Origin of the sequence: Enterococcus diestrammenae (assembly GCF_049384045.1) — a bacterium.
Taxonomy (GTDB): Bacteria; Bacillota; Bacilli; order Lactobacillales; family Enterococcaceae; genus Enterococcus_C; species Enterococcus_C diestrammenae.
The window spans coordinates 1-54814 of the sequence record NZ_JBMRGR010000016.1; the positions used below are offsets into that span (position 1 = coordinate 1).

Here is a 54814-nt window from a genome sequence, read left to right on the forward strand (position 1 = left end):
CACAGAAGTTAAGCTTCTTAGCGCCGATTGTAGTGCCGGGTTTCTCGGTGTGAGAGTAGGACGTCGCCACGCTGTTTAAAGATTCCGGCATAGCTCAGTTGGTAGTAGCGCATGACTGTTAATCATGATGTCGTAGGTTCGAGTCCTACTGCCGGAGTTTTAGAGATAGCAGCCACTCTGCTATCTCTTTTTTTGCGTTCTATTAAAACAGGTGGTCCTTACTGAGCGAGTATTCATCAGTAGGGACCACCTGCTTCGTAAATAAAGGGAATATAAAATATAAGTTTCAAACTGGCTAAATTGTGTATCTTTAGAACTAGAGGGATGGTCAAGCAAATCCTATGCCGCTAAATTTACCTTTTCCCGAGAGGCTTGCTACTTTTCAGAGGAGGCACGAGAAGTAAGTCCATTCTGAATTTAGTTGATAGCAAATCACAGTGGCCGATTTAAACTCTCAACCTTTCCTAAGTGACCATAATCGTTTCCCGCTAGCCGACTGATAGGAGCTAGTGTCTCATTTAAGAGATACTCTTTTTCACGATCAAAAACCTCATCGGCAAAGTAAAAATCCGTAACGCGTAGATAAAAAATATCGGTCATGGGGTTTCCGGAATCATCTGTTAAAAGTTGGTGTTGGTGGTGAGTGACATGGAGCCGGATTTTGGCATCCACTAAGGCGGGAAGCTTTGGAATCCCACTAGGAGCAGTCGCTAGCCCAAGTTGATCCAGCTCGCTGGTTGTCGCAGGTAAGCTTGCGGCGGTTTGATTCATGGCGACAAGCAAGTCTTCTGAGACTACCTGGATTATGGATTGGGGGCTGTTTAAAAGATTCTGGGCCGTGTCTTTCGGATGGCCATCAGGTTTACGATTGATGGAGACCATGACTAAAGGGACGCGACTGCTGAGAATGGTAAAATAACTGAAAGGAGCCAGATTTACCACCTGGATTTCAGGATTATAAGTGGTTATCCAAGCAATCGGTCGCGGAACGATTGCGCCGGTAAGAAATTTGTAAAGCTGTCTTTGATTCAATTGTTTTGCGGCGTAGTGATACATCGATACGAGGGCTCCTTTGAAGAACGATAAATGATGATTTCATGGTGTTTAATAATAACAATGAGAAACAACTGAGGGGGTGGCTGTTAGTTAAATGGTGAACCACCGATCAGTTGCTTCAGAAATTATTGACGTTTTTGGTTGGCATCTGAGGTATCTAGCTCAATCACGTATTCCTCAATCGCTGCTCGTCTGTCCTCCAAAAAAGGCGGCAATGATAGGATTTCACCAGCTGTTTCATAAGGTTCATCTTGGAAGAAACCTGGACCATCTGTTGCTAGTTCAAAGAGAACATTGGGAGCGGCTCTGAAATACTCGGAAGCAAAATAAAAACGTTCAACAAAGCCGGAGTTTGGCAGGGCCAATTGATTGATACGCTTAATCCACCACTCCAAGGCAGCTTTATCTGCCACCCGTAAGGCTAAATGATGGATATTTCCGAAGCCTTCTTGCGCGTCGGGGGCGTCTTCGTCGTGAATCACGATGAGGGAGGCCCCGTTGCCTCCTGCGGCGACTTCATATAGGGACATATTTGCAGCAGTCGCACTTTTCACAAAACCTAAGCCGGCGACTAAAACTTGATCGAGCTGTTGAGTGTCACGAACGGTGATGAAGACAGGCCCCAAGCCGATGATGGCCATATCAGATGGAACATTGCTGTTTTTCCATGGAGTACCCGCTGCAACGCCGGTGTTATTTTCATCTGAGATCAGTTGATAGGATTGCTGATCAAAGTCTTCAAACGTCAGATATTTTTTACCGAAACGTTCCCCAATTTGGCCATGAGCAACTTCATGGGCATCAAAACGTTCCGCCCACCATTTTAAAGCCGCATCTGAAGGGACCCGAAAGGAGGTGCGGGAGATGCTGTTGGTTCCCTTAGTACCTTTGGGAATCATTGGAAAATCAAAGAAAGTCATGTCTGTCCCAGCAGTCCCTAGATCGTCGGTAAAGTATAAATGATAAGTTTCGATATCGTCTTGGTTGACGGTTTTTTTGATGAGACGCAAGCCGAGAAGATCAGTGAAAAAGCGATAAATTTTCCGGGCATTACTGGTCATCGCGGTGACGTGATGTATGCCTCTGATTTGTGTATCCATCTTGTTTCCTCCTAAGTTTTTTGTTATCTGATTGTTTTAGACATTGCGTAGGTTAGTTTTTTTATTTTATCTTACTAAAAGTAAGTATAAAGAGTTTTCGCGGCGAGGGCAAATAATCTGTCTTTCGGTAGTGAATTCAGGCTATAATAGAGAAAACCCTTGATGGGAGTATAGGTATCACTAGCAAGCGATCAGTGAAGGAGTTTTGAGATGAAAAGCGTATTTTTTGATTTGGATGGAACGATTGTGGACTCTTCGGAAGGGATTTATGCTTCTGTACAGTACGCCATGACCAAGCTGGGACGTCCATCATTGGCGGAAAAAGTGTTGCGCAGTTTTATTGGCCCACCTTTGAAGGACTCTTTTATTAAACTGGGAATGACGGAGGCGGAAGCAAAACAAGGGGTGGCTTTTTACCGAGAAAACTATCGGCAGGGGGCTGTGTTGCAAGTACAGGTCTATGATGGAATGTCAGAATTGTTGCAGCAGTTGGCAGCCAATCCGCAAGTGAAGGTGTACTTAGCCACTTCCAAACCAGAAGAATTTGCAAAACAAATTTTGAGCCATTTTCAGCTGGCAGCTTATTTTGATGGCATTTATGGTGCGGATATGGAGGGACACCGGGTAGCAAAAGCTGACGTCTTGGCTTATGCTTTGGCAAATGCTGGTAGTGTGGATCGTAAGCAAGCTTGGATGATTGGCGATCGGCAACACGATATGGTGGGTGCTTTGGAGAATCAAGTGACGCCAGTGGGGGTTCTTTGGGGCTTTGGCGACCAGGAAGAACTGCTTTCAGCTGGTGCGAGTGGGCTTGTCGAACAACCTTCTGAGTTGCGACAGCTTTTGGGAATAGCTTAGTCACGTATTGGCGACAAAACGAAAGGGGGCTGGCTGCCAAGCCTTCATTCCGTCGTCATGGGAAAGGCTCTTTTTTGACTTTTAGGCTTAAAAAAGAGCCAATCCTTTCCAACAAAGGTAGCCATTTTTCCGGGAAATTTACGAAATCATTTTTTTGCGGATTTTGTAAAATTTTCCTGGCAAAAGTGTTGACTTAGGCTGCGGGATACCTTATAATTTCATTTGTGCTTGTCATTAGAATAACAAACACGCCGCTTTAGCTCAGTTGGTAGAGCGCATCCATGGTAAGGATGAGGTCAACGGTTCAAGCCCGTTAAGTGGCTTAATTGAAATAGGAAAGAGCCTTTATATAACAAGGTTCCTTCCTATTTTTTTGTGCTTTAGCCACAAATCTGCCACAAAAAACCTAATTTTAGTCTTTTTGATCAAATAATATCTTTAATCGTATCCATCACTTTGCCCTTATTTTTTTCTCTATTTTCTTGTGTGTTGGATGCGTACTCGTAGGACTGACTAACTGACTTGTGTCCGATTTGTGAGATCATGTAGACAGGGTCGGCCTCAGCTAAAATCATCGCATCAATTTTTGCGTGACGGAAGGAGTGAGTAGATATGCGAGGGACCCCAGCGAGATTGCAGGTTTCTTTAATGTACTTATTAACAGCCGTGTTGCTAATCGGCCATCCGTCCTTAGTATTTACAAAAATAAGATTTCTAGGATTTTTTAGTTTGCCAGATATCATTTCTTGAGCTTGAGCCCGTTTATGCATGCGAAGTTGCGAAAACAAGATAGGAGGGGCATCAACATCTCTTACACCGGCTTCTGACTTTGGAGGGCCGAAGCGTTTTAAGCCACCGTCGTATTTAAACGATTTATTAATGCTGATTATTTCGCTTTCTGGATGTAAGTCATCCCAAGTGAGAGCTGCGACTTCGCCATAGCGAGGTCCTACATAGATATGGACTAGGACTAAAAACTTACTTGTGGTATCTTCGCGCTGCAACAGAGTTTTTGTAAACTGCACAAGATCACCATGGCTAACGGTTCGTGCAGATTTATGCTCAGGCTTGTTTCCTTTGATTGTTGCCTTTCGCGTGGGGTTCATGGAGATGTAAGTCATGTCCATCGCCTCAAGGAACATGGATTTAGCAATATTGTGGCGATTGGAAACTGTCTCTTTTGATAATCCTTTTTCAGTTGCGCCGCCGGGCTTAGCTAACCAATTAATCCACTTTTGATATTTAATCTTATCTACACCTTTTAACGTTTGTTTTTTCCCAAAAAACTCCTCTAAATTCTTCCTGACAAGCGCAATCTTTTCCATTCTGCCTAATGATACATTTCCTTCTTTATAAGTGCTCACCCAAGTGTCAAAAAAATCTAGCAAACGAATATCTTTTACAACACGTCCTTGATTGACATTTGCCAAAAATGCGACGTTCGCTTCGTTAACTTCTTTTTTTGTGGATCCCGTAAATTTCTTTTCTCGCCACTCGTTCGTGATAGGGTCTCGGTATCTAGTTCGCAATTGCCATTTTCCTTTTGCTAACATTTTTGGTTCAGCCACGTTGCATCTTCCTTTCTGATTTTTGGCTTGAAAATAAGATAAACAGCAAAAATTGTGCTGAAATCAAGCTTCTTTTCGTAGATTAGTTGATTTTAAAGGTTTAAATACGAATGTATGTTCGTTTTTGAGTTAAAAAGAAAAGGCCGAAGCCTGATCTTTTTGTTGGTTATTTAGGAATTTCAATATCTTCTGTAGCAATAGGTCCATCAAAGCTAAACATTGTATCAGTAAATGTAAATGTTACAGGTTTGTTTTCGTCGGCAAAATTATAGGTATATGCTGCAGAAATCGTGGCTCCTGGATTAATATCTTTGTTGAGCATGTCTGCTTTATCTTGATGCGGATCCTCAGACATTATAGCCATATCCAAATCTTCTGTTGTCGCTCCTGTATTTTGGCTAACACTAACAAAACTCATGTATTGCATTTGAACATTTTGTGGTTCATCTGTATTGTTTGTTAAATCAAAAAATACGTAAAACATCGGTTTACCTTCAAAATCTACACTGCGTTCGAAACCAGTAATTTTCAAAACTCCGTCAGGAGCAGTTAATGTACGATCTTTGTAAGTAGCTTTACTTTCTTCACTCTTATCGCTACTAGCCACGGTACTTTCTTCTGTGCTTTCTACAGCTTTTGATGTACTTTCTTCAGTCTTAGCTGATGAACTAGCCGAGCCAGAACTACCAGTTTCGCTTCCCCCGCAAGCTGATAAGCCGAAAGCCATCGCTAACGCCAGTCCCAATCCTACAATCTTTTTCATCTGTTTCCCTCCAAACGTTTAATGTGCTCCCACTTAATGGCAGGTAGTCTGTCGCCAAGTATCTTATCTAAAACGGTTGAAGCATACTTATTGTTCCGTTAGGCCTAAAAAACATAACGTAGCCGCCATATGTAAGACCTCTCGGAAACTTTCTGGAGTATTCAGCAATTGCTGTTCTTAATACTTCCTCAGTGACCTCGAGATGCGCCGCACACTCCCAAAGCGCATCTAATCCTTCTTTATGGATTTCTATAAAGTCCTCAGGTTTGATAAGCATAGTGGCAGCAAACCGTCTAGCTTTAGCTTCTTGTTTTCTTGCTTCTTGTTTTTTCAAATCCGTGATATCACCAGAGCTAGTCAAGTAGTGGGAAATCTCCTCAGCTACCGTGCAAGTTAGTTCCTCAGAACGCTGGTCAGGATTAAGATAGACGACTTGATCTATTATCAATCCTTTTTGAACTTCAGGCATTAGAGGCTCAAACTTGTATTCTAGTTCTGGGTATTGTGACATTAAGCCTTCTGCGTCCATCGTTTGTGCACCTCATTCCGTCAAGCTGATAATCGATTTATTTATTTTATCGTAATCAATAGGCATGACTCCCGTCGAAGTGAAGTACCACATATCATTGTTTTTTGAAATTGAATCAGGTAGCATAGCCAGGCCAAGCAAAGCTTTCTGTTTATTAAAAGCAGGACACTTGCTAAACAGAATTGATTTGTAGTCTATTTTCTCTTTTATAGCTTTCTTATCGATAATCCAATTTCCCTTTCTGTCAAATTCTCCAAATGACCACCACGGTGTTTGAGAAGGGGTAATCATCCGCCTGTGACATCCGAATGGATTAGTTGTGTAGTTGGAAGCACCGTAACAAAAATAAGGGTCATGAAATTTTAACTTATCACCATAACAAATACTTATTTTCCCTAATGATTTTGAATCAATTAGTTCACCATCAACAAAAACAAACGTACTTTTCCAAGAACCAACAATTTTATATAAAGCTTGAAAATCAAGAAAATGCTCTGACAAGAAAAACGCTTGATAAATAGGGTTACCGGATTCATCTTGATCAGTAATAAATCTATCTGAGTTTTCAGCTAGATAGATGGCCTTAACAAAATTCTTTGATGTTGATTTGCCAAAGCTAACAGATACAGTCCACTGATTATAAACATCTTTTTCAACGGTAGACTTGCTTGCCGATAGCTGTAAATTGTCGTCTTCGTGATTAGCCAAATGCAGATGTTTGTTTTGTACATCTAATAAGTTCGAAGGAGTGAGCACCCCAACAATAGTATTAATCTGTTTTAGATGGCTGCTATTTAATTTGTTTTTATATTCGTACAATGACTCTTTGAATTTTTCGATATTATTAACCTTTGACTTTTCAGTAGTTAGATTTTCAACTTTGTCTGAAAGTTTTTCGCCCATTCGACGAATGAGTTTTGAAATGTAAGCATCTTTGTTTCGGCTATAGTCATCAAAAAGATCAAATACATAATCATCTTGAGTACTAATGTATCCCTTATATTTTTCTGTTGTATTTATAATTTCAGACAATTCATCAACTAACATGTTATAGCGCTCAAAGAAAACAGAAGGAGTGGTAGTTTTATTTATAAGCCGGATACAGTCTTTAATCCTCGGATCTTTTTGTTCAAGAATAAATTTTACAGCCACCAACTCTTCGTATGTTGGTTTTTTGGGTTTACTACTTTTATTAGGTGTAGCTTTTTTTAAAAAATCAAAAAGGCCCATCGTATCACCTACTTTCCGCTATGATCCCGTTGCTTAATGAAATCAATAAAGTTCTTAACCTCATCCAGTTGCTCCTCTGTCAGATTGTCGTCCAAATGAGCAGCAACTAGGGTAGGGGATTTTTCTTTGTCGTCAGTTCGGCCAAGGAGGTAGTCAGTCGAGACGTTGAAGAAGTCAGCCAGGTTGCGTAGACTTTCGTCTTTGAGTCCGCGCTTTCCAGTTTCCCACATACCGATAGTGCTGGTGGCCACGTTTAGTTCTTTTGCAAGCTGCGGTTGTGACATTCCGCGCTTTTCTCTAAGTCGAGCTATGCGTTCGCCTACAGATTCCATGAGACCACTCCTTTAATGTGATTGTACTATCACATCTGGTGATTATAAAGCTAAAAAAAAAGAAAATCACAAAATGCGACAATTAGGTGTTGACTATCACGAAAGGTGATGATATATTATAATCACAGAACGTGACAAGGAGGTGCGAAAATGAATGAACTAAAAAAATGGAGAGCGATTAACGGGCTTACACAAGAAGAAGCTGCTGACAAGCTAGGAATTTCATATTCTCTAGTAGCTAAGCTTGAGCAAGGAAACAGATTACCTTCCGTAACTACAGCAAAAATGATTGCTGATAAGATGGGCGTTCATTGGACTATTTTTTTTGATGATGAAATCACGAAACGTGATAAAAGAAAGGAGGTAGCAAAATGACCCGACAAGAAAAGGTCCAACTAATACTCGATGCACGTCCTCGCTTGGTGCATATCATCAAATGCGCTAACGACGATCAACTGGATAGGTTGGTCGAGGAAATCCAAAAAGAACTAGAGCGCGAACTCAATGAAGCGGCTTTCGCTTAGCTTCATTCTCGCAAAGGAAGCTGTTGAAAACTAGATTACACACTAAGAAAGGATGTGGAGACATGAGAGCACAATCAACGTCCAAAGTGATGAATGCTCCTATTAATGACTTTTTAAGTCGAACAGGAATCATGAAAAAGGACATCGCAAAAGAGATGTTTGTCACTGGGCAGACAATCACCGATTGGACCAGAGAAAGCCATCCTAAGCCGGTTACGGCAGAAAATGCGGTAAGACTAGCGGAAGTCACTAACGACAGTACGTTGGCTCAGACAATCGGGTATTTCTATCTTGGGCTACCTAGACCGCTAGATGGTGACTATAAGCTAGACCTTAGCTATCTTGATGACCTTCGAGAGCTAGAAGAGGACGAGCGAGACGAGATGCAACGGAATAGAAAACTTAGGCGTGTCTTGTGCAAGCAAGGAGAGTTCGATGCTGTTTCTTATGATTTGGTATTAGAGCTAGCTAGAGAACAAGCGGAGGCGTGCATCGTTAATCAGCAGTATCTATTCGCTTTATGCGAGCGGCTTAATATATCGGTCATGGATTTGATGGATATGTATATGGATCGCTGGAAGGCGGAAGGATATTTTGGGAAGGAGCTGTAGTCAATGGCAAAGCGTAATAGCCTAGCATTTCGATTATCACGAAATCTTTATATTTTGATGGGACAAGAAAGACCTTTGAAAAACAAGGAATTAGCTGAAATGAGCGGTGTTTCAGTAGGCACGATTAGCAAAATCAAAAACGGTTGGCATGGTGACTTCGTAGTAGACACGGACACGATAGAAAAGCTGGCAAATGCTTTAAACGTAGATGCTGTAGACCTATTAAAGGAGGCGCAGTTATGAAATATGTACTAAGAATAGCAGCAGTCACTTGGCTGATGATTGACATCATCACTTGGTTTTTAAGCATCGAGTGGGCGATCACAATCGCAGTACCAATAGGATTATTACTAATGACACTAAAAGACGATGTCGAGGTCGAGAGCGCACAAAAAAGACCCATCCGCCGGCAAGCTTGATGGGTCAACGTCGTAGGTTGTTCAGCTGAAATAAGCTGAACTCATTATAACACATCGAAAAGGAGATGTTAAACATGAGTTTTAGTCAAGATTTAGATAAATATCTCACTACACCAAATTGGGGGCTTCCAGCATCAGTTTTCGAGGAAGACGAAGAAGATTTCGATGTTTATGAGCCGACGGTGGACTGGATGGGAAATATGATCCAGCCGGAAGATGAGATTTTCGAGATAAGCTTTTACGAGTATAAAGATGGCAAGCGTTGGAAAGAGTACCGCATCGCTACAGCTAAGAGTTTCGCTGAAATAAAAGACGATCTCGCTTGGTTTGAGGTGGAATACCTCGGGACCGGCGAACATTACTTGGAAAGCATGAAATTGAATTAGGAGGAGAAAACATGAGTAATCAATTGGCTAATGAGTTTGGCATTCAAGAAGCTCAAAATCACAATCCGGGCGTTGTAGCTAGTAGCGAATCTAGCAAAGAAATGGAGCGGGTTAAAGGGCAGATTTTTATGGCTAAGCAGTATCCCCGCAATCAATTTCAAGCGATGAATCGCATTATCGATTCAATGAAACGCCCTACCGCCGCCAAACAAGCCGCATATTCCTACCCACGAGGTGGAATGCAAATCACAGGTCCGTCTATCCGTTTGGCAGAGATAGTAGCTCAAAACTGGGGCAACATGACTTATGGAGTGCGTGAGCTTGAACAGTTTCCCGGTGAATCTTTGGCGCAGGCCTATGCGTGGGACCTTGAAACAAACGTTTTTGTAGAAAAAACCTTTAAGGTTTCTCATACCAGAAAAAAAGGAAATGGCGTCCAAAAATTAACTGATCCACGAGATATTTATGAATTGGTTGCTAATTACGGCGCTAGAAGGTTAAGAGCGGCAATTATGGAAGTAGTACCCGCTGATATTTTCGAAAAAGCATTAGAGGAAGCGGATAAAACGTTAAACAACCAGAATAGCGAACCTTTGCAAGATAGACTAGCCAAGATACTTAAACTTTTTGATGGATATAACGTCTCCCAAGAAATGTTGGAAGAACGTTTCGGACGCAAATACGAATCCTTTACAGAAAGAAACGTAATCGATCTAGGCAATATCTTTAATAGCTTAAAAGATGGTGTTGGCAAAGTAGAAGATTTCTTCAACGTATCAAACAAACCCGAAAAAGAGAAAAAAACCGATATAGAAAAGGAATTTGACAAAAAGCAAGGCCAAAAACTTGCTGGCGGGGTCACGGTAAAAGCAAAGGCAGATGAAGACGATGAAACTGGACAACAAGAATTACTATAGCAACGAAGCTGACTGGCAGTTTATGTCAGTCAGCCAGTTTAAAAACTTCATGGACTGTGAAGCTGCTGCTTTAGCAGAGCTGAAAGGCGAATGGGAACTGATTAGGGACGAGAAGCCCCTTCTTATTGGCAATTACGTCCATTCCTACTTTGAATCACCAAAAGCCCACGAGGCCTTTATTGTAGATAACCGGTCCAAAATGTTTAGCAGTCGTAAACCATACGGGCTTTTGAAGGATTACAAAATTGCTGACCGTATGATTGACCGCCTAAAATCAGATGATTTCTTTAACTTTGTTTATCAAGGCGAGAAAGAAGCGATTGTAGAAGGGGAGCTGTTCGGCGCTGAATGGAAGGGAAAAATTGATTGCTTGAATGTAGAGAAAGGATATTTCGTTGATCTAAAAACATCCAAAAATTTATATCAGCGCATTTACTCCCTTCGGTATGGTCACACCGTCTCTTTTGTAGAAGCATACGGCTACATTTTGCAGATGGCCGTGTATAAAATTTTGCTAGAAAAGCAATACAAGAAAGAGTTCACGCCCTATATTTTCGCTGTGAGCAAGGAAGAAATTCCGGACATAGCAGCAATTGAAATTCACCCATCACGATATGATTTCGAGATTTACACCGTGGAGGAATTATTGCCGCATATCTTAGCAGTAAAAAGGGGCGAAAAGCCACCGCATTCTTGCGGGAAATGCGCCTATTGCAGACAAAACAAGCGGCTAAGTAGTTTTATCGAAGTCGCAGATTTGCTGGGTTAAAGGAGGAGTTGAAGGAAGACAATGGCGATATATAGGCAGATACACACCACATTTTGGAAAGATCGTCGTGTTGGTGAGTGGGATAAAGACCAGAAGCTTTTCTATCTTTACTTGTTGACCAACGACTATACGACCCAATGCGGCGTTTACGAGTTTAATCGACGGTATGCCGAATTTGAGCTCGGCATGAACCGAGAGCAAGTCGACAGTCATATCAAGTTCCTCGTTAGCGAAGGCCGGATCGTCTTTAATGAAAAGCCGGAAGAGTTGATGATTGTGAACTGGCTGAAATACAATTCAGCACGATCTCCCAAAGTGGCTGCCGTAATTGATAAAGAACTACGGGAGATCAAGACACTTGAATTTGAATCAGAAGTCATCAAGAAGTGTCAACTTTTAGAATACCCTATCAAAACTGCAAAACCTAAAAAAGATAGTATATCGATAGGGTATGGATACGGTATCGATACGATATCGCAACCAGCACAGCATCAGCATATAACCAACACAGAACCAGCAACAGCATCAGCAGAGCAAGGTGTGCCCGTGGCACAACCTGAGCCTGCGGCAGCCACTGCTGACCTGAACCCCTATTTGCTTTACCAGCAATCTTTCGGGGTAATGAATCCAGTAGCGTCCGAGGACATCGAACATTGGGTAAACGATCTAGGGGTTGAAGTGGTCTGCGAGGCGATGAAGCGTGCAGCTTTCGAGCAGAAGAGCTATCGCTACGCACAAGGAATCATGAAATCTTGGGCTAAGCGCAACATCACGAGCATGGAGGAAGTTGCAGCGGATGATGTACGCCACGAAAACAATAAACACCAACAGAAACCGCAATCCAACTACGGCAAACCATACAAAACGGAAACAGTCCCCGACTGGAACGCATTAGCACCGACAGAATCGGCTGACCCAGCGTTAGAAGCCGAGTTAGACCGTAAGATGGCGGAATTTTTGAAGGATGATGAGTAAATGCGCTACGTGCTAAACATCGAACCAAAACCACAGTCTCGCCCACGATTTGGCAACGGGCGAGCATACGAAAAAAGGGATATGACGGCTTGGAAACAGCGGGCGGGCTATCTCTTGAAAAGCCAGAGGCCAGACATCATCGAGAAGGGCGCTATTGCCTTTCTAGTGACGTTCTATATCCGTCCGCCTAAGAGCGTTAGCAGCGTCAAGAAAATGGCACAGCCTTTGAAAAACGAGGCTATCTACGTTGAGAAGAGACCCGACCTTGATAATTATTTGAAGGCCATTTGGGACTGTTCCAACGGCTTGCTTTTTAAAGATGATGGACAGATAGCGGTTACGAGCGCGCAGAAGCTGTACTCGTTGAACCCGCGGATTGAGATTGAAATTTTTGAGTTGTGAGGTGCAGAAGTTGAGAAAGGAAAAAACACCAGAACAAAAAACAGCTTGGCGCATGATACTCGAATTAACCGGTGACGGCTTTCTTAGCGATCCCGAACGGATTGATAAAGCTAGAAAGTGCGCTGGAATCGTCGAAGGCGTGCGCATACCAACGCTTGAAGAAGAAAACAAAGGTGTTGAGTATACACCAGAAGTGATCGCTGGGATTCGTGAAGATTACGCCGAAAATATTGGCATGACAACGATCGCGAATAAATGGAAAGTGGCGCTTAATCATGTCCGAATGCTTGTTGCTGATCCCGAGCTTGAAGAACGCCGGAACGAAAAGAAGGCCGGCGCTGCGTTAAGCAAATGGACGGACGAGCAGATTGAGGAGCTCAAGAAAGCGTACGTGGAAGGAGCAGTCATGAAAGCGCTGTTGCCAGATTACGGAATGAGCAGGTACACGTTTGCCGAACACGTAAAGACGGATGAGTTGCTTAGACAGAGAAAAGCTCACAAGAAGAGTCTTGAGAAACGTGGACGCGTTGAGATTGTGGAACGTCGAAAAAACGGTGAGAAACTTGAAAGTCTATACGCTGATTTCGGACAAGCGCTTGTTTATAAAGTCCTACGAGAGGCACGCCAGAATGATCGTCAAATCATCAAACTGAAAGTTACGGACCTTGAAACAGGTGCTGAGCGTTACTACCGGTCCATTAAACAGGCGGCACGATGTATGGCCTTTCCGGAACATGAATTAAGACGGATGGTTGTTGTCGGCGAGTCGCCAGAAGGTTGTCTGATGGAGGTAATCAAATGAGCAAAGTAGAATACGCCGTTTACCAAGGCGACGAACTATTAGCGATAGGAACAGCAGACGAGTGCGCGAAGTTGCTGAACATCTCGCCAGACAGCGTGCGATTTATGTCGTACAAAGCGCATAGACAGCGTGTAGAAAACAGCAAGCATCCAGAACGTGGAAGAATTGCGATTAAATTGGAGGACTGACGATGCAACTAAAAGTAAAACGACTAACAGATACGGCAGTGTTGCCGGTTAAGGCACATCAATCTGATGCGGGATTTGATATCTGTGCGGATGAGGATATCACTATTCACGCAGGCGAGACGGTCACGGTGTCCACAGGACTGTCTATCGCTATCCCAGAAGGGTACTACGGACGATTGAAGGGAAGAAGTGGACTGACGGTACCAGTAATTTACGATATTGCAAGAAGATTAGTTTGAGGAGGACCAAAAATGAACAAGCGAGAAGCGATCTTACTTTTAGAGAAGAAGCGCGATAAAGCAATCGGTGACATGAGCTTTTTCGGCGAAGGAAGCAGAAAAGGTTTGATGAATGAAATCCGAGTGAATACTTATGATATTGCCATTAACACACTGGAGCAGATTGACGAACCGCAAACCGAGAAGGTGGAAGTACCTGATTTTGTGGCAGAGTGGTTAAAAACTAATAAGTATTCGACCGACATATATGACCTGTTTCAAGCTGTAGAATATGCCACCGATTCGGATGGGTTTATTCCGGAAAATTGGAAATGGTGCGGAGAGTTTTATGATTGGGTGAGCCAAGAGTCTGATACTCTTTATATTTTGTCTGATGCTATTAGATACGGCTACACCGTCAAGCCTAAGCGGTGGGTTGTCAGTCACGAAGCAGGAAAATTCTTTGAAAAATTCACTGGCAACGGAACTAGTCGAGCGTGGGTTGTCTGGAAGAATCAAGCTTATATATTCACCGACCGTGCCAAAGCCGAGGCAGTCGCCGTCTTGATAGAGGGGAGTGTGGAGGAGGTATGACCGATAAAGCAGATTACGTCATTTGCTCCAAGCCAAGCTACATCTCCCTTGATTGTCCGACGTGCGATGAACACATTGAAATAGACTGGGATAAGCTTGCTAGCGCATTCGGTGAAGGCGAACTTTATTACGGAAATTGTGGAGCAATTATGTGCCAGAACTGTGGGCACGATATCGAGTTAGGCGATGTGGAATATGATTGAGGAGGTAGCGGAATGAGAATAACAGCAAATTCTTTTATGCCTGTGGAAGCGAAAATTATTATTGACGGAAAATCCTATACTGGCGAGGAATTTAATAGGTTAGTTGAAGCGTTACGCGCTCCCTCTCTCACCGACGATCAGCAGGAAGTGTTGGAGTCTCTTAAGCATTATTATAGCAAGTCAAACTACTATGATATTAGAGCAGGCAAAGAGCCGATGCAGGCGGTTGACCGAATGCTGATGGAGGCGGAATCTGACACTACTGGATTGAGTGATGTCTATTATCGCTTAACAGAAAAGCAACAATTCCAAGTCCTCGCTGCGTTTGCGGAATGGGGAATTTTGACAGAGGAGGGCGAAGGATGATACCGAAGTTTAGAGCGTGGGATAAAGAAGAAAACCTTTGGATTAAGATTGCATCTTTGGGTTTTGATGAAGAAGGGGAAATGTGGTATTTAAGTCCGGTTATGGACGATTTTAATCCTGTTTATTATGAAAATGAACTTGGTAAAACGTGGGAAATAATGCAATCCACCGGCCTGCAAGACAAGAATGGCGTGGATATTTTTGAGGGGGATATTGTATTAGCTAATGGAGTACAAGTAACTGTCTCGTTTGGCGAACAAAAATACGAAGAAAATTATGGCGACGAAACTTACTATATTGGTTTTAATGTTTTTACCAAAATGGGCTACGGGATGCTCATACCTGTTAAATATGAAGTCTTGGGCAACATCCACGAAAACCCCGAACTGTTAAGCTAGGGAATCGAGTGAGGGAGGAAGAAAATGAAATACACAGTAGCGTTATCCCAAGCGGATATCCAAAGCATTATAAATGGCCGAGAAGTCAATGCCGTTTTGCCGAATGGACAAAAGTTGGTTATCCGTCAAAGCTATGTATTAGATGCAACAGTGCCGTTGTTAAACGACGAGTACAATGTGCAGAGCAAGACCGCAGAACGGAATAGGGACATAGCCAGAGATTATTTAAGAGATATGCTGAAGGATAGTTATCAAGGAGGAGCAAAATGAACAACCGACACAGACGCGTGGCCAAGCTAAAAGCACAGGAAGAAAAACGGTTGAAAGCTAAAGTGATCGCTGCGTATGAATTGGCAAGTGCAATTATTGACGGACTTGCTAAAGGAGTAACAGTTGTGTGGGACGCTGTTGCAGATATAGTTGACAGTATTTCTCGCGGAATCGATGAAGCGCTGCACAAATAAAAAAAGCACCAGACCATCAGCCCGGCGCCGTAATGTTATCTAGACAATGACATTATAACACAAAAGGGGTGGCGGGATTGATGGTCTTAGTGCCAAAAATTGATGAGGTAACTACTCGCGAAAATGTTAGGGAACTACTAAAAAAATATTGGACAATGAAACGCATGTCTAGTTTTGAATTTAGCGATTCTTATTACGATACGACTGGCGCGATCACCTATTCTGATATGCCGAAATCCCAGTCAAATCGAAATAATGAGGAATATCGCATTATTAAAATCTATGGTGGTGTAACCAAGGATCGTATGGGTAATCATAAACGAGTGAAAGAAATCAATCGTGTGATTGAAAGTCTACCGAATAAATACGCTACTATTCTTCGGTTGAGCTATTGCGAGAAAGAAAAACATTCTATTAACGAAATCGCTGCAAAATTAAAAGGGTATCGAGTGAATGAACTCGGCGTTAGGGAAGAGTTTTTTTACAGTACAAAGAATATCGAAAAGTTGAAATCCGAAGCATTGATTTTCTTTGCTGAAGCTTATGGCGAAGGGCAATTATTAGCTTATGAAAAATAGGGATAAGATAGGGATAAACTAGGCTAATTAGCGGTTTTCTCTAGGTAAAATAGTATTATGAAATTAGTATATAACCCGGCCAGGCAAAGACTCAACTAAAACTATTGCTCACACTTTAGCCTTCGGCCGGCTAATATAACGAGGGACGTCTGATTAGGCTACTCACACTATTCTAACTACAGAACGGAGGGAGCTCCCTCCTCATCGTTCCTCACAAAAATCAGATAGCGGCGACCGAAAACCAAACAGAATGGAGCTGAAAAAGTTAACTCCTTATTTCGTTTCATTTGTCAAGAAAGTCGGTCGTCGCTGTACATAGCAACCGCCACTCCTCCTTTTGAAACTAGCTGGGACTGGTAAATCGTCATGCGGTAATTCGGCGGTTGCATGTTTTAGATCGCTTCGGCGGTCTTTTTTAGTACATAAATTTACAAAACAAACACAGTTAGCGAGGTGGTGAAAATGTGGCACGAAAACGAAATCCAATGCGGGACGAGGCCTATCGAATCTGGATAGAATCCAACAAGGAAAAGCCTTTAAAGGAAATTGCTGACGAGTTAGGAGTGTCCGCTTCAACCATCCGTAAATGGAAGTCAGAGGATAAATGGGATAGTGAAACGAAACGGAGCGCTCCGAATGAAAAAGAGCGTTACGATTCGATGAAGGGAAATCAGAACGCAAAAGGCAATTCTGGCGGTGCTCCTCCTTTTGGGAATAAGAACGCTGTTAGTCATGGGCTTTTTGCTAACTGGTTGCCAGAAGAAACGAAAGATATCATTACAGAGCTTTACACATCGGACCCAGCTGATATTCTTTGGAATAATATCATGATTCAGTATACAGCCATTATCCGTTCGCAGAAAATCATGAATGTACAAGATGAATATGATACAACCTCCGACTATACCAGCGTTAGCTTTAGCCTTGAATATGCTGATAAAGATGGCAAGCCTTTGAAGATTTCAGAAAGTCGCCAATATCAGTACGCTTGGGATAAGCAGGCGAACTTCCTGAACGCACAATCAAGGGCGATGCTCGCTTTGACTAATATGCTTAAACAGTTTGTTAGCATCGCTGCAGAAAACGACGAAAGACGTAAGAAAATCGAACTGATGACGGCTCAAATTAAGAAGCTGCGTTCCACTACACCTGATGATGGAGATGGAGCTGACGGTCCTATCATTGTGATTGACCCATGGAGTGATCGCGATGGCTAAAATGCAATCATCTAAAACGATGGACGTAACGAAAAACGTCAATCCTCACTTTAAAGAGGTCTGGAAAGCAAGTAAGCCATACAATATCTTAAAAGGCGGACGTAACTCGTTTAAATCTTCGGTTATCGCATTACTGCTGGTGTCACTGCTGATTCCATATCTCAACCGCAAAAGCAGAGCTAACGTCGTTATCATTCGTAAAGTCGGGAATACCATTCGGGATTCAGTCTTTAACAAGATTCAGTGGGCACTCAAAAAGTTCCACCTCATGGACCAGTTCGACACAACAGTATCACCGTTTAAGATTACGCATCGAAAGACTGGCTCAACGTTTTATTTCTACGGACAAGACGACTTTCAAAAGCTAAAGTCCAACGATATTAATGACATCATCGCTGTTTGGTATGAAGAGGCCGCCGAGTTCAAAAACGCAGAAGAGTTTGACCAATCAAACACCACGTTCATGCGACAAGTACATCCTGATGCTGACTTCGTGCGTTTCTTCTGGTCCTATAACCCGCCTCGCAACCCTTACTCATGGATTAACAAGTGGGCAGAAGATAAGAAGAAGGACCCATCCTATTTGGTCCATGAATCAAGCTATCTAAACGACGTGCTGGGATTCGTTACTGACCAGATGCTAACGCTGATAAATCGGATTAAAGAAAACGATTTTGATTACTACCGCTATTTATATCTGGGTGAGCCGGTTGGCCTTGGAACCAACATCTACAACGCCGAACTCCTTCAACCACTTGAGGGCATTGACAAGTTGCAACAAGGCGAGCGGATAACAGGTCTGCACTACACGATAGATAGCGGGCACCAAGTATCAGCTACCACCGTTTTGTGCGTGGGCTATACAAACAAACGGAACGTTATCTTGCTTGATACCTATTACTACAGCCCGGCCGGCAAGACGGTCAAGAAAGCGCCTAGTGAGCTTTCTAAGGAGCTGAATGCATTTATCAAGGGAACATCAGGGAAGTGGCGTGTGCCTATCCAAATACGCCTGATTGATAGCGCAGAAGGTGCGCTAAGGAACCAATACTATCTGGACTTCCAGATTAATCTCCAAACGGTTAACAAGAAAAAGAAAGTAATCATGATTGACTTTGTGCAGGACTTATTAGCACAGGGTCGTTTTTATTATCTCAACACCAGCGCCAATGAGGTGTTTGTAGACGAACACAGGCGCTACCAGTGGGACGAGAAAACACTCAATAGCGATGACCCTAAAGTGATTAAAATTGATGATCACACGGTAGATGCGTTTATGTATCTAGTATTGACCATGGCGGCACAATGGGGGCTTAAGGTCTAGGAGGTGAGGAATAGTTGAACATCATTGACAGAATCAAGAATATCTTTAGAAAGGGGGCGGTCACCATCGGCGTGAAACAGAATCTATCAAGTGTGTTAGATCATCCGAAAATTGCTGGCGATAGTAAAGAGTATGCGCGTATCAAGGATAGCCTGGCGCGCTATGAAGGCGTTTATCCGGCTATCAAATACAAGAACAGCAACGGCAAGGAAGTGCAGCGCAAGCCCGGCACCATTAACATGATGAAGAAAGTCGCGAACAAGTATGCGACCGTCGTCTTTAACGAGCAGTGTGAGATAACGGTTGGTAACAAAACAGATACGGAGCTTAGCGGCTTTATCAATGATGTATTTGAGCATAACGACTTCAAGAAAAACTTTTCGAAGTATCTTGAGCCGATGTTTGCTATTGGTGGTTTGGCTTGCCGTCCGTATTATGATGCAGCACAAAACCAGATTGAGTTTAGCTGGGCGTTGCCAGATGCGTTTTACCCGTTGCATTCAAATACTAATAATATTAGTGAGTGTGCGCTGACCTTTCGGACGACCAAGACGGTTGGCGACAAGAACATCTACTACACGCTGATTGAGTTTCACGAGTGGCAGAACGGGCGCTATATCATTACTAACGAGTTATATCGTTCAGAGCAGTCGAACATCGTTGGCATTCTAGTACCGCTATCGGAAGTTTACGAGGACTTACAACCTGAAACGATCATCGACGGGTTGACTCGTCCATTATTCGCGTACCTCAAGCCGTCTGGGTTTAACAACATCAATCCATACTCTAATCTGGGTCTTGGTGTCTGCGACAACTGTAAGGACACGCTAGACCGCATCAACCGCACGTTTGATCAGTACGATCAAGAAATCACGAAAGGTAAGCGCCGAGTTTTGGTTAGCGAGCATTTGCTGAACAGCCAAATGGACGAACAAGGCAACATCAAGCTATTTTTTGATGATACCGAAGATGTCTTCCAAAAGATTCCAAGTGGCGGGTTGGATGATTACACCATCAAAGATTTAACGTCAGAAATCCGCTCAACAGCATACATCGAGACGATTAACCACCACTTCAAGACGCTTGAGATGGAGACGGGTCTTTCTGCTGGCACGTTTTATTTCGATGGTCGCAGCACAAAGACCGCTACCGAGATCGTGGCGGAAAATACACAGACGTATCAAAGCCGGTCTATGCAGATAACGGAAGTCGAGAAGTTTATCAAAGAGCTGGTCGTTTCTGTCTGTGAGCTTGGCAACGCGCTTGGTGTATACAAAGGCGCGATTCCTAAGTTCAGTGATATTGGTGTGGATTTTAGAGACGGTGCGTTCCAGTCAACTGACGAGAAAATCACTTACTATCAAAAGCTAATTGCAATGGGCTATCCGACTTCCAAGGCGCTAGAAGAGATTCTAGAACTACCAGAAGGTCAGGGACAAGCGTTATTGTCTGAAGGCTTGAGGGAGTCAGGGGCTAGAATGTCCGGCATGATTCCAGACTTGCCAACGGAAGCGGAGTGATCTAGATGGCGAAGCAATCGCAGCAAGATATCAAATCCGCTTATCTAGTGGACCTATACCAGCATTTAGAAGATGAAATCATCAAGCTGATTGTGAAACGTCTGAACACAAAAGACCTCGAAAACCTTCAATCTGACGAGGTGTTGAACTGGTATTTTCAAAAGCTGAATGAGTTAGGCTCACTTGACTGGGACACAGTTCAAAAGCTCGTGAGTCAGACGTCTAAGCTATCCAAGAAACAGCTCGCCTCGTTGATTAAAGAGGACGGCTATCAGATAGCAAGCGATGAAAATAGGAGACTCGCAAACCTGATGAACCGCGCTGAAAAGCCTTGGTCTGATTTAGATCAGATACTCAATCAATTATTTGATAGTACGTGGCTTGATATTGAGAACTATGTTAATCAAACCTTACTATCAACTAACTTCGAAGATAACGGCGTAGCTAAAGCCTACACGGATATCCTTAATAAAACCCTCGCCCGTGTCACAACGGGGCTAGAAACGCCACAGAACGCTTTTAAACGAGCGGTTAAGGAATTAGTCCAGAGCGGTATTAAAACCGGTTTAAAGGACAAAGGTGGGCACGATTGGAGCTTGGAGCGGTACGTTCGCATGGTAGTTGATAGCACCAATCATCACGTTAACAATGATTTGAGACTGTCCCGCATGGCGGAATACGATTGCTACACGGCTTATATGAGTACCAAAGCGGCGGCTCGTGAAGCATGTGCGCCTATACAAGGGCACGTTGTTTTGATGTTTCCAGTCAATCAGGTGCCGGCCGAGCTAAGGTATCTACCTTCTGTTTTTGACTATGGATGGCGAGAGCCGTCTGGCTGTGGTGGGATTAACTGCCACCATCGCTGGACGCCTTGCTTGCCGGATATGGATATAAGCCAATATCCTAAGCCGCCAAGCGAGAAAGAGGCTATCAAGAATGCAGAGCTAGTTGCCAAACAACGACGCCTAGAAACTTCTATCCGCCAAGCCAAGAAGATGCTTAGGTCCACGGAGCTAGTCGGGACCGAGGAGGAAGTGGATCATTTTAGACAACTAATCCGTAAACGGCAAGCATCGCTTAGACAATACATCAGTGACAACGATACGCTACTACATCGAGATTACAGTCGGGAGCAGGTCTATTCTTAAGGAGGAATCGTTATGGAAAACCAAGGAAAACCGAGTAACGAAAATGCTTTTGTGGAGTTTTTTAAAGGTCTGGACGAGAACTATCAGCGGTATTGCATCGAAGAGATCAAGCGGAAGATTAAGAAACCGCCGGACGAATGGGAAACTGAGGAAGTCTATGGAGCCAACGGCGAGTTAGTAGCTGTACATCGGAGACCAATCGTTAATGGTCAGGCGGGAGTGTGGTCCGAAGTATCTCCCTAGCCGGGGTTAAGGTAGTTTAAACCCATCGAATTCGACGGGTTTGGAAATAATTGTGGATAAGTCCTAGCGATAGGGCTTTTTGTTTTACCTAGACCTGCTCGGAAGTCTCTAAAAGACGGCTCATAGTGGTAGTTGCCACTCAAAAAAATCTTAGGAGGACGCAACAAATGAAAAAAGAAGATTTAATCGCTCTTGGAGTTGAAGAGGAGACAGCTAAGTCAATCATGGCATTGCATGGCAAGACCGTAACCCAACTAAATGCACAGGTAGCTACCTTAGAAGGCGAACGGGACACAGCTAAGCAACAGTTGGAATCCAATCAAACCGAGCTGGACACGCTGAAAGAATCAGCAAAAGGCAATGAAGCCTTAACCACTCAACTTGCGGAATTACAAGCCAAGTTTGATGATGCAAAAACCAACTCTGAAACAACGATTGCAGACCTTAAAAAGCAATCTGCAATCGAACTAGCAGTAACACAAGCAGGGGCACGCAATATCACAGCCGTTAAGGCGCTTTTAGATGCTGACAAGTTAACTGTGTCCGATAAAGGCGTGGAAGGCTTAGAGGAGCAATTAAAGGCGGTTCAAGAGGCTAATGATTACTTGTTTCAGCAAACAGCAGAACCTAACAAGCCAACGATTTTCGCTGGTGGAAGTCCTAAAGGTGGTTCTGACGAAGGTAAAAGCATTGTACAAAAAATTCAAGAAAGATTAGGTGAATAAATATGGCAGTAGTATTAGACAGTAAAGACCTAGCAACATTAGACAAAGAGTTTCGAGCGGATTCGCAAGTTTGGGACGTATTGACCCAAGGCGCGAAAAGCATTACCTCTGCAGACTTTGTCGGCGCTAACGAAGTGCGCATTAACAAAATGTCTGGTTTCATGGAAGCGACAGCATACAAACGTAACCAAGACAACGCACGGAGCGCTATTTCCATCGAAAAAGAAACAGTGAAACTCACTCATGAAGACTGGTTTGGCTACGACGTCGACCAATTAGACCGAAGCGAAAACGCAGCGTTGACAATCAGCAATGTGGTGACGGAACACAAACGCTTGATCACTGTGCCACATCGTGACAAAGTCGCTGTCCAAGTGTTGTTTGATAATGCTGGTAACAAAGTGACTGAAACGTTGACAGAAGACACTATTTTGGCGGCGTATGATGCAGCCGAAGAATACATGACTGATAACGAAGTGCCTGGCGGTTATGTAATGTTCGTTTCTGCTGCAACTTATCGTCTGTTGAAAAATGCAAAAGGTGTTACTAAATCCTTCAGCACCAACCAACAAGCTATCAACGGTATTAACCGTACTGTGGCTCAAATCGACGGTGGTGTGCCAATCATCAAAGTGGCGAAAAATCGTTTCGCTGGTATCAATATCGAAGACACCATCAACTTCATCATCACACCATTAACAGCAGTAGCGCCAATTGTTAAATTTGGTACTGTGGACACTGTTCCTGCGTCTTCCGACCGGTCTGGTTACCGCGATACCATTAAAGGTTTGGACTACTACGATGCGATTGTATTTGACAACGCTAAGAAAGCTATCTACGTTTCTTATGTCGCTGCGGAAGTGACACCCTAAAACCGCCCTAACAACAGCTTTAGGGCGTCCTACAGCTAAGAACACAGTGGCAGAGATTAAGGCGTATCTTGATAGCATTGGCGTAGATTATCCGTCCAACGCAATTAAGGCAGACCTTCTGGCACTGGTAGAAAGCGGTGATAAAGATGGCGTATCTAACGCATGAAGAATACACAGCGCTTGGCTATGAGAGTGTTGACAAAGCAGAGTTCGAGAGTTTGGTTGAAAAAGCCAGTGACTTCATGGACCTGCAGACACGAAACTTTTACCAAATTAACCCAATTGATGAAGACCCAAGCGACTTTCGCCGGACGAAGTTCAAGAAGTCGGTAGCGCTTCAGATTGATTACATGCATCAAGTCGGCGCTACTACAGCGTCAGAAATGAGTAGTCCGCAGTCTTGGTCAGTAGACGGCATGAGCGTGTCTACGGGCGGTTCTAGTGCTGATGGTAATGCTAGTACGTCTATCATCTCGGAAGATGCTATCTGGGCGTTATCTGGCACAGGCTTGCTGTATAGGGGGTTAGGCTAATGGCTTATTATCCGTTACCGCCTAAGCGAGCCTTCTGCCATACCATCAGTTATTCGGTAAAGACGGGCGAGGACGATTGGGGAAAGCCAATCACCGAGACCGTCGAGATCGAACACTGTTGGTTTAATCGTGCGACACAATTCACGCGGTCTGGCAACAACAGCTCTGAGACGGCGCCTAATGCATCAATCACCATGACCAACCGCTATTCTGGCAAGATTCCGGCTTTTAAGGTAGAGGATACGGTGACTTTTGACGGTGAGGACTACACCATCGTGATGTCTAAGCCTTTAATCATCAACGGCCAAGAAATCGGCTGGCGACTGGAGGTTAAATGATGGCAGGCATATCAGTCAAAATTGACCTTTCCGGCGTTAAAAAGAAGATATCCCAGCAAGCGTTTGATCGTGGGCAGTTTTACATGGCAAACAAGATGCTGTCGGATATGAATGAGAACTTTGTACCAGAAAAAGACGGGAATCTCCGTCAATCAGGACAAGTAGCATCTGATGGCAAGCAATTAGTATGGAACTCGGTCTATGCACGACGCCACTATTATGCGCCGGGCAACTGGACATACACGACACCGGGAACAGGCCCACGTTGGGACGAGAAGGCCAAGGGAGTATTTATGAGTACATGGCTTGAAACATTTGTGAAAGGGGCGGGTTTCTGATGGATTTAATCGAACGTTTAAAAGATAGCGTGAATACCATTGACGGATTGCCCGTCCGATGTTTGCTCGGATATCTCAAACCCGATGAGTCATTCGTAGTCTATCCTCTTCCGGGGTCTAAGGTTGTACGCCGGTATTACGACGGCATCAAAGACCAAGTATTAAACTTTGAGTTTGCGATGAAATCCAAAGACCAACAGAAAATACACCAGACTTTGTGGGCTACACAAAGTTTTTTAGAAGAGTTAGAGGAGCTGTCCAGTAAGGATGGCTCTTTTGATTTTGACGGGATAACCGTTACAAACAAGCCGTTTATCACAAATTTGGATGATACTGGCTATTACATTTTTAATCTTGATGTAGCTATCGAAGTTACATCCTACAATTAGGAGGCTGAAAAATGGCACGTAAAAAGAATGCGCTACGCCAACACTATATCGCACCGTTTACTGACGAAGCGACCAAACCAACGGAAGAACAATATCTGCGTCTTGCTAAATGGGTCACAGATATCAACGATGACTCCGAAGAAAATACCGACACTGCGGGTGATTATGCGGGCGATGGTAGCGAAGAAGAAATCTTGTTGGGGCGCTCTGAAAAATGGACATTTGAAGGGACATATGATCCCGAAGACCCAGCTCACAAACTAATCCACAGCATGAAACGGACACAGTCTGACGAAGAACGTTTGCTGTGGCATAAAATTATCGAAGAAAACGGCGACACGGTAGAAGGCATCGCTAAAGCACTAGAAATCAAATCTGGTGGTGGTACAGCTACTGAATACGGCGTGCTGTCTGGACGTTTAGACTTTGTCAAAACGCCAACTATAACGCCAGCCGGAACAGGTTCCGGAGAATAACTAACAATTGATGGCTTGCTTAATAGCAGCCGTCTTTTTTCTTTAGGAGGAAGAACATGGCAGAAAAAATTATTTTAAGCTCCGCCGTCATTAATATCCCAATCGGCGTGGAGGATAAAGAAGACCCATCAAAAGTGGAAGATTTTGTGCTGCACGTTGACATTAGCGACAAAGCATTAAAAGACTATTCCAAAAAACAGCAAGAAACTCTGGCTGTTATCGAAGCTATACAAGAAAAATATGCGGAAGCTATCGGTGATGAAGAGATTAGCGATGAAAACTTGGAGCAGTTGGTAGCAGGCATTGAAGAAATGCTAGAAGCTCGTTTTGATGCAGATTTTGGTAGTGGAACATACAAGAAAATTTCTGCTTCTGGCGGAGGAAGTAGCTTTATTAATATGCTCGCGCTTTACGAACAAGTCTCGGAACATGTCGATAAAGAAATCCAGAAAAGAATCGGTAAAATCCAGCTTCAATCAAAAAATAAACAAGCGAAGTATCTAAAAAATCGCAAAAAGTAGGTGAATCGCATGTTTCGTTTAGACGAAAAATTCACCGATGAAATCCAAATAGACGATGTCGTTTATCCGCTCGATTTTAGCTTTGACCAAGTATTAACCGCGTTTCGAGCGTTAAAAGACCAAGAGATGACGTTTTTTGACAGGCTCCAAACGTACCTTGAGCTATTAATCGTTGGCGACATTCCGGAAAGTACCAAATGGATAAAAGCTTATGAAGAAATCAATCAGTTGATTACGACAGAACAGACGACGGGTGTTAGATACGACTTGAATGGTGATCCGATGCCGACACCTAAAAAAGACAAAGAACCTGATTTTGACTTTGATGCTGACGCCCGATATATCTATGCAGCATTTATGCAGACATATCGGATTGATTTGATAAATCAGCAAGGTGAGCTGCATTGGACGAAGTTTGTCGCTTTGCTAAATGCATTGCCTGACGATACTGTTTTTCGTCAAATTCGGCAGATACGTTCAACTGATTTATCAAAAATCAAAGATCCAGAACAACGAGAGAGAATCAGAAAACAAAAAGCGGAGTTTGCTTTGCCAGACAGAAATGAAGCGGAGGTGATTGACTATGGCGGTTGATGGTGAAGTTAGAATTTTAATCCAAGCGGATGGGAAAGAAGCAATCAAATCCGTTGATGATGTTAAAAATAGCATCGAAGGAATTGATGAAACCGGAGACAAAACCGGCAGAAGCCTTGGCTCGAAAATAGCCACTGGTTTAAAAGTGGCGGGAGCAGTTATTGCTGCGTCCGCTGTAGCAATTGGCAAAGTAGTGTCATCTTCTTTGGCACAAGGCGCTGATCTGCAGCAATCTCTCGGTGGGGTGGAAACCCTCTTCAAAGGCTCTGCGGATAAGGTTAAAAAATATGCTAATGAAGCATATAAGACAGCTGGATTATCTGCGAACGACTACATGACAAGCGTCACAAGTTTTTCCGCTTCCTTGCTCCAATCAATGGGCGGAGATACTGAAAAAGCTGCCGAAAAGGCAAATATGGCATTAATTGATATGTCTGATAACGCTAATAAAATGGGTACCAACATGCAAGATATCCAAAATGCCTATCAGGGGTTTGCAAAACAAAACTACACCATGCTTGATAACTTAAAACTTGGATACGGCGGTACTAAAGAGGAAATGCAACGGCTTTTATCAGACGCCGAGAAGTTGACAGGTGTTAAATATGATATCAACAACTTAGCCGATGTCTATGATGCAATCCACGCAGTACAAGAAGAGTTAGACATCACGGGAACAACCGCTAAAGAGTCTGCTGAAACTTTTTCTGGCTCGTTAGCGTCGATGAAAGCGGCATTTAACAACGTCTTAGGCAAAATGTCACTAGGTATGGATATCACTGACGATCTAAACGCATTGGCTAAAACCGTTTCCACATTTCTTTTTGGGAATTTTGTTCCGATGGTAACAAACGTCCTGAAAGCCTTACCAACAGCCGTTGGAACACTTCTTCGTACTGGTTTTGCTGAAATGTTTAACAGGCTGGGTGTTAGCGTAAATGTTAATAGCTTTTTTAAAAAGGTTAAGTCAGCATTTGAACCATTGAAGTTAATTGCTTCAGACTTAGAAGTGATATTTCAGGCTGTTGGTGGTGTCGTTTCTGATTTCTTTGGTGTTTTAAGCGGGGGATCAAGCGCGACAAGCATTTTTATTAGCATGGCAGACGCTGTTAATCGCCTGTTGACTTGGATATCTGAAGGAACGCTCCAAGTCGCGTTATTTATGGATAATTTTAGAGATACTAGCGCTTTTCAGTCGTTTATGTCACAAGTCCAATTGATTATGACTAATTTAAAGACAGGATTTTCAAATTTAAGTTCGGTTGTTATGCAGACTTTAGGTGTGGTCTTGGGACAAATCCCCGGGCTATTCGGAACGATGGTAAGCGCGGTTCTTCCAATAATTTCAACAATTTCCGCAGCAATTGCAAACCTTGATTTTTCGGGATTTCAGATTTTTGTTTCAGCTATCGTCCCGGCAATTCAAAACGCGTTTTCTACGTTGATGGCGATTGTGGCGCCTGCTGTGACGTCGGTCGTTAATTCATTTACCGGATTGTGGAATGCTGCGCAACCTTTGATTGCAATTCTGGCAGACGCGTTGATGCCGGCTTTTCAAATAGTAGGCGCGTTTTTAGGAGGCGTGTTCAAAGGCATACTGATGGGCGTGTCTGCTGCGTTTACGTTCGCTACAAACGTTATTAAAATCTTAACGCCAGTCGTTAAATTTTTAGTAGCTGCGTTGAAATCTGCTGCGCCAGCTTTGTCCAAAGTAGCAGAGTGGGTCGGTGTAGTTATCGGTACATTCACCAGTTTGACGGGTTCAGGCACTACCTTACGAAAAGTTTTGTCAAATGCTTGGACCAATATTAAGTCTATTGTTTCGATTGCCGGCAAAGGTATTTCGTCTGTCATTAGTATGCTCAAGTCGGTATTTAGCGCATTAGGTCATGCCGGGGGATCACTAAGAAGCGTGCTTTCAGCAGCTTGGAACGGTATTAAGGCTGTTGTATCGGTAGCTGGCAACGGAATTTCAGCAGTTATTAGCATGATTAAGTCAGTTTTCAGCGCACTCGGTCGAGCCGGCAGCTCGTTAAAAAGCGGTTTATCTGGTGTATGGAACGGTATTCGGTCCATCGTATCATCGGCTGGCAGCGCGATTAAATCAGTGATATCCGCTGTTAGTTCGGCGTTTTCGGCAATGGCTTCGGTCTTCTCATCTGTCGGTTCCAGAATTTCTGGTATCGTCGGCGGTGTTAGAAATACGCTAAGCGGACTTGCTAATATTAATTTGAGCGGTGCTGGTTCCGCGATCATGAATGGATTTTTAGGTGGATTACAATCGGCTTTTGAAGGTGTTAAAAACTTTGTTGGCGGTGTGGCTAGCTGGATCGCTGAGCACAAAGGCCCAATCAGTTATGACAGAAAACTGCTGATTCCCGCTGGTAATGCCATCATGGAAGGTCTGAATCATGGTTTAGAACGTAGCTTCTTAGACGTTCAAAAAACGGTAACAGGCATGGCGGATAGTTTAAGCATGGCTATTTCTCCAGAAGTTGTGTTTCCAAGTGCCGAAGTGATTTCTGGTAGTACGTTGAGAGTTCCTCCAAGTAGTACAAGCCAAATTTATAATACCTACAACAACCAATCACAACAGCAATCTGATCGCGCTTTAGAAATAACTGTACCCGTTTATCTTTCTCCGGACGCTCCGAGAGAGCTTGGTTTCGCTACCGCCAAATACGTTGAACAACGGAATAATTTTGAATCACAAAGAAGAAATAGAGGAGGGGGAATTCGATGAGCTTGTCTGTATTGGTTAATGGCGTGGAACTAAACGACTATCTACAAGTTACAGATTTAAGAAGAGGGATAGGACCAGAAAGGAAAAACTCCCTTCAAAAGCTAGGAATGACACACGGTGAACAATATCTCGGTTATTCAAAAGGCTCTACGACGTACGAAATGGATTTTATTTTGAGATATGATCTTATTTCTAAACGGCGTGAGCTTGCTGGGATTTTAGATGTTAGTGATCCTGTTCCTGTTATTTTTGGTGATGAGCCAGATAAATATGTCATGGCTATACCTGACGGAGATACTAACGTGGACGAGAAGCATTTCTTCGGCTATGGCACCATCGTTTGGGTTATCCCGACAGGCTACTCTGAATCAGTTAGCGAAACGCAATACATCGCTAATCTAAACTCCGATGGTGTCCTGATGATGAAAATCGAAAACAACGGAACAGAAACAACCGAACTCTCCTTCGACGCCACCATGACATCAGACAATGGCTTTCTAGGCGTTGTCGGCCCATTGGGTGCGTTTGAAGTTGGTAACGCTGCGGAAGTAGACGGCCACACGTATCAGCGCACAGACGTTGTAGCCAAGAACAGCTTACGGCCATCTGACGAACCAAATTGGGAGCTAAACAGCACAAAAGCCAAAACATACTATCCTATCGCCGTTTCTGGCATTCCTAACCGTTTTGGTGAGGGGAGTTTTAATTGGACGGGCGAGGGGCCGGTACCTGTTTTTCCGGCAAATACAGAGGCTTGTTGGGTTGGTCCAACATTATACAGAGATATTCCATCCAACTCTAACGGTATTAATACTGGTAATTTCGAAGCCATTTGGCGGTGCAATTTCCGAACGACTTCGCCAAAACAAATGATACGCGAAGAGTTTAATTTACTGAGCGGTGATAGCGTGGTGGCTACAGCGGTTTTGCGTGATAGCAAAAACACGAAAAGCGAAGGAATTTTTGAATTTCTTGTTATGCCACCGGATAGTGACGTGATAAAAACGATGATTAGCATCGATCTAAAAAAAGCCACAGGCTCGTGGTATGACGTGCGCATTTCTCGTGTAGGAAGCGCGATTACGTTCCGACTTACTCAAATCCGTAAGCTTGGCACCAACGATAACGTCGCACAATACAACTGGCAGTACCAAAAGAAATTTACGGTTGCTGAAATGGCCGATGTACCGATTACTGGCACGACTTACTGGCCACACGCACGATTTAACAATGCGCTAGTTCCAAAACTAAACAGTTTGGGCGAGAGTATCACAAACTTTGTTTTTAGGTGGATTAATGTTGATAAATGGGCGGATGACCCGAACCGCTATAGCGCGGACGATGTCCTACATTATGACGGCACAACTGGCAAGTTTTATGTCAATCAGCTTTTAGCGATGAACGATATCATTCAAGGTTCGGTGGATTTAAGAATCCCGCCGGGCACATGGTACGTGGAATTTTACTATTCGGACTTTGCGGAAACGCCAATTGTGACGGGGACTTTGAGAGAAAGGTGGCTTTAGCCTTTGAAAATCTATGTAGTAACAAAGAACGATGAAACAGTAGCGGTAATGGATAATGAAGTGTCTGGAGCGCTCCACTTTTCTGATGACGAGTTTCATCGCTATTTGGATAATGGTGCGAGTACGTTTGATTTAACTGTCGCTAAAAAGCACAGGATATACTCCAATGCGACGGACATTGAGATGGAAGACTTCCAGTATCTCGTAGCAAATAATTTTCTGATATTCACTTACAAAAACAAAGATTATAAATTTACGATTCGGCGTGTCGAGGAAACGGAAACCTCGATACGTCTTTTTTGTGAGGATTTATCGTTTGACCTGTTAAATGAGTATCGCGGGCCGTACATCGCTGACAAGGCGTATAGCATCGCTAAATACGTCAACGATTGCTTGTACGATTCGGGTTATACCATCGGCATTAACGAGTTTGCGAAAAACACCCGCACGCTTAAATGGGAGGGCGACGATACCGTGTTAAAACGGCTGTTGTCTATCTGTAACAGCTTTGATGCCGAGTTAGAGTTTGAGACACAGCTTAATGATGATCGAACCGTTAACAAACAACTGGTCCACTTACGAAAACGGGTAGGGCTTAACCGTCCAGATATCGAGTTAAAATACGGGCGAGAGGTCTCAAGCATCCGCCGAAATGTGGATTTAACGGAATTAATCACAGCGATTAAACCACGGGGACACGAGAACGATGGGAAATACGTCACGATCAAAAATGTCGCGAAAGAGGTTAAAGATGCTGACGGCAACGTGGCTTACTTTACCAAAAAAGGCTCTGAATACCTCTATGCTCCAATGGCTAATCAAATCTACGGCTCACCAGAAAAGAAATCTGGCGGGTATATCGTTGGGCAGTTTAGCTACGATACGGAATCCGACACGGAGCTTTACAATCGGGCATTAACCGAGTTACAGCTTAAATGTATGCCGGCCTACGAGTATGAGATTGAAGGCTTTTATGACGTGGATATTGGGGACACCGTGCGAGCGATTGACGAAGCATACAATCCGATTCTGATGCTGGAAGCACGTATCAGCGAGCAAGTCATCAGTTTTACCGACCCCACTAGAAATAAGACGGTGTACTCCAATTATCGTGTGCTAAACAATTTGGTCAGCCAATCGTTGTTAGACCGCATTGATGACGTCAAAGATTATGCCGAGCAAGTCGCTCGAACATATATCTTTAGTTTAAAAAACGTCGGGTCATCGATGTTTAAAAACGGCATTGGTGAGGTGACATATACTGCCAAAGCCGAGAAAAACAACAACGATGTGACAAGCGAGTTTGACAGTTTTAACTGGACTAAACAGTTAAAAGACGGCACGCCAGATGAGGCATGGAACGCTTTGCACGTTGACTTTGGCACTGTGCTGACAGTGACACCAGACGATTTTGAAGACACCGCTACGTTTAGCTATGTGGCGTTAAAAGGCGAAGAAACGTTTGGCGGGGCAAGCGGTGTGGTTGTTAAAGTTTACGACGGCGAAGACGGAAAAACGCCAGTCAAGGGGTCAGATTACTTTGACGGTGCAGACGGTCAAGATGGGCGGTCAGCTTATCTCCACATTAAATATTCCATCAACTCCAACGGTACACCAATGACAGATAATCCTGTTGGCGCTATGTACGTTGGTATGCAAGTATCGCAAAATCCTACACCGTCCACCAGTCCTGCTGATTATGACTGGACACTGGTTAAAGGTGCGGACGGTATTCCTGGAGAAAAAGGTAGTGACGGCAGGACAAGCTACTTGCACATTAAATACTCCAATGATGGCGGTAAAACACTGACAGCTAACAGCGGGGAAACAGCAGGAGCTTGGCTTGGACAGTATGTGGACTTTGAGTCTGCGGACAGTACAGACGTTAGTAAGTATGCGTGGAGCAAGATTAAGGGTGATACTGGTGAGCGTGGTGTGGCTGGCGCACAAGGTCCTAAAGGTGACCAAGGGATTGCTGGTCCAAAAGGCGCTGACGGTCAAACACAGTACACGCACATAGCGTATGCCAACAGCGCTGATGGTACAGTAGATTTTTCTGTGTCCAACGCTGACAGGAAATACATTGGGATGTACGTGGACTTTACAGCTACTGACAGCACCACACCTAGCGACTATGCTTGGACTCTGGTCAAAGGTGCTGACGGGGCGCAAGGTACGGCTGGTAAAGCTGGTGCAGATGGTAAAACGCCATACTTCCACACAGCTTGGGCTAACAGTGCTGACGGTAAAACAGGCTTTAGCACCACTGTTTCTGCTGGCAAGACGTATCTTGGGACCTATACTGACTACACGCAAGCTGACAGCACTGACCCAACAAAATACGCATGGTCTCTGATTAAAGGGGATAAAGGCGATACTGGTGATGACGGCCAGACACCTGTTGTGCATCAAGCGTGGAGCTGGAGTCCTGATGGGACGGATAGGTTTACTGAAGTATACCCAAATGAAAATATAATTAGTGATGCTACAGGTGACACAGGTTCTTGGTCTGTTGGCACTGTTCATGTTGTTACTGATGAAACTTATAAAGGGTTCACTGTTGTACAAGCTACTTCTAGCGGCGTAGACTGGCAAACTGTTAGGCGGGCATCTACTGAAGCTAGAACTAAATTTAACGGAAAAAAAGGTGACAAAGTATCATTTAGCATAGCTTTAAAAGGTATAGCACCTAATGCTAGTGGAGATACTGGCATAGCACATGTTCTTGTTGAAGAGTATAAGACAGAAGCATCTAATAGATACAAATGGGGAGGAGATATTCACCCTGATTTGACACTTGGTGCGTGGGGAGAATACTCTAACACGTATACCATTCAAGGTGATAGTACAGCATATATAGCTTTGATTATTCTGTTTAGGACAAATAATGTTGCTAATACAACTGCATTTAGGGTTGCTGTTCCTAAATTAGAATGGAGTAGTGTTTCCACACCATACACCACGCCCAAAAATGTTGACTACGCCAATGCCTACCCACTGTACGAGGGTACGTACACCGACTACAGTGAGACAGCAAGCCAGAATCCAGCTGACTATACGTGGCGACGCATTATTGGCGAGAGTGGGCAAGATGGCGTAGCTGGGGCAGACGGCAAGGGTATCAAGTCCACAGCAGTCAGCTACCAAGCATCAACATCTGGTACAGTAGCACCAACAGGCACATGGGTAGCCAATCCTCCTGCTGTTACCAAAGGTCAATACCTGTGGACACGTACCATCTGGACATACACAGACAACGCCACGGAAACTGGCTACTCTGTGGCCTACGTGGCAAAGGACGGCAATGACGGCAATGACGGGATTGCTGGTAAGGATGGCGTGGGTATTAAGTCAACGGCCATCACGTATGCGGTGACATCAAGTGGGACTACAGCGCCCTCCAGTGGATGGGTAGCTAGTCCTCCAACGGCTACGGCTGGGCAGTTTATGTGGACACGCACTGTGTGGACATACACTGATAACACAACAGAGACTGGCTATTCTGTTGGCAAAATTGGGAATAATGGTACTAACGGTAAGGATGGCGAGGATGGAAGCAACGGCGTCAGCGTATCTTCCGTGACAGAAGAATACTACGTCTCCACCAGTAGTACCAGTCAAACAGGCGGTAACTGGTCCACCACTGTGCCAAACAACGCCAACCCTAATCTCTACGTCTGGCGCAGAGTTAAAAATACCATGTCTGACGGCACAGTCAGCTATACCACGCCTGCTCTTATCCAAGGCATGACAGGTATCTACCCGTACATTGGACCCACACAACCAGCCAATCCTAAAGAGGGGCAACAGTGGTGGAAGTCTGACAGCAATGGCAATGTGACTGATTTCTACGTCTACCATGACGGGAGCTGGCAAGGGCAGACTATCCAGCAGTCTATCTTGAATATTGTTGAACTTAATGCAGTAACAATATCAGGTAGCACCATTACAGGGACAACTATCAATGGTTCAAGGTTTGTCAATGAGTCTGACTATGGTGACACAGGTACAGAAATCCATGCAATTACTACTGTTGCAGGTAACATTAGCATGGAGTGGAAGTCTAACATTGGTACGTCTAATGGGTTACTGACAATCTATCCTGATTACTTGCAGAGTGACATGTATTCTGATGCTGCTAAAACACAGCGTGTAGGTACATGGTCACTAGGAAATGGTGGATTGACTGTTGGCCAAGGGAATGCAGGTGTATCAACTTTCAAGGGAGCATCAATTGGGCCTAATGGAATTGGCATTACTGATCCAAGATATGCACCAACCTATGGAGAAGTTAGTTTGACGTATCAGGACTTGATGACACTGCCTACAGTAGGGATTCCTGCGGCAAGTGGGTGGAGTCAGTATGCTACTAGTGGATCTAACTGGCCCACGGCAACACGCAATGGACGCTTAGTGCAATTAACGGGATCATTTAAAAACAGTTCCGTAATACCGGCCGGAGATGCATCTGTAATGGGAACTATTCCTGTTGGATATAGACCTGCTCAAAGGTGTAATTTTTTAATGCAAGGTAGCGGTAGAAATATTTATTTAATGTACGTAAACACTGACGGAAGAATTGAGTTTTCCCGTTATCGCAGTGGATCTAGTTATGCAGATTGTGATGCTGGAAGCTGGTTGAACGTTTCTTGCAGTTTTGTTGCGGGAGACATCTAGGGAGGTACCACATGGAAGAACAATTGCAACGCTTTAAAGAACTGTATATCTCGCTTGTAATAGAGCAAGGCTTGGCTATGGATGATGAAATGTTGGCTCTCTTTGAAGAGCTGTTAGCTGGTGAGTTTGATGATAATCCAGAGCTAATGTCAGCGTTCATCCAGTCCATCATTGATGAGCAGACACCACCAGCGCCATCAGTGGAAGAGACCATCACAGCGCTGGAGCAAGAAAACAAGGAACTCAAACAACGGCAGGAGCTGGCAGAAGAAGCGCTGCTGGCCCTGTCAGATATGCTATTAAGCAGATAGAAAGGAGGGGATAACATGGAATATTCAGCTTTAGAAATGCTTTATGCCACGCATATCTTGGAAGGCAAGCGCACAATTGAAAGTGTGCCAGCGTCCATCAGAGACAACGTGGCAGAGATTGTAGCAAATGCAAAAAAGCAAGAAGAAACAGCGGAATAGCACTATTGGCAATCGGCTTTTTAGTCGGTTGCCTTTTATTTTAGTGAGAAGAAGGAATGCAGATGGAAGTGTTGGAGCAGATTAACGAATTTTTTGGGCAATATTTTGGCGTGGGATTGATTGGTGGAATCATCTTTGCTGGCCGGCAATTTTGGAAGCTCTATAAGGAGATTAAAAAGCGTAACGATCAGCTAGATGAACTGCTAAAAGGCCAAACAGAATTAGACACGCGGCTGGACACTTTAGAAACACAAGGCAATCTACGCCAAGAAGCCAGCCTAGCCAGTCTCCACGACCGAATTTATGCATCGTACGAAGTCATTTTAAAACGTGGCGCGGTGACGATGAAAGAACTAAATAACATGAGCCATCTGTGGAATGCCTACAGTGGACTCGGAGGAAACGGCACAGGCCATGCGATGTATGAACGTATCTGTGCCATGCCTGTAATTGAGAAGGAGGAAGAATAACAAATGCCAAAATTTAAATTAACTGATGAGCAGTACAACGTCATTAAGTGGGCAGTAGGACTAGTGATGCCAGGCTTAGGTACTCTGTTCGCGGTCGTTGGAAAGACAGTCAACTGGCCAATGACAGAGGATGTACTGACAATCTGGACAGCTTTCACCGCGTTTCTTGGATTGATTTTTGGAGTGTCTAGCTATAACTACAACAAGGAGGATGAAGTAGAATGAGTATCGTAAGTAGCGGAGCTGGTCACGGTGGTAAGAGAACAGGTAGCACTTGGTTTGATCCAGGTGCTGGCGGGCATGGATATAACGAGGCTGATTTTACTCGGAAAATCAACGAGAAGATTTTAACTATCACAAAAGCAAAAGACACAACGGACAATGCCGGCACAAGCGCAAATAGTAATCTTGGAAATATCACTGCCAAAATTAATGCTGGTGCAGACGGATGGGCCTTGTCCAACCACTTAAATGCATTCAATGGCACAGCGCACGGTGTGGAGGTCTTGTACGGCTCACCATCAAGTAAGAGCAAGGCAGAGGAAATGGTAGCTGCTATTTCTAAAGCAACGGGGTTAACCAATCGTGGTGCTAAAGATGGTAGTTGGCTATATTTAGCACGGAATAGTTATCCAGGCAAAAAAGTGCTGTTAATCGAATGGGCTTTTGTTGATAACAAATCCGATATGGATAAACTAGTCAAGAATTTAGATAAGGCGATTGCAGCGATGCTGGCGTGTTTTGGATATAAAGATAGCTCCCCTTCTGAATCAAAACCAACTGCTGGTCTGAAGACAGGTGATACCGTTAAAGTCACTGGAAATCTGTATAAGGATGCGGATGGATCTGGCAAATCAAGTAAGAGTCGAGGTAAATCTGGAAAGATTGATAAAATCGCTAAAGGCAAGAAAAAACCGTATCATGTTAACGGCCTTGGGTGGGCAGCTGCAGCAGATTTAAATGGTAGCTCCAAACCATCAACCAGCAAGAACAAAACGGTAACTATCGACAAGCTTAATGTCTACACGAGTCAGTCGCTTTCTAGCCCAATCGTTAAAACTGCTAGTGGCTACCGTATCCTTAAAAAGGGTACAAAGGTCAAAGTCACCGCTACGGCTAATAATGGGCAGTCAGTCCACGGTAGCAAGAACTGGTCTGAGGTAGATGGATTCGGCTGGGTGCCTACTGTTTATCTCAAGTAAGCAAAAACAAAGTTTAGCAGATCAAAAAGCCCGGAATCCCCTAGCTGAGGTCCCGAGCTTTTTTAATGGGCAACTATCGGAAATAGTATATCACTTGCAAAAATTTGATTTCTTGTTTAGATTATGTAGGACAACGTATTTCACAAAAAAGTAGCCGGTCTCAGGAAACTTGGGGAAGATTCTTTGGGAGAAAACCGGCTACTTTTCGTGTACATAGAGCCAATAAATTAATGAAGGCTCACAGGTAGAGTACCACTGAAAAAACGAGAGCGCAATTCATTTTGAGAAAAGTTTCAGAACAACAATGATGACAATAATCATTCCCAAAAACAATAACGAGTACAATAGTATGGTCAAAATGGTATCTAGTATTTTTCTCATTGGTATCACCTCGGCATCATTATAACACATGAGTATTTAGCTAAAATGACTGAAACGAGACGGAAATAGCCCCTCTCAATCTGCTGGAATTGACAAGGGACAAGTGTGGCCGGGTTTAGATGTTGGTTAGGACAGCATTCTAGGAAAGGGAGAAAGGCCACAGTTAAATTATACCATTGATTGATGAAAAAAGTTTTATTCAGTAAAAACGGGGATTAGTGGACAAGAATTTTTTAATGTATCATGTTGGGAATTGCCAACTGACTATCGCTGAGGTATTATCATTCTGAAGGAGGGATAAGTATGGCAAAATATGAATTTTCGGTACGATATGCTGGAGATGCTATAGTTGATGGAAGAATTCCCATTAAAGATCTTGCGCCATCACTGCTATCGCTATCAGAAGCACTACAAGAGTACCAAACCATTGTTTATCCGTACCAGGAGCCGGTATCTTTGGATATTAAAGCTACAGATGAAGGATCGTTTATAGTCGATCTTTTGCTTGTGAATGGTAAGGATCTGCTTTCTCAAGCTATTGATGTGTTTACTGGTAAAGAGTCTGATGCAATCCAATCTCTCATTGCAATTGTCACTGGATTTTCGGAGCTGTTGCTTTCATCAAGAAATTAAAAAAAGCTGCTCCTACAGCCAAAGAAAAAGTTGGCGATGGAGAAATTAAAATTACATTTGATGATAAGACAAGTCTTACAATGCCAAAAGAATCTTACGAGGCAAGTAAAAATGTTGAGTTTAGGAAGCGAACAAAAGAATTTGTTAAACCACTAAATAAGTCTGGTATCAATACAATTGAGGTAATACGAGAAACCGAGAAGACCCTAACAATAACGAAAGATGACAAAGATTCTTTCGAGGTTCCGGAATTGATAGAAACAGAGTTAGAGCCTACCGAATCAATTATGTACCTGCAAATAATCAATATTTCATTCGCTGATGAAAAGTGGAAGCTGACAGACGGTGGTAAATCTTTTTATGCAAGGATTGAGGATAAAGAATTTGTCGCTAATGTAAAAAACAACAAAACTCAATTTGGTGCCAACGATACTTTAAAGGTACAGTTACGTACCAAACAGAAGATAACTGATTCAGGTTTGAAACCAGAGTACGCAGTAGTTAAAGTTTTGCAACACATTAAAGGAGCGCAACAAATAGAGTTTGACTTTGGTGATTCCGATGAATAGAGCCGTTCGTAGGCTCTTTTTTTGTATCAAAAAAAGCCCGCTAAATTAATAGCAGGCTCACTAACATGTCATAAACTGCGAGATATTCCAACTACCAGCCAGACAGATATGCGTGTTGCCGTCTGCTTAGACTGTGATGTGGGATTTTGAGTATTTGATTGTACCCACGCAACCGCCTCCTTTAATGGTAGATACGCAGCTTATACTTTCTTTCGGTGTGGATACATAGATTTTTCGTACTCAATCACTATCTGTGGCTTACCAATTACCGTATATCGACGGCAGATGAACTGTTTCCTGCTATTGTATTCTCCAGCTACTACTATCTTACTACCTTCCGCAGCATCTGCCAGAAAGGATAGCGAGTGCGCAGCGATTAAGCAGTTGATATCGCCTAATTTAAAATAGACGAGGGGAGAGGCTGCCATTTTTATGATTCTGATTTTAGACACTGTCCCACGAATAGTTTTCATACTAGTCCTCCAACTCTGACCATTTAGCGACCGATTGAAACTCCACATTCCTGATTTCGTCAAAATTAACTCGCTCACCGCCAACGTAGATGCCAGCCTCGTCGTAACCGCTGACCATGCCAGCAATATCGGGCAGATAGCTATCGTCTACCACTTTATCTAACTGGACGGCTACACGCTTGCTTTTAACTACAGCCTCCGACAGGATAGAGCCGATTTCTTCTTCTGTTAGCTTTTCTTTTGGTTTGATTACGATAGCCCGCTCTTTCTTTTCTTTGGCCACCATCGCAGTATGTTCGGATAAAAAGAAGCCGTTCCACTTTAATTTTTTTCTGTCTTGGTATGGATGCAATTCATTTGTCATCTTGCTCACCTCACTAAAATTATACGAACGTATGTTTGTTTTGTAAAGCGAACAAAATATAAAAAAAATACAACCATCTGTTGTGGCTAAGCCACGAGCTTGCCACGAAATATAATTTTAGCTGACTTGATATGTGTTGTTTTCAGTGTTTATTCACACATTAAAATGTGCATAAAAACAGTACAAAAAGTAGCTATTAAGCCGTTAAGTGGCTTCACAAGTAAAAGCTGAAACCTTTAGATAACAGGTTTCAGCTTTTTTTAGGTTGTCGGGGCAGGTACTCAAAAAGATTTTTGCGAAAATTGCCAAAAAGATATTGTCAAAATTGCTAGCAATTGATAAGATAATTTTATCAAAATCATTCATTCCGGCATAGCTCAGTTGGTAGTAGCGCATGACTGTTAATCATGATGTCGTAGGTTCGAGTCCTACTGCCGGAGTCATCGGCGGAGTCTGTTAGGCTCTAGCTATCGTGCTTCTTCTGATTGGTCTCCAGAAGAAGTTTTTTTTATCTCAAAAAAAGCCCTGGTAAAACAGTCAAACGAGCTGTTGTACCAGGGCTTTTTGGTTTTGTTATGAGGCCCAGATTATTTGGTGAAGTCAGCGATCATTTTTTCGATGGCTGAGACGAGGTTATCCAGACCGGGTTCGTTGGCGGTGGATTTCAGGCTCTGGCCATCTTTTTCGATGATGACTGCTTCTGCTAGGCCGTCTCCGTGTTTGGGCATGGCGAGTTTGACCAATTCGTCATAGGCGCTGATTTTGTGACCACCTTCGCCTTCTTGCACAACGAAGATTTCTCCACCTTGTTGTAACCATTCTTCAATTTTATTCATGATTGTCATCCCTTTGACATATTTTTTGAAGCCATACCATTTACAATATTAGTCTAGCACTGTCCCTCGGGAATGTTAAATGATAACACTTCCAAGGGTTGAGACCATTTTTGATCAATCATGTGCAGGCAAGGCTTTGGTCAGGTGGTGATAAAAGGCCTTGGTTTCGCTCGCTTGTTTAAAGGTAAAATAATAATCCCGTTCGGCGGTAACAATTTGTAGATAGGGTTTGGAGCGGGTATCTAGATAGAGGGTCGCATTTTTGCCAGCGACTTCAAATTTTCCCATTTGGTAATAACGACCTCCATAACCATTGGAGCGGGTGGTAGGGGCGGGTAAAGCTGTTACTAGCTTGGTACTTTCGATATCCGCTAGTTCAATTTTAGAGGGTTTCACAAAAGGGGCAGCCAGCTCCAAGCGTTCTTGTTGGAGATTGGCGGTGAAGGAATCTTTGGCAAAGTCCCAGAGATACGTCGGATACAAGGTAAAGACCATTAACCCGAGGACCAATAACAAGGTGAGAACCCCCAAAACTTTACCAGCGGGGCGACCGAAGTTTACGCCAATATTCAAGCCGATGCGATCGGAGACCATCAAAGTTTTATCATCAGGATTGATATACACGCCATACCGCCAATATTGGTCCTTGTCAGCATAGCGAAAACGAGCTGTCGTAGCCAACAGTTGGTCTTGTTTTTTTCTAAGACGCAATAAATACCAGATACATAGAAAAATACTGCCAAAGGTTAACAAGATAAAGAGGGCCGCCAAGAGTTTGGAGAAACTAGCAGGCAGAGACATGCTTAAAACAGGCAAGGCGAAGACGACTAACATGCCGTAAGCAATCCCTACCGCCACTACGGACCAATCATGTTTGGTGAGATCGTTGTATTGGCGATTGATCTGGGGATCCTCACTGGGTGCAGCAACCGGTAGGCGTCCCACCACGTACCAACAGCCCCAAGCGACAATCCACAAAAAGATGGCAGTGAGAATATAGATGAGTTTGCCATCAATGTTGCTAAACCAAGCGAAAATACATAGTCCAATTGTCAACACCAGCGGCGGTAACAACCAGCCAAAGCCGAGAATTTTTTGATTTTTGGTGACCAGTAGTTTGGTATCGATTTGTACAGGTGTTACTGGTAACTGCCAACCTTTTGCGGCTTTGAGAGCGGCCATTTTACGAATGTAATGCACCTCGATGCCCCACATCGTCACCATCGGCAAAAATAGGAAAAGCCAAAAAAGGGTCATGAAGATGGCTTCATAGTGGATCAAAAAGAGGCTACACGAAAGGAGGGAAAAGAGGCCAGCTGCCCATAAGAGGCGCTGCCGATATTCCTTACCCAAAGCCACCACATCCGGATGCTTCAGCTGAGATTGGGGCAAGGTATTTTCCAAGACAATACTTTTGTGGGGCTTTCCCGCCAACCCCACACTATAAGCCATGATAAAATTGATGAAAACTAAAATACCAACGAAGAGCAAACCGAGCATAGCATTTCCTTCTTTCTCTTTTCCAGTAATAGTAACGATTCTTAAGTTAGTTAAGTCTTTCAAAGTAGGCGGCGTTGAAAGAGCATCACGGCACTTACAAGCGCGCCACCTAGTAAAACTAGGGCTAGCACGAATGCTGGCCAACTATCCGCCAGCTGGGCACTACCTGTCAGCCATTCCAGATTGCGACTGCCTAAAGTAAAGGGATCGAAGCGTTGGATTCGTTTAAATATTCCCAATAACATGGTGAGGCCAAGGAGGAGGGCCATCAATAACAAACTCTGGAGGCCACTGGCGGCGATTGCTGAGGCGGTCATCAAGAAGCTCAAGAAAAGGCAGCCGTATAGCCAGAGGGCAAGGCAGCTGAAAAATAAGCTGCCTGCTGGGGCATCGTCGAAAAAGTAGCGGGTATACCCCCAGCTGACGGCAAAAGATAACCAAAATCCCACTGTCCATAAGAGAAAGAGCTGAAGGGCTTTGCCAAGCACCACCCAACGGCGATCCAAGCCTTTGGTTAAAAGGTTGATCAAAGTTCCAGCAGTGACCTCGCCGCACAACGTATCGGCATATAACAAGACTAACGCCAGTAACCCAAATTGCAGGCTATTTTTGAAAAATTGGGTCCAAGCATCGACACTAGTTGGGGCAGGAAGTTGAACGTTCATGCCCTCTGGAAGAGCTGTTTTCATGATTTCGGGCATCAATTTAGCCAAGGTCGGGGACATGATCCCTGCGGCCACAAACACGATGGCTAAAATTAGCAGTCGTTTTTTGCGCGCCGATTCGAATAGTTCTTTTTTTAGTTGAATCACAAGTTGCCTAGGCATGGGAGCCCACCACCTTTAAAAATATCTGTTCTAAACTAGGTGCCACAAGTTCAAAACGACGAGGCACAAGTTGGTGTTGTGCGAGTAAGGTCAACAAGCGCTGACCGTCTGTTTCGGGGGCCAAAGTGGGGATTTGCAATAGCTGAGCCTCCTGAGAGATACTGCTATCAATGCCCGCTGCAGTCAAATAGCGTTGACATGTGTGTAAGGTGCTTGTTTCTGCAAAACGGAGCTGATAATTGTATTTCCCGTGGGTGCTTTTGATATCCGCCAAAGATCCAGCCATCTGAATCTGTCCTTCATGCAAAATCGCGACATGGTCACAAATCGCTTCGACGTCATTTAAGATATGAGTGGAGAACAAGACGGTGGTTTTGCCCCGCAGACTAGCAAAGATATCCAGAAACGCTCGTCGTCCCAAAGGATCCAAAGCCGAGGTGGGTTCGTCACAAATTAAAAGGGCCGGTTGATTTAATAGGGCTTGCGCCAACCCGAGACGTTGCTTCATGCCACGGGAGTAGCTACCGATTTTTTTCGTGATGTTTGTCAACCCCACTTGTTCCAGGACTTCTTTGGAGCGAGTCGCAATCTCAGCCGCGGTCAAACCGGTAATTTCGCCACAGAGCTTGAGGTATTCTTGGGCACGCATATAGCCATAAAAACTAGGAACATCTGATAAATAGCCGATATGGCGGTTTGTCGGCGTGATCCCAGGAGTGACAGTTTCAGATAAGACTTGCACGTTTCCTGTATCTGGGGGCAATAAGCCTAAAATAATCTTCATGGTAGTGGTTTTGCCGGCGCCGTTTTCTCCGACGAAACCGTAGATACTCCCAGCCGGAACCGCCAAATCGACGTCTTGAAGGACTGGGCGTCCCCCGAAACTTTTGCTGATTCCCGCTAAATCCAAGGCCATCATTGGTCAACACCTCGTCCAAAAGCAAAATAACAGATCGGTCCGATAAAGGAAAAGAGCCCACAGACGACAATCCAGATGAGGCGATTGCCGATGCGATAATGAGGGTGGCGCAAGACGTCGACAATCGCAAAAATAGCCAGTCCGACTTGTAAAATCAGTAAGGGAATGAGGACAGGTAAATATTCTTGAAGATTGAGATTCATCATAAACAACTCCTTTGGGTAATGGGTAACTCGTATTTTTGACAGAGCGCAGTTTAATCATCTGCTGGTAGGTTAAAGGATTGCCAAATGTCAGTGATGATTTGGGTTATTTCTGCTTGAGAGACTTGATGGGCTTTGGCTTCGGCTAACAATAGAGCCAGACGCTGTTTGAAGGCTGTGCTTTGACTTGGGTGATAGCTACCCGGCAAGGTGACGAGGGAGCCTTTGCGACGGTCGGTGACTAAGTACCCCTCCTCTTTCAATAAGTTATAGGCCTTGGAAATGGTCATGGTGTTTACCCCTAGTTCATCGGCCAACTGCCGAACCGTGGGTAAGAGTTCGCCTTCCGCCAGCTGATTGCTAGCAATACCCAGGATAATCTGATCCCGTAGTTGTTGATAAATGGGGGTCTCGGAACGGGTATCAATTTCCAACAACATAAAAATCACCTCTTTGTATTGCTAATGATAATACAAACAATACAAAAATGCAATTTTTAAGGAGAAGGCTGCTCACTGAGGACCAGGATTAACTAACTGTATAATAGAAGTAAAAGCAGCACCATAAGCAGCAAGGACGTGAACCGATGGCGATATTTGCTGAATTTCTGCAAGAAAAGGTGACAGATCCCGCACGCCAACAGCGGTTACGAGCAATTTTCGACCGGCTAGCTAAGGACTATCCTCAGTTAGTTGGCAAGATAGGCTGGCGTCAACCTCTTTACACGGATCATGGTACGTTTATTATTGCCTTCAAACCCACGAAAAACTATCTCACCGTCTCTCCGGAAGTGGCTGCCATGACGAAGTTTGCGGTGGCTATCGAAGAGGCAGGCTACACCCAAATCACCAATCCTTTTCGCAGCGGTTGGCAACAGCCGATCTCTTATTCGTTATTAGCGGCGATCATCACTTTCAATCGAGTAGAAAAGCAAGGCTGACCCAATTTTGGCGCTCCCCTCCTGGGAAAAAACTAGCGAGTAGGGGAAATTGCCAACTGGGTTTTAAGGATTTGACGACCTGTTTTGGACCAGATGAGAGAAAACTGATGGGAAATATCTTACTCGTCGGAATTTTCTAAAAGAAAAACGAAAAAGCTGTTAAAAATGGGGCGGTTTTTACAGAATTTTTCCACATTATTTGTTTTCAAAAAATCAATGGAGTAGAATGGGTAACGTAAGCGTGATTGGCAAGTCAGTCAGTTACGAAAAGGGCAGCTGTGCCGAAGATTCCTGTCTGCGGTGTAGTGGATAGTTGGTCAGCTGACCCGAAAATTGAAAGGATGGATCCCATGTCACAAATCACCAATGAGATGACAGCGAAATTTGCCGAAGCTTTCAAAGAAAATAACAAACACAACGCTTTGGCTCGCAGTGTCATCAAAAACGGCATCTCTGCTTCTGCCGAAAACTTTGAAACACAGGCCAACAATGTCCCAGTCTTTTCTGTTGACCTTGCTACCGGGAAAGTGGCCAACCAAAAACAATCGGGCCGTTGCTGGATGTTTGCCGCCCTCAATACTTTCCGCCACAAAATGTTAAACAGCTTCAAACTGAAAGACTTCGAACTGTCTCAAAACTATACCTTCTTTTGGGACAAATATGAAAAAGCCAATTACTTCTATGAAAATGTTCTGGCGACAGCCGATCAAGAATTAACCAGCCGCAAAGTCGCTTTCTTGATGCAAACTCCGCAACAAGATGGTGGCCAATGGGACATGATCGTTTCTATTTTCCAAAAATACGGTGTCGTGCCTAAAAGCGTGATGCCTGAAAGCAGCAACTCATCAAACTCACGAGATTTGAACAACTACCTGAACAAATTGTTACGTAAAGATGCAGTTACTTTGCGGAGCTTAGTCGCTGAAGGCAAAGCCAATGAAGAAATCCAAAAAGCGAAAGAAGACATGCTACAAAATGTCTTCAATTTCCTAGCGATGTCTTTGGGGACACCGCCGACTGAATTTGACTTTGAATACCGAGATGAAGACAAAAACTATCATTTGGATCAACACTTGACGCCACAAAGCTTCTTTGAAAAATATGTCGGTGTCAACTTGGATGACTATGTCTCCATCATCAATGCCCCAACAGCAGACAAACCTTACAACAAGTCCTACACTGTGGAAATGCTAGGGAATGTCGTAGGTGGCAAAGATGTGAAATACTTGAACGTCGATATGGCTACCTTCAAAAAATTAGCCATTGCCCAATTAGAAGACGGGGAATCCGTCTGGTTTGGTTGCGATGTTGGTCAATCTTCTACACGGGAATCCGGTATTATGGCGTTAGATGCTTTTGATGTCAATGATTTATTTGATATCAACTTCACCATGACCAAAGCTGAACGCTTGGACTTTGGCGAAAGCTTGATGACCCACGCGATGGTCTTGACGGGTGTGGATATCGTGGATGGTCAATCGACAAAATGGAAAGTCGAAAATAGTTGGGGTGAAAAAGTCGGGGACAATGGTTTCTTTGTCGCTTCTGACGAATGGATGGACGAATACACTTACCAAATCGTCGTTCGGAAAGAATTTTTAACCCCAGAACAATTGGCAGCTTTTGAAGCTGAACCAACCGTTTTAGCCCCATGGGACCCAATGGGCGCCTTGGCGTAATCAGCTTTGTCACCTTTTTTACCTCATAGGGGCAGAAAAAGGGGGCAAACATTATTTGGATTTAGATCTAGCTAGTACTCAAGTTGAGTCTGGCTAGATTTTTTTATTGGATAAGTAATTTATAAAAAATATGCTCCCAAAAGCCTGATGGTTCAGGAATTAAGGCATGGATCATGCCAAATTTTGATATTAAAAGATGCCATTCAGCAATCTAGGAATTGGGTTGACGGTAGTTAGACCGGCAAATGCCAAATGAAGACCAAATTTGTCATTTGCCTTGCACATTCAAACTTAGAGTAAGTGGTGCAAGCACCACGACTCTAAGTAATTCATTACGCATCTTTAGAGCTACTGTCAATCCAATTCTACTCTGCTAAATCTCACCTTTTTCACGGTACATCTGCTACCCTACAAGAAAATAGTTGCTGGATTTACGAAGCAAAGGGAATAAATCGCTTATCGATAAAACGGGGCGGACTTGCTGGAGGAGAATGCCTCGGTAGTAGTGTCGAGGATGTCCGAGGGCTAAAAGACCATTGCGCATACAGTTGCATCTAAGCAGAGAGCGCTAAGATGAACTAGCAAATTACTTGTTGTTGTCCAGCGATTTTGTTGGACTTACAACATGTTTGACTTCGGCAAGGTAAATGACAACTGTTTTTTGTTGGCATTTACCGGTCCCACTACTACCCGAGGCATTTTCTGGAAGCAAGTCCGGCCGGCTTTCTCATTGGATAAGTAACATATAAAAAAATTATGCTCCCAAAAGCCTGATGGTTCAGGAATTAAGTGGCTTATCATGCCGTTATTTGGTTGTTGTTTTGCAATTACGCTAAAGTCTGAGGGATTTGCTGAAGGCAGGTCCAACCAGTTTTAGCGATAGCAATCGTTGCCTCCATTCAAATCAATGGTTATTATTTTCGAAAAAGCTAGCTAAGTTTTCTGCAAAGACAATTTTCCCTTGTTTCGTTATAATTAGGTTGTCACTGGTAATGACACGTGTTATCAGAGTGCCTATTGAAGAATGGTCACGGGGAACCTTTCCTTCCTTTGACGGACTTGTCATCACAAAGTAATTTCACAAGTGATAAATAGACATCCAAACTACCAAAGTAGCTAGGGTGCCACTTTTTTTCAGTTGCTGAGATTACCAAAGAAAGGTTGATATTATGACAACTCTGCTCATCGTAGTTATTTTGGCCGTATTTGTGGCGGCGCTGTTTGTCTTTCACAAGATGCAGCAAAAACACTTGAAGTTTTCCACTCGGGTATTTACCGCGCTTTTTGCCGGGATTATTTTCGGGGGGATTTTGCAACTGATTTTTAGTACCGACGATCCGGTAGTGACGGGTGCCTTAGAATGGATGAACATCGTAGGCTCCGGTTATGTGGCATTGCTACAGATGTTGGTCATGCCATTGGTGTTTGTCTCGATTGTCTGCGCCTTTACGCGGATGAAAGAAACCAATAAGCTAGGCAAAATCAGTTTTACCGTATTGGCAGTCTTGCTTTCCACGACGGCAATCGCCGCTTTGATCGGGATTGGTTCGACTTTGTTGTTTGGTTTAGATGGGGCCTCCTTTACCCAAGGCGCTGCGGAAACGGCACGGATTGCTGAATTGACTGAACGCCAAAGTCAAGTAGCGGCATTGTCCATTCCCGAACAAATCGTTTCTTTCATTCCTAAAAATGTCTTTGCTGACTTGGCAGGTACCCGCTCCACTAGTACCATTGCCGTCGTGATCTTCGCGGCTTTTGTCGGCATTGCTTACCTTGGGGTCAAACGTAAAGCGCCCAAAGAAGCTCAGACTTTTTCAGATTTGATGGATAGTTTGTATAAAATCGTGATGCGCATCGTGACCTTAGTGTTGCGTTTGACTCCATATGGTGTCTTCGCCTTGATGACCAATGTTTTGGCTTCTAGTGATTTCAATGCCATCGTCAACTTAGGGAAATTTATCTTGGCTTCGTATACGGCTTTGATCGTCGTGATGCTTGTGCACTTATTGGTTTTGTCATTGGTCAAAGTCAATCCCATCACCTACTTGAAAAAAGCCTTGCCAGCCTTGAGTTTTGCCTTTACTTCCCGTTCTTCAGCGGGGGCGATGCCTTTGAATATCGAAACTCAGACCAAAGCTTTCGGAGTAGACGATGCGACAGCCAACTTTGCGGCTAGTTTCGGGATTTCCATCGGGCAAAACGGTTGTGCCGGTGTCTATCCTGCGATGCTCGCAACAATTGTCGCTCCGACTGTGGGAGTGGATGTCTTCAGTTTGGAATACATTTTGATGTTGATGGCCATCGTCACCATCAGTTCCTTTGGGGTTGCCGGTGTCGGTGGGGGAGCAACGTTTGCTTCTTTAATCGTCTTAGGTGCGATGAATTATCCCATCGCCATCGTCGGCTTGGTTATTTCTGTGGAACCGCTGATTGATATGGCCCGGACCGCCATCAATGTTTCAGATAGTATGGTGGCTGGGATTTTCACCAGTGCCCGGATTAAAGAGCTGGATCGGAGCGTATTGGAAGATCCCAATGCGGTCATCGATGCCCAATAATTGAATCGCTGTAGAAACGAAGCTGCTGGACGTGTGAGTGGCTTCGTTTTTTATTGCGCATTTTAGCCACTTTTTGGTCAAAATCAAGAAAATAATACCTGTTGCTAAGACGGTTTTGAAAGTTTCTGCTATACTCAATAGTAACAAGTAGTTGCAAATCACAGCATTTTTGCTAAGTTTTGGCAGCAGTAGGGGGAAAGAAAGATGGCAGAAAGAATCATTCCACTGACAGGGGCAGCCAATGTGCGGGACCTCGGTGGTTATCAAAATAAAGCTGGGCAGTTTGTCCGTTTCAAAAAAGTCGTCCGAGGAGCAGCGATTTCGGATCTAACCGCTGAAGATGCAAGTCATTTAGAGGCGTACGGCATTGTCAAAGTGGTGGACTTTCGTTCCTCCAAAGAACAAGAAAAAGCACCAGACGCCTTGATTCCTCAAGCGGAAAACATCTTTTTGCCGATTTTTCAGGAGAATCAAGAGGTCTCGGCGGCACCAAAGACCTTGATGGAACAAGTCGAAGCGGGGTTAGACGCGGCCCAGCAGATGCGGGAAGTTTACCGTCAGTTTGTCCAAGCAGCCTACTCCCGCCAAGCTTATCGTCAGTTTGTTGATATTTTATTGGAAAATGAACAACCGGATCAAGGGGTGCTCTTCCATTGCACTGCTGGTAAAGATCGCACCGGGTTTGGGGCGGCGCTGATTTTGGCGATGCTGGATGTGGACCAGGAGACTATTTTGCAAAATTATCTCGAAACCAATCAACAAATGGTGACCAAGCGAGCGGAAATGTTGCAACAAGCCCAACAAGCTGGTGCCTCAGAAGCCATGCTGAAGGGGATTCAGGAAGTGATGCAAGCCGATCAAAGTTACCTTGCTGAAAGTTTTGCTACCATTGGCAAGGAGTACGGGGATGTCTCAGGGTATTTGCAAAAGGGTCTAGGTCTTTCAAAAAGGGACCTGACTGATTTCCGTAAACTCTATACCGTGGTGGATTAACCAGAGTTGACTGACAAGTAGTAATGGGAAAGGGGGGCAGGCGATGAGTGTTACAGCCGTTATGAAAAAGCTCGGGCTGACAGGCCAGGTTTTACCGATTGCTGGTGGGGATGTGAACCAGAATTATCGTATCAATACCCAGGATGGTAGTTTTTTCTTAAAGTACCATCCCAATGTGAAAGGGGACTTTTTCCATGCTGAAATCCATGGCTTAAAGGAGCTGTTTGATTTTGTGCGGGTCCCTAAGGTCTACGATTTTGGCGAAGTAGCGACGGGGGCCTATTTATTGATGGAATAGGTGGAGCCGGGGGAAGGAGATCATCGCCAGTTGGCGGCGACCTTAGCCGAATTGCACCGGCAAAGCGCTGATGACTTTGGTTTCCCAGAAGACAACTACATCGGTATCTTGCCTCAGGTGAATGCGCAAACTGGCAGTTGGGTGGACTTCTTTTTGACCTGTCGCTTGGACGTACAAGTGGAATTGGCTAAAATCAACAATGTTTGGAATCCACAACGCGAGCAACAGTATTTGCGCCTGAAGGAATTCATTTGGGAAAATTGGCGGGACCGAGAGTTTGTACCTAGTTTATTGCATGGGGATTGTTGGCGGGGCAATGTCTTCTTTGACCAACAAGGCCAGCCAGTTTTTATCGATCCTGCCGTTTCTTATGGTGATCGGGAGATGGATATCGCCATGAGTCAGCTTTTCGGTGGCTTTAAAGCCGAATTTTTGGAGACCTATCTGGAATTGGCGCCGCTGCCTGCTGGTTGGCAAAAGCGGCAACCAATTTACCAACTCTATTATTTACTCGTCCACCTAAATCAATTTGGCGAAAGCTACGGTGAGCAAGTGGACCAGTTGTTAAGTGCTTATTAAAAATCCTGCGGGGTCTTCAACTGGAGACCACCGCTTTTTTGGGGGAAGAAACGTGGCAGTGAAATTTTCAACACAACATGAAGTGGTTTATTATGAATGTGATTTTAACGGAAGGATGACCTTTCCGGCGATGATTGCCGCCGCTATCAAAACTTCCGAGGATCAAAGCGAGGCTCTAAATCGGGGGGCAGATTTTGTCAACAAACTAGGCTTAACATGGATTTTAACCAATTACCAGCTACAAATCACCCGCATGCCTCGTGTTGGCGAGAAGCTTACGATTTCCACCATGGCGATGGAGTATAATAAATACTTTTGTTACCGCCATTTTTGGATAGCCGATGCTCAAGGAAATCAGCTAGTCTTGATTGAATCTGTCTTTGCATTGATGAATATTGAAAACCGTAAAATGGCCAGTGTACCGGAAGTAGTGATCGCCCCTTACGAAAGTGAAAAAGTCACACGGATTCGTCGCTATCCGAAAATCGAAAAAGTGGCGGAAGGTCAGAGCCAGTTTTATCAAGTGCGGGTTTATGACATCGACAGCAATCATCACGTCAACAATGCCGTGTATTTCAATTGGTTGCTCGATGTGTTGGGGATGGATTTTCTGACGAGTCACGAACCCGTGTCGGCCTTGATCCGTTACGACAAGGAAATCGAGTATGGCGTCCAAGTCGAGAGTCGCTATGACCAAGTGCCTGTCACAAATGAAACCGGCGAGGAATTGATCACTACACGCCACGAGATTCGCGTGGGGGCAGCAGTCTGCTGCGAAGCGAATATCACCTGGCGTAAAAAGTAACCTTTAGAAATCCATATAGATAACAGGAAACCTGGCGAAAGGTTTCGTTTAATCCTCCGAACTGTAGCTGTCTATAGGTAAGCTATAAGCAAAAAAGCTACTCTTCCAATACCTGACATTGGAAGAGCAGCTTATTTAGTTTGGAGACTAAAGTTTTGTAACCTTTTACGCCTCCATAAAACGGATCAATTCTGCGCGACTTAAGCCACGGTTGTGGGCAATCAGTAGTTTGATGCGGGCTTTTTGAGAATTGAGACTATTGGCAAAGATGATGCCCATTTCTTGCAATTGGCGGCCGCCACCGGTGTAGCTGTATACCGGCTCGGCTACCCCATTGAAACATCGAGAAACTAAGGCTATTGGTAGGCCACGATCCAACATGTGCTGCAAAGGTGGCAGGGTATCAGGGGGGAGATTACCAGCACCTAAGGCTTCAATCACCAAACCATCGATGGCACTTTCGGCTAATGCTTCAAAAAGCTCTGCGTGCATCCCCGCGTAGGCTTTGACGATAGGAATCAAGCCTGCCACGGAAGAAACGTCCCAGTGTTGCGTTGGGCGCAATTCTTGCATAAATAGGATACGGCTTTTAGTGACAAAACCGATGGGCCCCAAAGTTGGTGTGCGGAAGGTGGCCACATTGGTCGTATGAGTTTTGGTGACATAGCAAGCGGAATGAATCTCGTCGTTCATCACCACCATCACGCCTTTACCTACCGCTTCGTCACAGGCTGCGACGCGAATGGCGCTTTCGAAGTTGTAGAGGCCATCGCTTCCTAGCTCGTTGGAGGAACGCATGGCACCGGTGATGACGATGGGGAGCAGATTGCCAATGGTAGTGTCTAGGAAAAAGGCGGTTTCCTCCAGCGTATCGGTCCCATGGGTGATCACCACACTATCAAAGCCTGCCATCTTCGCTAGTTGAATCCGTTCTTTCAATTGCAACATATGCTCCGGCGTAATTTGCGGACTAGGAAGGTTGAAAATATCTTCCACCACCAGTTCGACATCAGTGGGTAATAACACTTGGGCATCCAATAGCGGATTGGCCACATCCGGCAAGACACCACCTGTTAAGGCATCAGCTTTCATGGCAATCGTGCCACCGGTATGCAAAACGAGAATTTTTTTCACGAGAACACCTGCTTTATCAGTTTCGGCATCGGCAAAACAACAATGTCCGGTGCGGTTTTTGGAGACGAAGGATTCGTAATTTTTCCCAGTGAAAAGTTTATCATACCTTCGCCTAACGATATTTGGCTTCACGAACGAACGAGTCCAGTAAGCATCTGCGAAAATGAAGGCGAAACCGTCTCACGGTAACAAATCGCACGTGTCGATTCCGTCGTCATTCTTGAGCGCTGAAGGAGTTTATTCAGCCATTCTAGTAGCAATTGTATCATGTTTTGCAACAAGAGAAAAATCAGTAGGGCCATCGTGACGGATTGCTTATCAGATTGCGGGACTTTTGATATGATAAAGGTAACTCAAAATTGGGCTAAGGAGGGGAGTAGCGATGGTACGAGCATTATTTTTTGATATTGATGGCACCTTGCTGTCTACTGGCGGCCACCTCCTTCATAGCACCAAGCAAGCCCTCCAAGAAGTCCGTCGCCAAGGGATTCTCTTGGGGGTGGCGACCGGTCGAGACCCAGCAAAAGTCAGCAAACTTTTGCAAGAGTTGCCCTTGGATGTCTATGTTACGTACAATGGGCAACTGGTTTATACCGATCAACAAGTTTTGTACGCCCGAGCTTTTGAAAAAGCGGTCTTAGACAACATCGTGGCCTATGCCATCGAACACCAATGTTCCATCAATTTTGGCGCCCGGGATTGTGTCGAAGGGAGCCGCTTTATGAAGTTGGGGCAGTCGGTTATGGCCCAGCGGCTTTTTCGTTTTGTACCGCGACGTTTTCCCGTGAATATCACCAAAAAGCTCCTTAAAAAAAGTCATTTTTTGCGACGAGAGGATCATTATAGCCAGCTGCCAATCTTAAAGGAGCCGATCTATCAATGCATGATGTTTAGCCCGGTAGCCGATGATGAGAAATTAGCTCAAGCGTTGCCCCAGTGCGATTTATTGCGTTCCAATTCATTGACTGTGGATATCGTACCTAAGGGAGGCTCTAAGCTACGGGGGATTCATACATTTTTATATGAAAAAGGTATTTCTCCCAATGATGTGATGGCGTTTGGCGATCATCTAAATGATATCGCCATGCTAAAAGGAGTCGGAATTGGTGTGGCGATGGGCAATGGCCAGCCTCAAGTAAAAGCTTACGCCGATTATGTTACCAGCTCTAACAATTTTGACGGCATCGCCGAAGCCTTGAAACATTACCAGATTATTTCATAGAAAGTAGGAAATTACGTGACCCAATCATTGACGCCTTACCAGATGGTCGCTGCTTTTCATGAGACCTTTGACCCGCGGAAACCAGACCAACCCACTGCGCTACCCAAAGCAGAAGTCTGCCATCGCGCGGGCTTTCAAGTAGAAGAATTGGTGGAGCTGTTATTTGCGGCCGCTAGCGACCACGAGGATTTTGCCCAGTCGGTGGCTGGCTTGCAGGAGGCAATCCGTCAAGCCCAAGCCAAAGTTTTGAAAAAAGCGCCAGCAAAGCAGAAAAAAGACGAGTTGGTTGAGCAAGTCGATGCCTTGACCGACTTGCTGTATT

At 44.2% G+C, this 54814-nt stretch carries 68 protein-coding genes, 3 tRNA genes and 2 pseudogenes (1 of these 73 cut by a window edge); 57 read left to right on the forward strand and 16 right to left on the reverse strand.

Going from position 1 to position 54814, the window contains the following annotated elements; genetic code table 11:
• Positions 1-83: 83 nt before the first annotated feature.
• A tRNA-Asn gene (locus ACO03U_RS10770) sits at positions 84-157 on the forward strand.
• A gap of 275 nt (positions 158-432) precedes the next feature.
• On the opposite strand, the gene ACO03U_RS10775 is transcribed toward ACO03U_RS10770, so the two are convergent.
• Both ACO03U_RS10775 and ACO03U_RS10780 read right to left on the reverse strand, forming a co-directional pair.
• Complete coding sequence (locus tag ACO03U_RS10775; RefSeq protein WP_204687464.1) at positions 433-1056, reverse strand: flavin reductase family protein; 624 nt, start codon at positions 1054-1056, stop codon at positions 433-435.
• 125 nt (positions 1057-1181) lie between these two features.
• Positions 1182-2156: a ring-cleaving dioxygenase gene (locus tag ACO03U_RS10780; RefSeq protein ID WP_204687462.1), complete on the reverse strand. Its 975-nt coding sequence runs from the start codon at positions 2154-2156 to the stop codon at positions 1182-1184.
• Positions 2157-2366: 210 nt separating this feature from the next.
• Here ACO03U_RS10780 and ACO03U_RS10785 point away from each other — a divergent pair, with 210 nt between their 5' ends.
• Complete coding sequence (locus tag ACO03U_RS10785) at positions 2367-3014, forward strand: HAD hydrolase-like protein (RefSeq protein ID WP_204687460.1); 648 nt, start codon at positions 2367-2369, stop codon at positions 3012-3014.
• 250 nt (positions 3015-3264) lie between these two features.
• A tRNA-Thr gene (locus ACO03U_RS10790) sits at positions 3265-3337 on the forward strand.
• A 102-nt stretch (positions 3338-3439) separates the two neighbouring features.
• Here the strand turns inward: ACO03U_RS10790 and ACO03U_RS10795 are convergent.
• From ACO03U_RS10795 to ACO03U_RS10815, 5 genes are all read right to left on the reverse strand, one after another.
• Positions 3440-4582, reverse strand: a complete 1143-nt coding sequence (locus tag ACO03U_RS10795; RefSeq protein ID WP_204687458.1) for a tyrosine-type recombinase/integrase — start codon at positions 4580-4582, stop codon at positions 3440-3442.
• Between the two features lie 166 nt (positions 4583-4748).
• Positions 4749-5345 (reverse strand): DUF5067 domain-containing protein, encoded by a 597-nt coding sequence (locus tag ACO03U_RS10800; protein WP_423104756.1) that lies wholly within the window; start codon positions 5343-5345, stop codon positions 4749-4751.
• A 67-nt stretch (positions 5346-5412) separates the two neighbouring features.
• Positions 5413-5874 carry an ImmA/IrrE family metallo-endopeptidase gene (locus ACO03U_RS10805; protein WP_204687456.1) on the reverse strand — a complete coding sequence of 154 codons (462 nt, stop codon included), beginning with the start codon at positions 5872-5874 and terminating at the stop codon, positions 5413-5415.
• Between the two features lie 12 nt (positions 5875-5886).
• Complete coding sequence (locus ACO03U_RS10810; RefSeq protein WP_204687454.1) at positions 5887-7104, reverse strand: hypothetical protein; 1218 nt, start codon at positions 7102-7104, stop codon at positions 5887-5889.
• 8 nt (positions 7105-7112) lie between these two features.
• Positions 7113-7436 (reverse strand): helix-turn-helix domain-containing protein, encoded by a 324-nt coding sequence (locus tag ACO03U_RS10815; protein WP_204687452.1) that lies wholly within the window; start codon positions 7434-7436, stop codon positions 7113-7115.
• Positions 7437-7586: 150 nt separating this feature from the next.
• Here ACO03U_RS10815 and ACO03U_RS10820 point away from each other — a divergent pair, with 150 nt between their 5' ends.
• The 45 genes and pseudogenes from ACO03U_RS10820 (at position 7587) to ACO03U_RS11040 (ending at position 39162) form a co-directional block, all read left to right on the forward strand.
• The gene (locus ACO03U_RS10820) at positions 7587-7811 is read left to right on the forward strand and encodes a helix-turn-helix transcriptional regulator (protein WP_204687450.1); all 225 of its coding nucleotides are present in this window, start codon (positions 7587-7589) and stop codon (positions 7809-7811) included.
• The gene (locus tag ACO03U_RS10825) at positions 7808-7960 is read left to right on the forward strand and encodes a hypothetical protein (protein WP_204687448.1); all 153 of its coding nucleotides are present in this window, start codon (positions 7808-7810) and stop codon (positions 7958-7960) included. Before ACO03U_RS10820 ends, ACO03U_RS10825 begins: the two co-directional genes overlap by 4 nt.
• A gap of 131 nt (positions 7961-8091) precedes the next feature.
• The gene (locus tag ACO03U_RS10830; protein ID WP_204687446.1) at positions 8092-8571 is read left to right on the forward strand and encodes a hypothetical protein; all 480 of its coding nucleotides are present in this window, start codon (positions 8092-8094) and stop codon (positions 8569-8571) included.
• 3 nt (positions 8572-8574) lie between these two features.
• Positions 8575-8814, forward strand: a complete 240-nt coding sequence (locus ACO03U_RS10835) for a helix-turn-helix domain-containing protein (protein WP_204687444.1) — start codon at positions 8575-8577, stop codon at positions 8812-8814.
• Positions 8811-8990, forward strand: a complete 180-nt coding sequence (locus tag ACO03U_RS10840; RefSeq protein ID WP_204687442.1) for a hypothetical protein — start codon at positions 8811-8813, stop codon at positions 8988-8990. Before ACO03U_RS10835 ends, ACO03U_RS10840 begins: the two co-directional genes overlap by 4 nt.
• Before the next feature lie 74 nt (positions 8991-9064).
• Positions 9065-9376, forward strand: a complete 312-nt coding sequence (locus ACO03U_RS10845; RefSeq protein ID WP_204687440.1) for a hypothetical protein — start codon at positions 9065-9067, stop codon at positions 9374-9376.
• 11 nt (positions 9377-9387) lie between these two features.
• Positions 9388-10293: a hypothetical protein gene (locus ACO03U_RS10850; RefSeq protein ID WP_204687438.1), complete on the forward strand. Its 906-nt coding sequence runs from the start codon at positions 9388-9390 to the stop codon at positions 10291-10293.
• Entirely contained in the window at positions 10256-11062 is an 807-nt protein-coding gene (locus ACO03U_RS10855; protein ID WP_204687436.1) for a PD-(D/E)XK nuclease-like domain-containing protein, read from the forward strand. The genes ACO03U_RS10850 and ACO03U_RS10855 overlap by 38 nt, the downstream gene beginning before the upstream one ends.
• A gap of 21 nt (positions 11063-11083) precedes the next feature.
• On the forward strand, positions 11084-12037 hold the full coding sequence (locus tag ACO03U_RS10860; RefSeq protein WP_204687434.1) for a DnaD domain-containing protein: 954 nt from the start codon (positions 11084-11086) through the stop codon (positions 12035-12037).
• Positions 12038-12439, forward strand: coding sequence for a RusA family crossover junction endodeoxyribonuclease (locus tag ACO03U_RS10865; protein ID WP_204687432.1), 402 nt, complete (start codon positions 12038-12040; stop codon positions 12437-12439).
• Positions 12440-12449: 10 nt separating this feature from the next.
• A complete protein-coding gene (locus ACO03U_RS10870; protein ID WP_204687430.1) occupies positions 12450-13241 on the forward strand; it encodes a hypothetical protein in 792 nt (263 codons plus the stop codon).
• Positions 13238-13429, forward strand: a complete 192-nt coding sequence (locus ACO03U_RS10875; RefSeq protein ID WP_204687428.1) for a hypothetical protein — start codon at positions 13238-13240, stop codon at positions 13427-13429. Before ACO03U_RS10870 ends, ACO03U_RS10875 begins: the two co-directional genes overlap by 4 nt.
• Before the next feature lie 2 nt (positions 13430-13431).
• Positions 13432-13668: a hypothetical protein gene (locus ACO03U_RS10880; RefSeq protein ID WP_423104763.1), complete on the forward strand. Its 237-nt coding sequence runs from the start codon at positions 13432-13434 to the stop codon at positions 13666-13668.
• A gap of 12 nt (positions 13669-13680) precedes the next feature.
• Entirely contained in the window at positions 13681-14241 is a 561-nt protein-coding gene (locus tag ACO03U_RS10885; protein WP_423104765.1) for a DUF1642 domain-containing protein, read from the forward strand.
• Positions 14238-14444, forward strand: coding sequence for a hypothetical protein (locus ACO03U_RS10890; protein WP_204687426.1), 207 nt, complete (start codon positions 14238-14240; stop codon positions 14442-14444). Before ACO03U_RS10885 ends, ACO03U_RS10890 begins: the two co-directional genes overlap by 4 nt.
• Before the next feature lie 12 nt (positions 14445-14456).
• Positions 14457-14810, forward strand: coding sequence for a hypothetical protein (locus tag ACO03U_RS10895; protein ID WP_204687424.1), 354 nt, complete (start codon positions 14457-14459; stop codon positions 14808-14810).
• Entirely contained in the window at positions 14807-15208 is a 402-nt protein-coding gene (locus tag ACO03U_RS10900; protein ID WP_204687422.1) for a YopX family protein, read from the forward strand. The genes ACO03U_RS10895 and ACO03U_RS10900 overlap by 4 nt, the downstream gene beginning before the upstream one ends.
• Before the next feature lie 24 nt (positions 15209-15232).
• A complete protein-coding gene (locus ACO03U_RS10905; RefSeq protein ID WP_204687420.1) occupies positions 15233-15478 on the forward strand; it encodes a hypothetical protein in 246 nt (81 codons plus the stop codon).
• The gene (locus tag ACO03U_RS10910) at positions 15475-15672 is read left to right on the forward strand and encodes a toxin PIN (RefSeq protein WP_204687418.1); all 198 of its coding nucleotides are present in this window, start codon (positions 15475-15477) and stop codon (positions 15670-15672) included. Before ACO03U_RS10905 ends, ACO03U_RS10910 begins: the two co-directional genes overlap by 4 nt.
• Positions 15673-15749: 77 nt before the next feature.
• A complete protein-coding gene (locus ACO03U_RS10915; RefSeq protein WP_204687415.1) occupies positions 15750-16250 on the forward strand; it encodes an ArpU family phage packaging/lysis transcriptional regulator in 501 nt (166 codons plus the stop codon).
• A 464-nt stretch (positions 16251-16714) separates the two neighbouring features.
• A complete protein-coding gene (gene terS, locus ACO03U_RS10920) occupies positions 16715-17467 on the forward strand; it encodes a phage terminase small subunit (protein ID WP_204687413.1) in 753 nt (250 codons plus the stop codon).
• Positions 17460-18791, forward strand: a complete 1332-nt coding sequence (locus ACO03U_RS10925) for a PBSX family phage terminase large subunit (protein ID WP_423104769.1) — start codon at positions 17460-17462, stop codon at positions 18789-18791. The genes terS and ACO03U_RS10925 overlap by 8 nt, the downstream gene beginning before the upstream one ends.
• Positions 18792-18805: 14 nt before the next feature.
• Positions 18806-20311, forward strand: a complete 1506-nt coding sequence (locus ACO03U_RS10930) for a phage portal protein (protein ID WP_204687411.1) — start codon at positions 18806-18808, stop codon at positions 20309-20311.
• A gap of 5 nt (positions 20312-20316) precedes the next feature.
• Positions 20317-21462, forward strand: a complete 1146-nt coding sequence (locus tag ACO03U_RS10935; protein WP_204687409.1) for a phage minor capsid protein — start codon at positions 20317-20319, stop codon at positions 21460-21462.
• A gap of 12 nt (positions 21463-21474) precedes the next feature.
• Complete coding sequence (locus ACO03U_RS10940) at positions 21475-21705, forward strand: hypothetical protein (RefSeq protein WP_204687407.1); 231 nt, start codon at positions 21475-21477, stop codon at positions 21703-21705.
• 167 nt (positions 21706-21872) lie between these two features.
• Entirely contained in the window at positions 21873-22430 is a 558-nt protein-coding gene (locus tag ACO03U_RS10945; RefSeq protein ID WP_204687405.1) for a phage scaffolding protein, read from the forward strand.
• Between the two features lie 2 nt (positions 22431-22432).
• The gene (locus ACO03U_RS10950; RefSeq protein WP_204687403.1) at positions 22433-23302 is read left to right on the forward strand and encodes a capsid protein; all 870 of its coding nucleotides are present in this window, start codon (positions 22433-22435) and stop codon (positions 23300-23302) included.
• 25 nt (positions 23303-23327) lie between these two features.
• Positions 23328-23468 (forward strand): annotated as a pseudogene (locus ACO03U_RS10955) (HeH/LEM domain-containing protein); the annotation flags it as partial.
• A gap of 76 nt (positions 23469-23544) precedes the next feature.
• Positions 23545-23835 (forward strand): head-tail connector protein, encoded by a 291-nt coding sequence (locus ACO03U_RS10960; protein WP_204687399.1) that lies wholly within the window; start codon positions 23545-23547, stop codon positions 23833-23835.
• The gene (locus ACO03U_RS10965) at positions 23835-24173 is read left to right on the forward strand and encodes a putative minor capsid protein (RefSeq protein ID WP_204687397.1); all 339 of its coding nucleotides are present in this window, start codon (positions 23835-23837) and stop codon (positions 24171-24173) included. Before ACO03U_RS10960 ends, ACO03U_RS10965 begins: the two co-directional genes overlap by 1 nt.
• Positions 24170-24511, forward strand: a complete 342-nt coding sequence (locus tag ACO03U_RS10970) for a minor capsid protein (RefSeq protein WP_423104773.1) — start codon at positions 24170-24172, stop codon at positions 24509-24511. Before ACO03U_RS10965 ends, ACO03U_RS10970 begins: the two co-directional genes overlap by 4 nt.
• Positions 24511-24900 carry a minor capsid protein gene (locus tag ACO03U_RS10975; RefSeq protein ID WP_204687395.1) on the forward strand — a complete coding sequence of 130 codons (390 nt, stop codon included), beginning with the start codon at positions 24511-24513 and terminating at the stop codon, positions 24898-24900. The genes ACO03U_RS10970 and ACO03U_RS10975 overlap by 1 nt, the downstream gene beginning before the upstream one ends.
• Before the next feature lie 11 nt (positions 24901-24911).
• Entirely contained in the window at positions 24912-25376 is a 465-nt protein-coding gene (locus ACO03U_RS10980) for a phage tail tube protein (protein WP_204687393.1), read from the forward strand.
• Between the two features lie 56 nt (positions 25377-25432).
• Entirely contained in the window at positions 25433-25897 is a 465-nt protein-coding gene (locus tag ACO03U_RS10985; RefSeq protein ID WP_204687391.1) for a hypothetical protein, read from the forward strand.
• 9 nt (positions 25898-25906) lie between these two features.
• Positions 25907-26491 carry a Gp15 family bacteriophage protein gene (locus tag ACO03U_RS10990; RefSeq protein ID WP_204687389.1) on the forward strand — a complete coding sequence of 195 codons (585 nt, stop codon included), beginning with the start codon at positions 25907-25909 and terminating at the stop codon, positions 26489-26491.
• On the forward strand, positions 26481-29234 hold the full coding sequence (locus ACO03U_RS10995; RefSeq protein WP_204687387.1) for a phage tail protein: 2754 nt from the start codon (positions 26481-26483) through the stop codon (positions 29232-29234). Before ACO03U_RS10990 ends, ACO03U_RS10995 begins: the two co-directional genes overlap by 11 nt.
• Positions 29231-30760 carry a distal tail protein Dit gene (locus ACO03U_RS11000; RefSeq protein ID WP_204687385.1) on the forward strand — a complete coding sequence of 510 codons (1530 nt, stop codon included), beginning with the start codon at positions 29231-29233 and terminating at the stop codon, positions 30758-30760. The genes ACO03U_RS10995 and ACO03U_RS11000 overlap by 4 nt, the downstream gene beginning before the upstream one ends.
• Positions 30761-30763: 3 nt before the next feature.
• Complete coding sequence (locus tag ACO03U_RS11005) at positions 30764-35437, forward strand: phage tail spike protein (RefSeq protein WP_204687383.1); 4674 nt, start codon at positions 30764-30766, stop codon at positions 35435-35437.
• A gap of 11 nt (positions 35438-35448) precedes the next feature.
• Positions 35449-35748, forward strand: a complete 300-nt coding sequence (locus ACO03U_RS11010) for a hypothetical protein (protein ID WP_204687381.1) — start codon at positions 35449-35451, stop codon at positions 35746-35748.
• Between the two features lie 15 nt (positions 35749-35763).
• A complete protein-coding gene (locus ACO03U_RS11015; RefSeq protein ID WP_204687379.1) occupies positions 35764-35907 on the forward strand; it encodes a CD1375 family protein in 144 nt (47 codons plus the stop codon).
• A 62-nt stretch (positions 35908-35969) separates the two neighbouring features.
• Positions 35970-36377, forward strand: coding sequence for a hypothetical protein (locus ACO03U_RS11020; protein ID WP_204687377.1), 408 nt, complete (start codon positions 35970-35972; stop codon positions 36375-36377).
• A 3-nt stretch (positions 36378-36380) separates the two neighbouring features.
• On the forward strand, positions 36381-36602 hold the full coding sequence (locus ACO03U_RS11025) for a phage holin (RefSeq protein WP_204687375.1): 222 nt from the start codon (positions 36381-36383) through the stop codon (positions 36600-36602).
• Positions 36599-37579, forward strand: coding sequence for an N-acetylmuramoyl-L-alanine amidase (locus ACO03U_RS11030; protein ID WP_204687373.1), 981 nt, complete (start codon positions 36599-36601; stop codon positions 37577-37579). The genes ACO03U_RS11025 and ACO03U_RS11030 overlap by 4 nt, the downstream gene beginning before the upstream one ends.
• A 684-nt stretch (positions 37580-38263) precedes the next feature.
• Complete coding sequence (locus tag ACO03U_RS11035) at positions 38264-38593, forward strand: hypothetical protein (protein WP_204687371.1); 330 nt, start codon at positions 38264-38266, stop codon at positions 38591-38593.
• Positions 38581-39162, forward strand: coding sequence for an LAPAL motif-containing putative phage structural protein (locus tag ACO03U_RS11040; protein ID WP_479724081.1), 582 nt, complete (start codon positions 38581-38583; stop codon positions 39160-39162). Before ACO03U_RS11035 ends, ACO03U_RS11040 begins: the two co-directional genes overlap by 13 nt.
• 200 nt (positions 39163-39362) lie before the next feature.
• On the opposite strand, the gene ACO03U_RS11045 is transcribed toward ACO03U_RS11040, so the two are convergent.
• Together ACO03U_RS11045 and ACO03U_RS11050 are read right to left on the reverse strand one after the other, a co-directional pair.
• A complete protein-coding gene (locus ACO03U_RS11045) occupies positions 39363-39635 on the reverse strand; it encodes a hypothetical protein (RefSeq protein ID WP_204687367.1) in 273 nt (90 codons plus the stop codon).
• 1 nt (position 39636) lies between these two features.
• The gene (locus tag ACO03U_RS11050) at positions 39637-39999 is read right to left on the reverse strand and encodes a hypothetical protein (RefSeq protein WP_204687365.1); all 363 of its coding nucleotides are present in this window, start codon (positions 39997-39999) and stop codon (positions 39637-39639) included.
• 366 nt (positions 40000-40365) lie between these two features.
• Between ACO03U_RS11050 and ACO03U_RS11055 the strand changes: the two genes are divergently transcribed.
• A tRNA-Asn gene (locus ACO03U_RS11055) sits at positions 40366-40439 on the forward strand.
• 147 nt (positions 40440-40586) lie between these two features.
• Here the strand turns inward: ACO03U_RS11055 and ACO03U_RS11060 are convergent.
• From ACO03U_RS11060 to ACO03U_RS11085, 6 genes are all read right to left on the reverse strand, one after another.
• Positions 40587-40835, reverse strand: a complete 249-nt coding sequence (locus ACO03U_RS11060; protein ID WP_161868844.1) for a hypothetical protein — start codon at positions 40833-40835, stop codon at positions 40587-40589.
• A gap of 114 nt (positions 40836-40949) precedes the next feature.
• Positions 40950-42335 carry a PH domain-containing protein gene (locus ACO03U_RS11065; RefSeq protein WP_204687363.1) on the reverse strand — a complete coding sequence of 462 codons (1386 nt, stop codon included), beginning with the start codon at positions 42333-42335 and terminating at the stop codon, positions 40950-40952.
• Positions 42336-42394: 59 nt separating this feature from the next.
• Positions 42395-43162, reverse strand: coding sequence for an ABC transporter permease (locus ACO03U_RS11070; protein ID WP_204687361.1), 768 nt, complete (start codon positions 43160-43162; stop codon positions 42395-42397).
• Positions 43155-44081 carry an ABC transporter ATP-binding protein gene (locus tag ACO03U_RS11075; protein WP_204687359.1) on the reverse strand — a complete coding sequence of 309 codons (927 nt, stop codon included), beginning with the start codon at positions 44079-44081 and terminating at the stop codon, positions 43155-43157. The genes ACO03U_RS11070 and ACO03U_RS11075 overlap by 8 nt, the downstream gene beginning before the upstream one ends.
• Entirely contained in the window at positions 44078-44287 is a 210-nt protein-coding gene (locus tag ACO03U_RS11080) for a PLD nuclease N-terminal domain-containing protein (protein WP_423104781.1), read from the reverse strand. Before ACO03U_RS11080 ends, ACO03U_RS11075 begins: the two co-directional genes overlap by 4 nt.
• A 50-nt stretch (positions 44288-44337) precedes the next feature.
• Positions 44338-44724, reverse strand: a complete 387-nt coding sequence (locus ACO03U_RS11085; RefSeq protein WP_161868840.1) for a GntR family transcriptional regulator — start codon at positions 44722-44724, stop codon at positions 44338-44340.
• Positions 44725-44870: 146 nt separating this feature from the next.
• Here ACO03U_RS11085 and ACO03U_RS11090 point away from each other — a divergent pair, with 146 nt between their 5' ends.
• The 6 genes and pseudogenes from ACO03U_RS11090 to ACO03U_RS11115 all read left to right on the forward strand — a co-directional run bounded on the left by ACO03U_RS11090 (position 44871) and on the right by ACO03U_RS11115 (position 52136).
• A complete protein-coding gene (locus ACO03U_RS11090; protein WP_204687357.1) occupies positions 44871-45224 on the forward strand; it encodes an iron chaperone in 354 nt (117 codons plus the stop codon).
• A 350-nt stretch (positions 45225-45574) separates the two neighbouring features.
• Positions 45575-46903 (forward strand): C1 family peptidase, encoded by a 1329-nt coding sequence (locus ACO03U_RS11095; RefSeq protein WP_204687355.1) that lies wholly within the window; start codon positions 45575-45577, stop codon positions 46901-46903.
• 1169 nt (positions 46904-48072) lie between these two features.
• A complete protein-coding gene (locus tag ACO03U_RS11100) occupies positions 48073-49461 on the forward strand; it encodes an L-cystine transporter (protein ID WP_204687353.1) in 1389 nt (462 codons plus the stop codon).
• Positions 49462-49665: 204 nt separating this feature from the next.
• A complete protein-coding gene (locus ACO03U_RS11105; protein ID WP_204687351.1) occupies positions 49666-50454 on the forward strand; it encodes a tyrosine-protein phosphatase in 789 nt (262 codons plus the stop codon).
• 43 nt (positions 50455-50497) lie between these two features.
• Positions 50498-51331 (forward strand): annotated as a pseudogene (locus ACO03U_RS11110) (fructosamine kinase family protein).
• 52 nt (positions 51332-51383) lie between these two features.
• Positions 51384-52136, forward strand: a complete 753-nt coding sequence (locus ACO03U_RS11115) for an acyl-[acyl-carrier-protein] thioesterase (protein ID WP_204687349.1) — start codon at positions 51384-51386, stop codon at positions 52134-52136.
• Positions 52137-52301: 165 nt separating this feature from the next.
• Here ACO03U_RS11115 and ACO03U_RS11120 read toward each other — a convergent pair whose 3' ends face one another.
• Positions 52302-53270, reverse strand: coding sequence for an asparaginase (locus ACO03U_RS11120; protein WP_204687347.1), 969 nt, complete (start codon positions 53268-53270; stop codon positions 52302-52304).
• Positions 53271-53652: 382 nt separating this feature from the next.
• Here ACO03U_RS11120 and ACO03U_RS11125 point away from each other — a divergent pair, with 382 nt between their 5' ends.
• A complete protein-coding gene (locus ACO03U_RS11125; protein ID WP_204687345.1) occupies positions 53653-54492 on the forward strand; it encodes a Cof-type HAD-IIB family hydrolase in 840 nt (279 codons plus the stop codon).
• A 42-nt stretch (positions 54493-54534) separates the two neighbouring features.
• A protein-coding gene (locus ACO03U_RS11130) for a pyrophosphohydrolase domain-containing protein (protein WP_204687466.1) crosses the window boundary here: on the forward strand, positions 54535-54814 show its 5' portion. The gene runs 239 nt beyond the window's last position; only the first 280 of its 519 coding nucleotides appear in the window; it begins with the start codon at positions 54535-54537; the stop codon falls past the right edge of the window.

What these genes read in the sequence shown, in the direction of transcription:
- ACO03U_RS10905 (WP_204687420.1), top strand. Translation starts at nt 15,233, where the DNA reads ATGAAATACACAGTAGCGTTATCCCAAGCGGATATCCAAAGCATTATA.
- ACO03U_RS11075 (WP_204687359.1), bottom strand. Translation starts at nt 44,081, where the DNA reads ATGATGGCCTTGGATTTAGCGGGAATCAGCAAAAGTTTCGGGGGACGC.
- ACO03U_RS11045 (WP_204687367.1), bottom strand. Translation starts at nt 39,635, where the DNA reads ATGAAAACTATTCGTGGGACAGTGTCTAAAATCAGAATCATAAAAATG.
- ACO03U_RS10845 (WP_204687440.1), top strand. Translation starts at nt 9,065, where the DNA reads ATGAGTTTTAGTCAAGATTTAGATAAATATCTCACTACACCAAATTGG.
- ACO03U_RS10805 (WP_204687456.1), bottom strand. Translation starts at nt 5,874, where the DNA reads ATGGACGCAGAAGGCTTAATGTCACAATACCCAGAACTAGAATACAAG.
- ACO03U_RS10900 (WP_204687422.1), top strand. Translation starts at nt 14,807, where the DNA reads ATGATACCGAAGTTTAGAGCGTGGGATAAAGAAGAAAACCTTTGGATT.
- ACO03U_RS11050 (WP_204687365.1), bottom strand. Translation starts at nt 39,999, where the DNA reads ATGACAAATGAATTGCATCCATACCAAGACAGAAAAAAATTAAAGTGG.
- ACO03U_RS10820 (WP_204687450.1), top strand. Translation starts at nt 7,587, where the DNA reads ATGAATGAACTAAAAAAATGGAGAGCGATTAACGGGCTTACACAAGAA.
- ACO03U_RS10910 (WP_204687418.1), top strand. Translation starts at nt 15,475, where the DNA reads ATGAACAACCGACACAGACGCGTGGCCAAGCTAAAAGCACAGGAAGAA.
- ACO03U_RS11015 (WP_204687379.1), top strand. Translation starts at nt 35,764, where the DNA reads ATGGAATATTCAGCTTTAGAAATGCTTTATGCCACGCATATCTTGGAA.
- ACO03U_RS10995 (WP_204687387.1), top strand. Translation starts at nt 26,481, where the DNA reads ATGGCGGTTGATGGTGAAGTTAGAATTTTAATCCAAGCGGATGGGAAA.
- ACO03U_RS11095 (WP_204687355.1), top strand. Translation starts at nt 45,575, where the DNA reads ATGTCACAAATCACCAATGAGATGACAGCGAAATTTGCCGAAGCTTTC.
- ACO03U_RS10825 (WP_204687448.1), top strand. Translation starts at nt 7,808, where the DNA reads ATGACCCGACAAGAAAAGGTCCAACTAATACTCGATGCACGTCCTCGC.
- ACO03U_RS10990 (WP_204687389.1), top strand. Translation starts at nt 25,907, where the DNA reads ATGTTTCGTTTAGACGAAAAATTCACCGATGAAATCCAAATAGACGAT.
- ACO03U_RS10775 (WP_204687464.1), bottom strand. Translation starts at nt 1,056, where the DNA reads ATGTATCACTACGCCGCAAAACAATTGAATCAAAGACAGCTTTACAAA.
- ACO03U_RS11035 (WP_204687371.1), top strand. Translation starts at nt 38,264, where the DNA reads ATGGCAAAATATGAATTTTCGGTACGATATGCTGGAGATGCTATAGTT.
- ACO03U_RS10895 (WP_204687424.1), top strand. Translation starts at nt 14,457, where the DNA reads ATGAGAATAACAGCAAATTCTTTTATGCCTGTGGAAGCGAAAATTATT.
- ACO03U_RS10980 (WP_204687393.1), top strand. Translation starts at nt 24,912, where the DNA reads ATGGCACGTAAAAAGAATGCGCTACGCCAACACTATATCGCACCGTTT.
- ACO03U_RS10830 (WP_204687446.1), top strand. Translation starts at nt 8,092, where the DNA reads ATGAAAAAGGACATCGCAAAAGAGATGTTTGTCACTGGGCAGACAATC.
- ACO03U_RS11085 (WP_161868840.1), bottom strand. Translation starts at nt 44,724, where the DNA reads ATGTTGTTGGAAATTGATACCCGTTCCGAGACCCCCATTTATCAACAA.
- ACO03U_RS10880 (WP_423104763.1), top strand. Translation starts at nt 13,432, where the DNA reads ATGCAACTAAAAGTAAAACGACTAACAGATACGGCAGTGTTGCCGGTT.
- ACO03U_RS10885 (WP_423104765.1), top strand. Translation starts at nt 13,681, where the DNA reads ATGAACAAGCGAGAAGCGATCTTACTTTTAGAGAAGAAGCGCGATAAA.
- ACO03U_RS10925 (WP_423104769.1), top strand. Translation starts at nt 17,460, where the DNA reads ATGGCTAAAATGCAATCATCTAAAACGATGGACGTAACGAAAAACGTC.
- ACO03U_RS10960 (WP_204687399.1), top strand. Translation starts at nt 23,545, where the DNA reads ATGGACCTGCAGACACGAAACTTTTACCAAATTAACCCAATTGATGAA.
- ACO03U_RS11080 (WP_423104781.1), bottom strand. Translation starts at nt 44,287, where the DNA reads ATGATGAATCTCAATCTTCAAGAATATTTACCTGTCCTCATTCCCTTA.
- ACO03U_RS10785 (WP_204687460.1), top strand. Translation starts at nt 2,367, where the DNA reads ATGAAAAGCGTATTTTTTGATTTGGATGGAACGATTGTGGACTCTTCG.
- ACO03U_RS11020 (WP_204687377.1), top strand. Translation starts at nt 35,970, where the DNA reads ATGGAAGTGTTGGAGCAGATTAACGAATTTTTTGGGCAATATTTTGGC.
- ACO03U_RS10950 (WP_204687403.1), top strand. Translation starts at nt 22,433, where the DNA reads ATGGCAGTAGTATTAGACAGTAAAGACCTAGCAACATTAGACAAAGAG.
- ACO03U_RS11090 (WP_204687357.1), top strand. Translation starts at nt 44,871, where the DNA reads ATGGCGATATTTGCTGAATTTCTGCAAGAAAAGGTGACAGATCCCGCA.
- ACO03U_RS11105 (WP_204687351.1), top strand. Translation starts at nt 49,666, where the DNA reads ATGGCAGAAAGAATCATTCCACTGACAGGGGCAGCCAATGTGCGGGAC.
- ACO03U_RS10865 (WP_204687432.1), top strand. Translation starts at nt 12,038, where the DNA reads ATGCGCTACGTGCTAAACATCGAACCAAAACCACAGTCTCGCCCACGA.
- ACO03U_RS10835 (WP_204687444.1), top strand. Translation starts at nt 8,575, where the DNA reads ATGGCAAAGCGTAATAGCCTAGCATTTCGATTATCACGAAATCTTTAT.
- ACO03U_RS10800 (WP_423104756.1), bottom strand. Translation starts at nt 5,345, where the DNA reads ATGAAAAAGATTGTAGGATTGGGACTGGCGTTAGCGATGGCTTTCGGC.
- ACO03U_RS10810 (WP_204687454.1), bottom strand. Translation starts at nt 7,104, where the DNA reads ATGGGCCTTTTTGATTTTTTAAAAAAAGCTACACCTAATAAAAGTAGT.
- ACO03U_RS11125 (WP_204687345.1), top strand. Translation starts at nt 53,653, where the DNA reads ATGGTACGAGCATTATTTTTTGATATTGATGGCACCTTGCTGTCTACT.
- ACO03U_RS11100 (WP_204687353.1), top strand. Translation starts at nt 48,073, where the DNA reads ATGACAACTCTGCTCATCGTAGTTATTTTGGCCGTATTTGTGGCGGCG.
- ACO03U_RS10840 (WP_204687442.1), top strand. Translation starts at nt 8,811, where the DNA reads ATGAAATATGTACTAAGAATAGCAGCAGTCACTTGGCTGATGATTGAC.
- ACO03U_RS10965 (WP_204687397.1), top strand. Translation starts at nt 23,835, where the DNA reads ATGGCTTATTATCCGTTACCGCCTAAGCGAGCCTTCTGCCATACCATC.
- ACO03U_RS10975 (WP_204687395.1), top strand. Translation starts at nt 24,511, where the DNA reads ATGGATTTAATCGAACGTTTAAAAGATAGCGTGAATACCATTGACGGA.
- ACO03U_RS11030 (WP_204687373.1), top strand. Translation starts at nt 36,599, where the DNA reads ATGAGTATCGTAAGTAGCGGAGCTGGTCACGGTGGTAAGAGAACAGGT.
- ACO03U_RS10850 (WP_204687438.1), top strand. Translation starts at nt 9,388, where the DNA reads ATGAGTAATCAATTGGCTAATGAGTTTGGCATTCAAGAAGCTCAAAAT.
- ACO03U_RS10940 (WP_204687407.1), top strand. Translation starts at nt 21,475, where the DNA reads ATGGAAAACCAAGGAAAACCGAGTAACGAAAATGCTTTTGTGGAGTTT.
- ACO03U_RS10875 (WP_204687428.1), top strand. Translation starts at nt 13,238, where the DNA reads ATGAGCAAAGTAGAATACGCCGTTTACCAAGGCGACGAACTATTAGCG.
- ACO03U_RS11060 (WP_161868844.1), bottom strand. Translation starts at nt 40,835, where the DNA reads ATGAATAAAATTGAAGAATGGTTACAACAAGGTGGAGAAATCTTCGTT.
- ACO03U_RS11010 (WP_204687381.1), top strand. Translation starts at nt 35,449, where the DNA reads ATGGAAGAACAATTGCAACGCTTTAAAGAACTGTATATCTCGCTTGTA.
- ACO03U_RS10945 (WP_204687405.1), top strand. Translation starts at nt 21,873, where the DNA reads ATGAAAAAAGAAGATTTAATCGCTCTTGGAGTTGAAGAGGAGACAGCT.
- ACO03U_RS10970 (WP_423104773.1), top strand. Translation starts at nt 24,170, where the DNA reads ATGATGGCAGGCATATCAGTCAAAATTGACCTTTCCGGCGTTAAAAAG.
- ACO03U_RS11070 (WP_204687361.1), bottom strand. Translation starts at nt 43,162, where the DNA reads ATGCCTAGGCAACTTGTGATTCAACTAAAAAAAGAACTATTCGAATCG.
- ACO03U_RS10890 (WP_204687426.1), top strand. Translation starts at nt 14,238, where the DNA reads ATGACCGATAAAGCAGATTACGTCATTTGCTCCAAGCCAAGCTACATC.
- ACO03U_RS11025 (WP_204687375.1), top strand. Translation starts at nt 36,381, where the DNA reads ATGCCAAAATTTAAATTAACTGATGAGCAGTACAACGTCATTAAGTGG.
- ACO03U_RS10815 (WP_204687452.1), bottom strand. Translation starts at nt 7,436, where the DNA reads ATGGAATCTGTAGGCGAACGCATAGCTCGACTTAGAGAAAAGCGCGGA.
- ACO03U_RS10860 (WP_204687434.1), top strand. Translation starts at nt 11,084, where the DNA reads ATGGCGATATATAGGCAGATACACACCACATTTTGGAAAGATCGTCGT.
- ACO03U_RS10935 (WP_204687409.1), top strand. Translation starts at nt 20,317, where the DNA reads ATGGCGAAGCAATCGCAGCAAGATATCAAATCCGCTTATCTAGTGGAC.
- ACO03U_RS11000 (WP_204687385.1), top strand. Translation starts at nt 29,231, where the DNA reads ATGAGCTTGTCTGTATTGGTTAATGGCGTGGAACTAAACGACTATCTA.
- ACO03U_RS10780 (WP_204687462.1), bottom strand. Translation starts at nt 2,156, where the DNA reads ATGGATACACAAATCAGAGGCATACATCACGTCACCGCGATGACCAGT.
- ACO03U_RS10985 (WP_204687391.1), top strand. Translation starts at nt 25,433, where the DNA reads ATGGCAGAAAAAATTATTTTAAGCTCCGCCGTCATTAATATCCCAATC.
- ACO03U_RS11065 (WP_204687363.1), bottom strand. Translation starts at nt 42,335, where the DNA reads ATGCTCGGTTTGCTCTTCGTTGGTATTTTAGTTTTCATCAATTTTATC.
- ACO03U_RS10855 (WP_204687436.1), top strand. Translation starts at nt 10,256, where the DNA reads ATGAAGACGATGAAACTGGACAACAAGAATTACTATAGCAACGAAGCT.